The following is a 57,671-nucleotide window of genomic DNA, read 5'->3' on the forward strand; positions in this document are numbered from 1 at the left end:
TGCCGGTTTGGTTGGCGCGGGGCGTACGGAACTGATGCAGGCGATCTTCGGTGCGTATCCCGGTGTGAGCGAGGCGACGGTGGTGATGGATGGCAAGCCGTTGAAAATTCGCGCCCCTGTCGATGCGATTCGCGCAGGTATCGGCATGGTGCCGGAAGATCGAAAGCGCCACGGCATCGTGCCGGGTCTGAGCGTCGGTCACAACATCACGCTTGCGGTGTTGCAACGTTTCGCGAAGGGTGGTCGCATTGATTCAGCCGCCGAACTCGACACGATTCACACGGAGATGAAGCGGCTTTCAGTGCGCGCGGCGCATCCGATGCTCTCGATTGCGAGTCTGTCGGGCGGCAATCAGCAAAAGGCCGTGTTGACGCGCATGCTGCTGACGGACCCGAAGGTACTGATCCTCGACGAACCGACGCGAGGTGTCGACGTCGGCGCGAAGTTCGAAATCTACAAACTGATTTTTCAACTGGCACAGCGTGGCATGTCGATCGTGATGGTGTCGTCCGAATTGCCTGAAGTGCTCGGTATCAGCGATCGCGTGCTAGTTATCGGCGAAGGCGAATTGCGCGGCGATTTCGTCAACGATGGTCTCACGCAAGAGGACATTCTTAGCGCCGCCATCCGTCCTGTGCAGCGATCCCTCAACCCGACCGTACCAACCGAAGCGAGTGCCGCATGACTCCCGACGTCACTTCCCAACCCGCCGACGGCGCTGCGTCGCGAGGCGCATTCGGTGGCCCGCAGCGTATTCAGCAACTGTTCGCGCGTTACAAGATTCTCGCGTTGCTGATCGCGGTAGCCGTGATCTGGCTTTTCTTCTCCTTGCTGACGCACGGCGCATTCGTGACGCCGCGCAATCTGTCGAACCTGCTGCGGCAGATGTCGATTACCGGCATGCTCGCGTGCGGCATGGTGTTCGTGATCATCGCGGGCGAGATTGATCTGTCGGTCGGGTCGTTGCTGGGTTTGCTCGGCGGTGTCGCGGCGATTCTCGATGTGAATCGGCATTGGCCAATTGGTGTCACGGTGCCTGTGGTGATGCTGCTTGGCGTGCTTGTCGGTATGTTCAACGGATGGTGGTCGACGTACCGGCGTGTGCCTTCGTTTATTGTTGGGCTGGGTGGCATGCTGGCGTATCGCGGCATTCTGCTTGGCGTTACTGGTGGTTCGACGATTGCGCCGGTTTCTGATGGTTTCGTGTTTGTCGGTCAGGGGTATTTGCCGCGTCTTGCTGGCGATACGCTGGCCGTCGTGCTGTTTGTCGTACTGGCCTTTCTGACCGTGCGACAACGAAGCAACCGCGAGCGTTATAAGTTGCGGGTGGTGCCGATCTGGCAGGACGTCGCGAAAGTGGTCGGGGCGGGCGTGATTCTGGCCGCGTTTGTTGCCACGCTCGATCGCTATGGCGGCATTCCTGTGCCGGTTCTGCTGCTGCTCGCGCTGCTGGGTATTTTCACGTGGATCGCGACGCAGACCGTTTTCGGGCGGCGTATCTACGCGGTGGGGTCCAACCTGGAAGCGACGCGGCTCTCCGGCGTGAATACCAACCGCGTGAAGCTGGCCATCTTTGCCCTGATGGGACTGATGTGCGCGTTCGCGGGGATCGTCAATACGGCGCGACTCGCGGCCGGCTCACCGTCGGCGGGATCGATGGGTGAGCTCGACGCGATCGCCGCGTGCTTTATCGGCGGGACATCGATGCGCGGCGGTTCCGGAACGGTCTACGGTGCGCTGATCGGTGCGCTGGTGATGGCGAGTCTGGACAACGGCATGTCGATGCTGGATGTCGACGCGTACTGGCAGATGATTGTGAAGGGCAGCATTCTCGTGCTGGCTGTGTGGATCGATGTGGTGTCGGGATCGAACCGGCGGTGAAACAGCAGGCGGTGCGTCATGCAAATGACGACGCACCGCCTGCTGAGCGATCAAACGCGTTAGTTCACGCCGAGCAACGACTTAGGCTCCATGAAGGCTTCCAAGCCGAACGTGCCATATTCCCGCCCAATGCCCGATTGCTTGAAACCGCCGAACGGTGCTGCCGGTTCGTGTGCCAACGTGTTGATCAGTACACGCCCTGCGTCGATACGAGTGGCGACTTCGCGAGCCCGCGCTGCATCGGCTGAGAGTACGTACGCTTGCAGCCCGTAGCTAGTGTCATTGGCGATTGCGATCGCTTCCTCGGTATCGCGATACGCAATGATCGACAGCACCGGCCCAAAAATCTCCTCGCGGGCAATCGTCATGTCGTTGCTAACGCCGCTAAATACGGTCGGGCGCACGAACCAGCCGTGCTCCACGCCTTCCGGCCGGCCCTCGCCACCGGCAATCAATCGCGCGCCTTCTTCGATGCCAATGCCGATATAGCGTTGCACGCGCTCCCACTGCTTGCGGCTGACCATCGGGCCGATCTGCGTAGCCGGATCGCGCGGATCGCCGGCTTGCGTGCGAGCGACTTCAACGCTCACCCGCTCTTCGAATTCCGCAAGGCGGCTCTGCGGCACGAGAATCCGCGTACCGGCGATACACGCCTGACCGCTGTTCATGAACCCTGCCTGGAGCGCCAACGGCACCGCTTCCGCGAAATCGGCGTCGTCGAGTATGACCACCGGCGATTTGCCGCCCAACTCCAACGTGACGCGTTTCAATGTCTCCGCGCCGGTGCGCAGGATTGTCTTGCCGACAGCCGTCGATCCGGTAAAGGAAATCTTCGCCACGTCCGGATGCGCGCTAATTTTCGCCCCCACCGTGTCGCCCCGGCCCGTGACGATATTGAACACGCCCGCGGGCAAGCCGGCTTCGTGCAGCGCCTCGGTGATGATGCGTGTCTGGATCGCGCTCATTTCACTCGGCTTGATCACGGCCGTGCAGCCCGCTGCAATTGCCGCAGCCAGCTTCCCGCAGATAAAGCCGCCGTTGCTATTCCAGGGCGTAATCAGTCCGGCGACGCCGAGCGGTTGCATGACGACGTCGGCCGTGCCGGCGCGTCGCGTGAAATCATAGGGCCGCAAGACCTTGACGACTTCCGCCAGGACGTCCGCTGGATATTTCGCCATCCAGCGTGCGCGTGACACCGGTGCACCGTATTCCTCCACGATTGCTTCATACAGCTCGTCTTCTCTCGCTTGAACCGCGGCGTGCATGCGTTCGAGCAGCGCGATCCGCTCTTCCTTGCTGGTGCGGGAAAACGCCGGAAAGGCGCGCTTGGCGGCCGCGATCGCGCGGCGGGCGTCTTCCGCGTCGGCCAGACGCACCTTGCCGATCACCGTTTCCTTAGCCGGGTTGTGAAGATCGAACCACTCCTCGCCGTGCGGGGTGACGAACGCGCCGTCGATATAAACCTTGTCGATTTGCTGCATGAAAGCTCCTACCCAGGAAGTTGTTGCCTCAAAGATAGGCTCAATCGATTAAGCCGACTAGCCATATAATCAAGGATGATTCGTTGAGCAGGATGGGATAATGAAGACGCCCGGTTTGAGCGAACTGGAAGGCGTGCTTGCGGTGGCGCGTCATCGCAGCTTCCGCGCAGCGGCCACGGAACTTGGCGTGTCGACATCGGCGCTGAGCCATGCGATTGCAGCGTTGGAGGCGCGCATCGGCGTGCGGCTCTTTAATCGGACCACGCGCAGCGTGTCCTTGTCCGAAGCGGGCGCGCAATTCGTCGACAGTGTGGCGCCAGCGTTGTCGACCATTCGCGTCGCCATCGAGCAGGCCGGCAGCTTTCGCGACACACCGGCGGGCACGCTGCGGATCAATACGTCGACGGGCGCGGCGCGCCAGGTGATGCCCTTGCTGCTGGAATACCTACGGCGTTATCCGGAGATGAAACTGGATCTCGTCACCGAGGGGCGCATGATCGACATCGTGGTAGAGGGCTTTGATGCCGGCATTCGGTTGGCTGAGATTGTGCCGCAGGAAATGATCGCGGTGCCGTTCAACCGGCCGCAGCGTTTTGCGGTCGTCGGGAGTCCCGCCTATTTCGCCGAAAATCCGAAGCCGCGCAAGCCGGACGACCTGCGTGCACACCGTTGTATTCGCATGCGCATGCCGAGCGGCCGTATTTATCACTGGGAGTTCGAGCGACGCGGCGAGGCAATCAGCGTGGATGTGCAGGGCATGCTGACGCTCGATGAGCCACTGCTCATCATGGAGGCAGCCCGCGAGGGCTTCGGACTGGCGTATATGACCGAATGGAACGTGGCGGCGGATCTGGAAGCGGGCACGCTGCAGCGTGTGCTGGACGATTGGACGCCGGCGTTTGATGGGCTGTGCCTTTACTATCCCGGGCGACGTCATGTGCCGGCGGGGTTGCGGGCGTTGATTGAGATGATTCGGGAGGGCGGGTGAAAGTAAAAATCCGCCACCTCTCGTATTTTTCCGCCGTTCAAGCCAGTTGCGCTGCAGCGTGCCACAACGCGACGAATAACATTTAATGAACTGACACACGGCTTGCATCCGCCCTTTCCTCGAAGGGCATCCGCCAGCACGGTGTAGCTCGGCTGAAACCCTTTAGCTTTCAGTCCCCCACCCACTCTTCCGTCTTACTACTGTTCCGACGAAACAAACTCCCGCGCCAGCCCGCGCTTTCACAGCGTCCCCGCCACCGTGCAAGCTGATCGAGCCATACGATGTTAAAGCGCAGAACCTTCCTGCTAGGCGGCGCCGGCGCGCTCGGCGTGCTGCTGGTCGGCTGGTCGGTGCTGCCGCCGGGGCAGCGTCTGACTCCCTCCACGCCGTTGCCGACGGAAGGCAACCAGGTCGCGCTCAACGGCTGGGTCAAAATCGCCGCGGACAACACCGTGACGATCGTGGTGTGCAAAGCGGAAATGGGCCAGGGCATCCACACTGGTCTTGCGATGGTGCTGGCCGAAGAACTCGACGCAGACTGGTCGCAGGTTCGAGTGGAGAACTCGCCAATCGACAAGATCTACAACAGCGTGCAGAACATCGTCGACGATCTGCCGTTTCGCCCGGACGACGACAGCACCGTCAAGCGCGCGACGGTCTGGATGACCCGTAAGTTGGTGCGCGACGCCGGCACGATGATGACGGGTGGTTCATCGAGCATGAACGACCTATGGACGCCGATGCGTGAAGCCGGCGCCTCGGCGCGTGCGATGCTGATCGGTGCGGCGGCCGCGCAATGGAAGGTGGCGCCAGGAGAATGCCGCACGGAAAGCGGCTATGTACTGCACGCAGCAGGCCACAAGGCGAGCTTCGGCGAACTGTCCGCGATGGCCGCGCAGCAACCGCTGCCACGCAAGGTCGCTCTGAAAGATCCTGCTGAGTTCAAACTGATCGGCAAACCGATGCGGCGTATCGAAGCCGCGTCGAAAATCAACGGCACGGCGCGCTTCGGCATTGACGCGCTGCCCGATGGTCTCATCTACGCAAGCGTGGTGATGTGCCCCACGCTGGGCGGTACGGTGGCGCATTTCGACGCTTCGCCCGCCAAGACCATGCCCGGCTTCATCAAGGCGTTTTCGCTGAAGCCCTACGCCGGTGGCAGCGGCGGCGTCGCGGTCATCGCCGACAATCCGTTCCGCGCGATGAACGCGGTCAGTGCGATCAACGTCGTGTGGAATGACGGCCCCGCAGCCACGCTGTCGAGTGCGAGTGTGGACACCCAGCTCGCGCAAGCGCTGGACGACAGCGACGGTCACGCCTACTACCACCGTGGTGACGTCGACGCCGCATTGAGCGCGGCGGCGCGCACGATCAGCGCCGAGTACCACGCACCGTATCTCGCGCATGGCGCGGTCGAACCGGTGAATTGCACGGTGCAGGTTGCGGATGGCGCGGCCACCGTTTGGGTCTCGACGCAAATGCCGGCGCTCGCGCGGCAGCATGTCGCGAAAGTGCTGGACATCGACGCCGACAAGGTCGATGTGCAAACGCAACTGCTCGGCGGCGCGTTCGGGCGTCGTCTCGAACTCGATTTCATCGCGCAAGCAGCGGCGATTGCGCGCGAGGGCGGTGGCCGTCCGGTTCAAACAATCTGGTCGCGGGCGGAGGATTTCACCCACGATTTCTATCGTCCGGCATGCGTGTCGCGCCTGAAGGCCGGTCTGGACAAAGACGGCAAACTCGTCGCGTGGTATGCCACGTCCGTGAGTCAGGCGATCGTGCCGGAATCGCTTGCGCGTTACTACGGCGTGCCGCGCATTCCCATCGACAAGACCACTTGCGAAGGCGCGTTCGATCAGCCCTACGAATGGCCCGCCGCGCGCGTGGCGCACAAGATCGTCGAGTTACCGATCCCGATTGGATTCTGGCGCTCGGTCGGCCACTCCCATCAGGCGTTTTTCACCGAGGGTTTTACCGACGAACTCGCCGCAGCCGCCGGTCGGGACCCGATTGCGTTTCGCGCGGCGCTGCTCACGCAGCATCCGCGCCATCTGGCTGTGTTGAGGCGCGTTGCAGCTTTATCGGATTGGGGACATCCCATGCCGCGTGCCGCCGATGGCACAAAGCGGGCGCGCGGCGTCGCGCTGCACGAAGCGTTTGGCAGTGTCGTCGCGCAAGTTGCAGAGGTATCGGTCGGTGCGAACAAACAGATTCGCGTGCATCGGGTGGTCTGCGTGATTGACTGTGGACTGCCGGTGAACCCAAACCTGATTCGTCAGCAGATGGAGGGCGGCATCGTATTCGGCCTCTCGACGGCATTGCAGGACGAAATCACCATCGTCGGCGGTCAGGTGGCGCAGAAAAACTTCGTCGATTTCCCGGTCGTGCGGATGAACGACTGTCCGGTGATCGAAGTCGACATCATGCCAAGCCAGATGCACCCCCAGGGCGTCGGCGAACCGGGCGTGCCGCCGGTTGCGCCGGCGGTGGCCAACGCGGTATTCGCACTGACCGGTCAGCGCTTGCGCGCGTTGCCGTTGCGGGTTGCGTGAAACGCTTCAGATTGACGGAGAAAACATGGGATCGCTAAATATCAACGGCCGCGCGGTTGCTGTGCAAGCCGAACCGGATATGCCGCTTCTGTGGGTGCTGCGCTGCGACCTCGGCATGACCGGCACCAAGTTCGGCTGCGGCGTGGGCATTTGCGGCGCGTGCACGATCCACCTTGACGGCAAGGCGGGCCTTGCCTGCCAGACACCGATGTCGAGCTTGCACTCGCAGAAGATCACGACGATCGAAGGCGTACAGGGCGCCGAAGCGCAGGCGCTAAAAGCGGCGTGGATCGATCTCGACGTGGTGCAGTGCGGTTATTGTCAGAGCGCGCAGTTGATGGCGGCCTGCGCGCTGCTCAAGCAGAAGCCCAATCCCACTGACGCGGACATCGACGCGGCGATGTCCAACATCGTGTGCCGTTGCGGCACGTATCCGAGGGTAAGGGCGGCGATTCACCAGGCGGCTGCGAAACGGCGGCCCGCTTAAGGCCGGCATCACCGCAGGCAGAGACGCCTGGGTGAGCCGATTACGAGCCCCGTGGGCTCAGTTCGCCAGCATCTCCACGACCGCGACCACTACCGTGAAAACGCCGATACAACCGCCCAGCGTGGCTGCGCCTTGCATGAATTGCGACATACGTGACCCCGTAACGTGTGGTGTTGAGGCTCGTATTTAACCTGAATTGAAAGGTAAAAGAAAGCTTGTCAATAATAGTGATTTACCCGGATGAGGGGAGGCGGGAAGGTCAAGGCGCTTTGGTGGCCGCCGTCGGCATGGTGACCTTAGCCGGCGCCGCGGCAGCAGGACTCGTGGCGTTAGAAACCGCAGCCCCAGGCGCCGCCTGCGCATCAGTCTCCCACCCACCACCCAGCGCGAGGAACAGATTGACCTGATCAATCGCCACCTGCCCCTCCGCTGCCGCCACCTGAGACTTCGTCGAAGTCAGCGTGCGGGTCGCATCCAGATCCGAAATGAACGACTCGCGTCCGGCGCGATACAGCCGATGCGTTTCATCCGCCGACGCGGTGGCCGACTTCAACGCCGCACGCAAGGCGTCGGCGCGAGCATAGTCGGACGCATAGGTCGCAAGGCTGGTTTCGGTTTCGCGTAACGCGGTCAGCACCACGCCGTCGAACTTCGCCAACGCAACATTGCTCGACGCTTGCGCTTCACGCACACGGCCCCGTGCGCCATTCGTGGGGAAGGTCCAACTGATCAGCGGACCGAAGGCCCAGCGTGCCGTCGGCGAGGTGCCGAGGTCCTCCAGAACCCCCGTCAAACCCGCCGACGCGCCGATGCTTACCGTCGGATACAACGCGCCCGTCGCGACGCCGATACGCGCCGTCGAAGCCGCCAGCTGACGCTCGGCCTCTCGCACATCCGGGCGGCGCTTGAGCAGCGCGGCGCCGTCGCCGACCGGAATCGGCTGACGGATTTGCGGCAGCGCGCTGCAGGCCAGCACGGCCGGCGGCAAATCGGACGGTGCGCGTGCGAGCAGCGCCGCGAGCCGGTATTGCGCAATCTGGCGGCGCGCCGTGTAGCGCGGAATATCCGCCGCCAGCGTATCGACCTGGGTCTGCCCGCGCGTCACATCGGGCTGATTGCCGCGGCCGGCGTCGCGCAACCGGCGCGACACGTCCACACGCTCCTTCTGCAAGGCCAGCGATTGCTGCGCGATCCTGAGTTCCTCGGCGGCCGAGCATTGCTCGACGTACGAGCGCACCACATCCGCGACCACCGTGATTCGTGCGAGATCGGCGGCAGCCTGCACGGATTCCGTATCCGCCGCCGCCGCTTCGACACCACGCCGCAACTTGCCGAACAGATCGATTTCGTACGAGATGCTGATACCGATGTCGCCTTCGTTGACGACCGGCAGCTTCTCGGTAAGCAGGTACTGCTCGGCCGATTCCTGCGCGCGTTCGAGCAGCACCGAACTCTTGCCGGAGAAGCCGCCTTGAGCCTGCGCGACACCCAGCGCCTCACGCGAACGCGCGAGGTTCGCCGCCGCGACGCGCAAGTCGGTATTTGACTGCAGCGCTTCGTCGACGAGCTTGTTCAGCACCGGATCGTCATAGAGCTTCCACCAGATCACCGGAACGTTCTGCCGCGTGGTCAGTTTGGCATCGGCGCCTTCGATCGGCGCATTGGCGAGCGGCGCGTTGACCAGCGCCTGCTTCGGCAGCGCGTAATCGGGGCCGACATTCACGCAGCCGTTGAGCGCGACGCTCAACGGCAACAGTGGCAGCAGCGGCAATAAGGGAAGGGCGCGCGACAGCTTCATTGCGACGCGCCCGATATGACGGCAGCAGATGCCGGTTGCGTAGCAGAAGCAGCAGAAGCAGCAGAAGCAGCGGAGGCAGCCGGAACAGCAGATGTAGCCGAGGCCGAAGCCGCCGATGCATCCACCGTACCCGAAGCACCCGCAGCCGGACGTTGCTTGCCGGTCGGCGACAGATCGCGCACCGACACCGTCGCGGTGCGTCCGGCGATCATGCGGAAGTCGGCAGGCACCTCGTCGAGCGCAACGCGCACTGGAATCCGTTGCGCGAGGCGCACCCAGCTGAATGCCGGGTTCACGTTCGGCAGCAGATTCGATCCTTGCGTGCGGTCGCGGTCTTCAATCCCCGCGACGATGCTTTGCACGTGACCGCGCAGCACGTTCGGCTCGCCCATCACCTGGATATCGACCCGTTGGCCGATGTCGATGCCGCGCAGCTTGGTCTCTTCAAAGTAACCGTCGACGCGGAACGAATGCATATCCACCACCGCCAGCACGGCACGGCCCGCCGAGACGAATTCGCCGGTGCGCGGCGCGCGGTCGTTCAGATAGCCGTCGACCGGACTCACGATAGTGGTGCGTTGCAAATTCAGTTTGGCGGTATCGATCGCGACGTTCGCATCGGCGAGCGCGGCTTCCGCCGTTTCAACACGCGAACGGCTTTCTTCGGCGACTTCCGCCGCCACCAGGTTGCCGAGCTGGCGATTACGCACGTCTTCGCGGCGTGCCTGATCGAGCGTAGCGCGGCGTTGCTGCGCGGTGGCCTGCGCCTGGCGCAGTGCGAGCGCATAGCGGGCCTGATCGATTACGAACAGCACCTGGCCTTGTTTGACCTGCTGGTTGTCCACCACCTCGACCGATGAGATCAGCCCCGAGATATCCGGCGCGACCTGGATCACGTCGGCGCGCACATGGCCGTCGCGAGTCCACGGCGCGAACATGTAATAGGCGACCAGTTTCCACAGCACGAAGGCTGCAACCACGACGACGATCAGGGTCAGCAGAATTTGACCGACGGAGAACCAGGTTTTTTTCACGTTATTAGTCTGTGCGAAACGACGACGACAAGGCCCAGCACCAGCACATAGATGCCGAGATCGAAGATGGAGCGATGCCAGACGAAGCGGTAAAAGCCGACGCGTTCGAACACCGTGCGAATGGCCAGGTTGATCAGATAGGCGATCAACATCAGCACCAGCACGGCCGGCACGAACACGCCGAAGATATCGATTTCACCGATCATCGCGGGAACGGGCAAAGGAGAGGGTGGGGTTGCGGGACGGGCGCATCAGGCAGCGGCCTCCGGTTCGGGCGGCGTGGGTGTGATTAGCGTGGCCGGAAACAGCGAAAGACGCAAGCCGACCAGCGCGTGCAGCGCCTCGCGCAATCGGCGCGCCGAAGTTTGCGCGGTCGGGCCCGGCGCACCGGCGTTGGCGAGGCCTTGTGCGGTGACGCGCGCCACGGCTGCATCGATCGACGACATCAGTCTCTCGGGCACCGGTTGGCGCACGCGCTGGTCGATGCACCATTCGAAGTAGTCGCACACGTCTTCGAGGACGTGATCGATCGCAGCCGGCGCTTCGCCGCCGAGCTTGCCGGCCAGGCGGCGCAGATCGAGCGCGTTGAAAGCGATACGCAGATCGCGGAAGCTTTCGATCGACGGATGGCGGTGGTCGTCCGTGGCGGCGAGGCGCGGAATCAGCTGCATCAGGCGGTCGAGCATGCGCGCGGCCAGATTGCGCGGGTCTTCGATCGTCCGGGTGGACGCGGTCAACGCCACATCGGCCCAGCTCGATCGCAACAGCCGCGAGGCTGCGAGTTCGGCGCCGAACGGCCGCGTCGCGCGAGTCCACAGATACGCATACAGCAAGCCGGCAAGGCCCGCGAGATTGCTGTTCAGGAAGATCAGAAAGTCGGCCGAATAGGCATCCTGAATGCTGATGAAGGTAGCGGTATTGACGGCTACGAGCACCGTCACCATGTTGAACTGCGGACGCGGGATCAGCGTGCCGACCAGGATGAACGGCCCGGCGAACAGGATGACCAGCATCGGGAAATCGTGCACGTGAGGCAGCACGGCGAACAGATAGATACCGGCGGCCACCACGGCGATCGCCGTGGCGACGAAGAACTTGAACACCATTGGGGCGGGTTCGTCGAACGCGGCGAAGAAGCAGCAGGCGACTGCTGCCAGCGTCGCCGCATTTGCGCCGTCCGCCCAGCCTGAACTGATCCACAGACTGCACGCGATGACGACCGCGGCGCCCGCTGAAACCGTCGAAAACAGCATGATGCCGCGATCGAAGAACCGTTCGGTGCCGCCCAGCCGCCAGTGGCGAAAACGCGGCCGCCACGAGCCTTCTTCGCGCGTGATGATGATGCGCAGCGAGCGGCAGTCCTGCCAGATATCGATCACCTGTTTCAGGCGCCATAGCGCGTTCGAAAGCAGCGCGTTGTCCCAGGTCGCCAGCGCGGCCGGCGGCGGCTGCATCGCGGCGATGCGCTCGCGCAAAGCGTTGGCTGCCTCGTCGGGATGATAGCCCCCGCTGACTGCGGGAAGCGGCGCATTGAACCACTTGATGACGTCGTTGAGCAATGCTTCGAGGCCTTCCGGCCATGTCTGGCGGCCGCAGTTGTAGAGCGCGATTAGCGGATCGGCCAGCGCCGACATCATCGGCAGCAGCAACTGCATGCGCCCGCGCAACTCGTGAGCGCGTGTCAGGATGTCCGGGCGGGTGTGGTCGTAGGCAAGCTGGCTCAGCAGCAACTCCAGCCCGTTGATCGTGCTCGCAATGCGCTGGCGGGCTCCCGAGATCGCCGAGCCCGCAATGCGCCCGGACAGCGTTTCGGTCGCATAGAACGCGGCGTCGCGAAACCACGCGTCGGTGCGCTCGATGATGGTGGGGGCGAGCCGGCTAGGAAACAGCGAACTGCCGACAATACTCGCGCACACGATACCGAGCAGGATCTCCTCGGTGCGGCTGATTGCCAGATCGAACACGCCGCCGGGATTGGTCACCGAAGGCAACGCAATGATCGGCATGGTGTAGGCCGCCAGCATGAAGACGTAGCTGCGTGCAGTGCGATCGGCCACCGCCAGATACAGCAGCGTGCCGGTCCACAACGCGACGATCACGCTGAACAGATAGGGCGATTCGACGAACGGCGGCACCAGCAGCACCGCGGCCGACGCGCCCAGCATGGTGCCGAGCGCACGATAAAGCGCCTTGGAGCGGGTCGCGCCGACAAACGGATTCGACACGATGTAGACGGTAGCCATCGCCCAGTATGGCCGCGGCAGTTCGAGCGAGAGACCGATGTAAAGCGCGATCATCGCCGCGGCAAACGTCTTGACGGAGAACAGCCAGTCGCGGATGGAGGGATAGACCATAACCCGTTACTCTGCGTCCCGGGGATTGGTGGGCGCCGGAGCGTCGGCCGTGAAAGCAGCCAGCACCCGCAAGGTCGCTTCGAGATCGCTACGCGAGATACCTTTCAAAGCTTGCGCCCGCAGCGTATTCAACTCTTCTTCCATTTTTGCGGTGACGGCGCGGCCTTCGTCAGTGAGCGCCACGGTCTTGGCGCGCCGGTCTTCAGGATCTTCGTCGCGGCGCATCAGGCCGGCCGCGCACAATTGATCGAGCAGCCGCACGAGCGAGGGGCCTTCAATACCGATGTGATCGGCCAGCGTGACCTGCCGCACCGCTTCGCCGAGCCGGCTGGCGGTGAGGAGCGGCGTGGCGCACGCTTCGGAGACGTTAAAGGCCGCGAGCACGCCATGGCTCGTGCGCCGCCATTTTCGGGCAGCGACGACCAGGGTGCTGCTAACGGTGCGGCGCAAGCTATCGAGATTCGACATGGCCGCTATTGTATTTCCTAGATATTCGTTAGCAAACTATTGAATTGGATTTTTGTGGGAATGTACTCCGCGGAAGTCTGCAGTCGTAATGTGACAATCAATTGCGGCTTTTTCTCAGGCTGCGAGGCCGAGCCGGACGGTACGCGCCAGATCGTCGAGCTGGAATGGCTTGCGCAGGATCGTGCAGCGCTTGACGGCGAGACCCGAAATATCTACGTCCGCGTAACCGGTCGCGAGGATCACCGGCAAGTCCTCGCGCATCTTGCGCGCAGCGGCGATCACGTCGATGCCGTTCATGCCCGGCATCGCGAAGTCGACCACGAGCAAGTCGGGCTTGTCGTCCTGCAACCGGTTTAGTCCGGCCTGGCCGTCTGCGGCTTCGGTCACGGTATAGCCGAGCATTCTTAAACACTCGACCAGCATCGCCCGCACCTCGCCGTCGTCTTCGACAACCAGTACGCGTTTCACGCCCACTGCGTTCTGTTCGACGTCGGAGACCACCGCGGTCTGCGACGCCACGCGCTCGCGCAAGGGCAGCCAGATCTCCACCGTGGTGCCCGCGCCCTCTTCGCTGAAGAGGCGCGCGGTGCCGCCGGCTTGCCGCGCGATGCCGTAGACCTGGCTCAAGCCGAGGCCCGTGCCTTTCCCGATCGGCTTGGTCGTGAAGAATGGATCGAACACGCGCGAGACTACATCGGGCGGCACCCCCGAGCCCGTGTCGACGACTTCAAGCACGACATAGTGGCCGTCCCCGAGCGTTTCATCGGGAGCGACTCGCTCCTTCACGTGAATGGCCAACTGGCCGCCATTCGGCATGGCGTCGCGCGCATTGATCGCCAGATTGAGGATGGCCAGTTCGAGCTGATTGGCGTCGGCCTGGGTCCACATCTCTTCGCCGTCGAATTCATTGGTGTAGCGGATGCTCGACCCGAGCGACACGGTGATGATGTCGCGCATGCCTTGCAGCAAGGCGACCACGTCCACCGCTTTCAGATCGAGGTTGCTGTTGCGGGAGAAGGTCAGTAACTGGCCCGTCAGTTTCGCGCCGCGCTCGGTTGCGCGTTTGACGGTGGCGGCCATAGCGCGAATGCGATCGTCGCTGCCGACCCGCGCGATCAACTCTGAGTTCACCATGATGACGTTCAGCAGATTGTTGAAGTCGTGCGCGATGCCGCCGGTGAGCTGCCCGAGCGCCTCCATCTTCTGCGATTGCACGAGTACGGCCTGCACTTTGGCGCGCTCGTGAATCTCCATCATCAGGCGGTTGTTGGCGGACGCAAGCTCCTGCGTGCGCCCGGCAATGCGGCTCTCCAGCGAATCGTTGAGCTGCACCAGGGCTTCTTGCGCCTCGATCAGTTCGGCCAGATGGCGGCGCGATTCGTACTGCCGCGAGCGTGCCCTTAGCGACGAGCCTACCGCGCGCCGCAAAGTTTCCGAATTCAGCGGACGCTCGAGCACCACCACGTTGCCGAGCCGCTCGAGCACTTCGAGGCTGCGTGCCGAACGGCGCCCGACGCGATTGGCAGCGAGCAGAATGAAGGGAAAGTCGGACCACGCCGGTTGCTGCTCGAGCCAACCGAACAGGCGCGATGCGTGGCCGTCCGCGAGGGCTTCTTCGGCGATCAGCGCACTGCCCGCGCCGGCATCCAGCGCTTCGGTGAGTGCATCGGCATCGCGGCAAGCAACGGATAGTCGGGCGTCCTTCTGCAGGACTTCGGCAATCACATCGGCGTCGCGGCCGAACGGCGCCAGGATAAGGACGCGGTGCTCCATGGCGTTACCGCCGCGATGTGTCGATGAGTCGATCCTGCTCGCCGAGCAGGGCTGTACCGCCGCGGTAGGAGGGCAGGCCGGAGAGCACGCCTTCGAAGTCGCGCAAGGCCTCACCGACTTCCACGCCGTTACGGCCGAGCCGGAACTGGCGGATCGAGCGCTCGTGCGCGTTGGCACGGCTCTTCACGGCGGTGACGGCCGTCAGCACTTCGCCATGGTGTTCGAAGTAGCGGAACAGCACGACGACGTCGCTTAAGTAGCTGATGTCGAGATCGTTCTGCACCTCGCCGATGATGCCGTGCTGGCCGAGCACCAGCATCGTGATAACGCCTTGCTGGTTCAGATAGCCGAGCAATTCATGCATCTGCAGAAGGAGATAGCGCTCGCCGGGCATGGCCTGGAGGTAGGCATTCAGACTGTCGATGGCGACGTATTTGACGCCTTTGTTTTCCACCGAGTCGCGCACGTCGCTCGCGAATTCGCCGGGCGAGATTTCTGCCGGATCTATCTGGCGCAAGGTCAGCAGGCCGCTCTCGACGTGCGGCGCCAGATACATGCCGAGCGTCGCGCAACGGATCATTAACGTGGTGAGTGTTTCGTCGAACACGTAGTAAGCGCAGCGCTCGCCACGTTCGAGCGCGGCGATCAGGCACGACACGACGGTCGTGGTTTTGCCGACGCCAGACGGTCCGATCATCAGCGCGTTAGTGCCGGGGATCAGGCCGCCGCCGAGCAGTGCGTCGAGGCCGGACGTGCCGGTGCTGAGCACATTGGTGTCGAACGGCGTGTGATGCTCGGCTGCGACGAGGCGCGGATATACGTGGATGCCGCCGGTGTCGAGCGTGAAGTCGTGATAGCCCTCGCGGAACTTCATGCCGCGCATCTTGGCGATGCGCATGCGCCGCCGATTGCCGCCGTAGTCGTGCACGAGGTTGTCGAGGCTGACCACGCCGTGCGCGATGCTATGCAACTGGACATCGCCGGGGTCCGACGAGTTGTCGTCGAGCAGCAGCACCGTGCATTCGCGGGTGGCGAAATAGCGCTTGAGCGCGAGAATCTGCCGGCGATAGCGCAACGGGTTCTGCGACAGGAGACGCAACTCGGAGAGGCTGTCGAGCACGATGCGCACGGGTTTGAGTTCGTCGACCTGTTCGATGACGTTGCGCACGGTCTCGCCGAGCTCGACTTCGGCCGGGTGCAGCACGGTCTGCTCGTACTGCGGATCGAGGCCTTCGTCGGACAGCAGTTCGAGAATCGTGAAGCGGCTGAGGTCCCAGCCGTGGCTGTCCGCGACCGAGATCAACTCGGCGCGCGTCTCGGACAGTGTGATGTACAGCCCCGCCTGGCCCTGCTCAATGCCCTTGAGTAAGAATTGCAACGCAAGGGTAGTTTTGCCGGTGCCGGGCGCGCCTTCGACAAGGTACATGCGGTGGGGGGTGAGGCCGCCTCCGAGGATGTTGTCGATTCCCTCGATCCCCGAGGAAAGGCGGGCCGTTGAGGCGGCGGCAGGTAGGTTGGGCATAGCGTAGCGATCGCGTCGGTAGTGGCTTTGTTTTTTCAGCCGGTACGGACGGAATGCAATTTGTATGCCTATGGGCGTCGGTCTGGCCGTCCATGCGCGGTGGCGCTTTCCTGTAGCCCGACCTCCGCGGTTGTGTCGCAAGCACCCGGAACGCTCAGCCGTGAACGCGCTCCTTGACCAGTTCGATAAAGCGGGTCGCCGCGCTATTGCGCAGTCCCGCAGGGTAAGCAAGATGCAGCGGAGCACTCAACTTCGCGGGATTCGTCAATGTGCAATAGACGGTGCCCACCTGGTCGTACCGTTGCATCGACGCCGGCACCAGCGTCACTCCCAACCCTGCCGCGACCAGATTGATCCCCGACACCATGCGCGGCACCTCGCGCGCAATCCGCGGGACAAACCCGGCTTGCCTGCATGCTGCCAGGATATCCGCATACATGCCCGGCGCCCCCGGCCGGCGGACCAGAATGAAGTCCTCGTGCGCCAATGCCTTTAACGACACCTGCGGCCTCTTTTTACCCGCCCCTTTCAGCAACGGATGCCCAACCGGCAATACCACCACCATCGGTTCGTCGAGCAATAACTCGAACGCCACGCCCTCGCGTACATCGACCGGCTTGCGGAGAAACGCGGCCTGAATTTGCCCCGCGGCCAAACGCTCGATAATTTCCGCCGCATTGAGTTCGGCAAGTTCCACGGCAACCTCGGGGCACACCGCGCGAAAGGCCCGGATCGTCTCGGTGGTGAAGGGATGGAACGCCGCCGAACTGGTGAGGCCGATCGAGATCGTGCCGAGCTCGCCGCGCGCAATCCGGTTCGCCCTGTCCACCGACTGTTGCAGCTCCTGCAGCAAGCGTTGCGCGTCTTCCGCAAAGGCTTGCCCCGCAGGCGTCAAAGTTACGCCGCGCGGCATGCGCACAAACAGCTCGAAGCCGATCTCTTCCTCCAGCGTTCGAATCTGCTGCGAGAGCGGCGGTTGTTGCATGGCCAGCCGTTCGGCCGCACGCGTGAATTGGCCTTCCTCAGCAACCGCCAGGAAGTAGCGCAAATGTCGAAGCTCCATCGTGTTCTGTCTCCTGGGTCGTGTTTTGCGTTCGATTGATTGCCATATCGTATAGATATGGATGGTGCATAAAACAGGTATTTTACATTTACCACGCCCAATCCTACGATCTCGTCCATCGCGTCGATCGAGGCCTGCGCTGCGTACGACAAGTACGGCAAGCAGGCCCGAGCGCCCCGCGACATAAAACAAAATCCACAGGAGACGATAGTGAAAAAGCAATGTGCGGTGGCCGCATTGACCGTGGTGAGTTGCGCGAGTGCGCATGCTCAGGCATCGGTCACGCTGTACGGGGTGATCGATACGAATATCGAATTCCTCAACCATGCAGGGGCCAGTGGTGGCTCGCTAGTCCGCGAGAACTCCGGTGGACTGAGCAACTCGCGCTTCGGTTTTCGTGGGACCGAAGACCTCGGCGGCGGTAATAAGGCATTTTTCATTCTCGAAGCGGGCTTCAACGGCAATGACGGCACCAATGCAACTGCCGGCGTGCTATTCAACCGGACTGCGGCGGTCGGGGTGTCGAATGAAGCCTTCGGTGCGTTGTCGGCGGGCTTGCAGTACACGGCGATGTACGACACGCTCATCAAGTACGACCCGATGGTGTTCGGCCAGCAGTACACGTGGATGCCGACCACCGGCTCCGCGGACGGCTTCTCGTTCAAGGCGCGCGTGAACAACTCGGTCAAGTATGTGGGCCGTTTCGGCGGCTTGACGGCGACGGCGGACTACAGCTTCGGCGGCACGGCGGATTCGTTTCAAAGCAGCGCGGCCTACGGCGGCGCGCTCGATTACGACAGCGGCAGCTTTGCCGCAGCGGTGGCTTACGACTACCGCAACGGCGCCATCAATTCGACCGGCATGTGGACCAAGTCGCGCAACTGGAGCGCGTCGGCGCGCGAGCAAATTGGCGACGTAACCGTCATGGGCGGCTACGAGCACTATCTGTTCAACCCGACCAAAGGCAAGACGGTGTCGTCGGCGTTGTGGTTCGGCGGCGTGCGCTATCTGATCGCACCGACGTTCCGCTTGACGGCCGCCGCGTATTACCAGAGCAACAAGGCGGACAACGTATCGAACTCGTTGATGGGTGTGCTCGGTGCGGACTATATTCTGTCGAAGCGAACCGATGTGTACGCAACCGTTGCGTACGCCGCTTCCACGCGCTATGCCAACGATCAGTACACGCCGGTCGGTTTGACGAGTGACACCGCATTCGGTCCGAACCAGACGGGTGTGACGCTCGGCATTCGCCACCGGTTCTGAGTTTTTGAGCTTTTCAACGACGGATTTGACGATGCGCCGCGTTCAAGACAGTGCACGGTGATCAGGAGCAAGCTGCATGACATTCAATCTTTCACGACGTCTGGCGATGGGGTGCGCGGCAGCGGGCGCCGCCATGCTGGCAGTGCTCGCGCAACCGGCATTCGCGGTGCATGCCTACGAGTCGCATCTGAAGCCGGTGGCGACGATCTCGGATACGCGGTTTGTGATCGAGACGCCGCAAGGGCAAGCTGAATTTCCGTTGTACCTGTCGAAGGATTGGAGCGTCGCGCAACCGCAGGTGACGCGTGCGGTGATCGTGATTCACGGCAAACTGCGCAACGCGGACGTGTATTTCCGCACCGCGCAGAATGCACGCGATTCTGCTCATGCGGATCCCGATAGCACACTTCTGATCGCGCCGCAGTTCCTCGCCACGCTCGACACGCGTGTGCATAACGAACCGGCCGACCTGCTGCGCTGGACCGGCGACGCGTGGATGGGTGGCGAAGCGGCGCGTGCGCCGCAGCCCATCAGTTCGTATGCAGTGCTCGACGCGATCGTCACGCGCCTTGCGGATCGCAAGCTGTTTCCGAATCTGCGGCACGTCGTGTTCGCGGGGCACTCAGGTGGTGGCCAGGTCGTGCAGCGCTACGCGGTGGCGGCGCATAACATCGACGTGCTGACGAATGAAGGCATCGACGTGCGCTACGTGGTGGCGAGCCCGTCGACGTATGCGTATTTCGATGCACAACGGCCGAATGCGCAAGGTGTAGCGGCGCCGTTCGACGCCGCGCAATGCGCCGACTTCAATCAATGGAAATACGGCATGGACAATCGGCCGCCGTACCTCGACGATCGCTCGCCCGCACAACTCGAAGCGACTTATGCGTCGCGCCGTATTGACTACCTGGTCGGCGGCGCGGACGACGATCCGCAGCAAAGCGCGCTCGATAAAAGCTGTGCCGCCGAAGCGCAAGGTCCACAGCGTGTGGCGCGTGCAGAGGCGTATTACCGGTACATCCAGTCGCGTCATCCGGAGGGGCTGAAGCAGAGTTTTCATATCGTGCCGGGTGTGGGCCACAACGGCGCACTTATGCTGACGTCGGTCTGCGCGTTGTCGGCGATGTTCGACACCAAAGGATGCGAGCAATGAGCGGGGCGAGCTTGAATCAGCGTGACGGTGCGGCGTCCGCTACGGAGACATCGAACGGACTGAGCCCGTCGATGGTGCGGCGCGCGATCTTTGCCTCGGTGCTCGGCAACGGGCTCGAGTGGTTCGATTTTCTGATCTACGGCTACTTCGCGAAGATCATCGCGCTAGTGTTCTTTCCCGGCGGCAGCGGTTTCGTGTCGATCATGCTGACGCTCGCCACGTTCGCCGTGGGCTTTATCGTGCGGCCGATCGGCGGCATTCTGTTCGGCATCTACGCGGACCGGGCCGGGCGGCGCAAGGCGCTTTCGCTGCTGATCATTTCGATGGCGGCGAGCACGCTGTTGATGGGCCTCACGCCGGGTTATGCCAGCATCGGCATTGCGGCGCCGTTGCTTGTGGTGCTTGCGCGGCTGTTGCAAGGGCTCTCGGTGGGCGGGCAGTTCGCGACGGCATCGGCGATGCTGGTCGAGTACGCGCCGCCGCACAAGAAGATGTTCTACGGCAGCTTCAATATGTCGGCGCAGGCGTTCGCGTTGCTGCTTTCGTCAGGCGTCGGTTATCTGCTGACCACGCAGTTCACGCATGAGCAACTGGTGGCATGGGGCTGGCGCCTGCCGTTTCTGTTCGGCGCGTTGGCGGGGCCGTTCGGTTTCTACATCCGGCATCGCGTGGCGGAATCGCCTGAGTTCGAGCGCTTGCTCGATCAAAAGGACAAGCCGCCGCGCGTTACGGTGCGCCAGTTCTTCCGCGAGAACGGCGACGCGGCGATTTGCGCGATGGGCGTGATCATCATCGGCGCGGCGACCAATTATGTGTGGCACTCGTATCTGTCGGTGTATGTCGAGCGTCAATTGCATCTGCCGCTGTCCACTGCGCTGCTCGGCGCGTTCGTGTCGGGCGTGCTGAATCTGTTCCTGTTTCCGCTGTCCGGCAAGCTCGCCGATCGTTATGGCGCGTACCGGCTGTTCTATCCGATCGTGATCACGTGGATGGTGTGCGTGTATCCGCTGTATCACTTCGTCGTGACGAATCCGACGCCGGGGCATCTGTTCATCGCGCAGATGGTCGCGACGGTGGTCCTCGCCGCCATGTCCGGTTCGCACCCCGGCATGCTCGCGACGCTGTTTCCGGTGCGCAACCGTTCGGCGGGCGTGGCGCTCTCGTACAACATTGCGGTGACGCTGTTCGGCGGCATGGCGCCGCTCACCATCACCGCCCTGACGCATCTGACCGGCAGCAGTCTGACGCCGGCGTTCTACCTGATTTTTGCCGGTTTCGTGTCGCTCGCGATGGTGTATTTCACGCGCTCGGGACGTGAGCCGGGCGGTGCAACGGCGAAGTTCGTCACGCGTTAACCGCCACTAGCCAGCGCCCCTAGCCAGACTGATTAGATGACCCACGAGCTTATTGCATGACCCAGCCTTTGATTACAGATGACGAACGCGCGCCGAATGAACGTCCGGTTGCCGTCGTCGCCAGCCGGCATCTGAGTGTCGCGACGCCTGCGGGCAGCGGCACGGTGCCGGTGTTCGCGAACGGCGACTGGCTTGCGCCGACGCATGACGTCAAGCGTGCCGTGATTCTGATTCACGGACGCCTGCGCAATGCGGATACGTACTTCAATCTTGCGGAGCGTGCCTGCGCACTGGCTGGTGGCGATGCAGCCGATACGCTGCTGATCGTGCCGCAGTTCCTCGCGAGTGCTGACGTTGGCGCGCATGCGTTACCGCCATCCACGTTGCATTGGGAATGGACTGGCTGGATGGGCGGCGACAACGCCAAAGGTCCGGCGCCGCTCAGTTCGTTCGATGTGCTCGACGCCATTCTGCAGACGCTGGCGTCGCGCGAGCAGTTTGCGTCGCTGACCGAGGTGGTGATCGCCGGGCATTCGGGCGGTGGCCAGGTGGTGCAGCGCTACGCCGTGGTGACGCGGGGTGAGGCGCCGCTCGTCGCGCGCGGAATTGCAGTGCGCTATGTGGTCGCGAATCCATCGTCGTATGTGTACTTCGATGCGATGCGGCCGACAGCATCAGGTGAATTCGTGGCGTTCGATGCGACGGCATGTCCGTCGTTCAATCGCTGGAAGTATGGGCTCGAAGATTTGCCGGCCTATGCTTCGAGTGGCGGGGAGGCTGGCTCGGCTGATGCGCTCGAATCGCGCTATGCGCGTCGTGACGTCACCGTGCTGCTCGGCGGTGCGGATTGCGATCCGCAGCATCCGGCACTCGACCGTTCATGCGCGGCGCAGACGCAAGGCGAGCATCGGCTGGGACGCGGACTGGCTTACTCGCGCTATATGGCGTTGAGGTGTCCGGAAGCGGCGGCGAAGCATCGTACGTTTGTGATCGACGGCGTCGGGCACGACGCGAACGGGATTTTTGCATCGGCGCAGGGGCTGGCGGCCTTGTTCGGCAAGGCATGAACCGTGCTACTGCGATAAGGCCAGCTTTCAAAGGACTGTGCCGACATGAACAAGACCCGAATCCTCGCGGCCGCGATCGCCGCTGTATCGCTTGGCGCCTTGCTGCCGTGCAGCGCCAATGCCGACGATGCGCCTAGCCCATGTGCGTCGCTCAAACGGATCGTCGCAGCGGCGCCGGACGGTCTGGCTTCGCTCACACCGGAAGACGGCAAGGGCGTTGCGCAACCCTACGGCGATGACGCCCAATGTTCGGCGAGCCGTGGGAGTTATCAATGCACGTGGACGCCGCATCACGATGCCGGTTCGAGCACGGATGCACTGCAGGGTGTCGCGGCGGACATCGCATCGTGCCTGCCCGACGCGACGCATGATCAGAATTCACCGGGTCGTCAGCATTTTTATCTAGGCACGCGTGCCAAACGGACTGATATCACGTTGACGCGGGCTGATTCGAGCAAGTTGCGGCTGGTTGTATCGGGCAAGTGAGTGGGCACATGCGTTTCGGGCTGTCCGCGTGCGGCCGTTATCGCGACGCCGGCCACCATGTCCAGCCGCGTCGCGAGCGTCGCAACTCGACCATCGAGAGCGGCGCGATTTCGATGCGCGGAAACACGGCCGGTGACGCGCCGAGCGCATGAACGATCGCGGCCCGGATCACGGAAGCGTGCGTGACGGCGACCACGTTTTGCGTGTTGCCCGGTATGACGCCCTCGCTCAACGCACCGTTTAGCGTGTCGAGCCACTGTCCCACCCGCTTCACGAGTTGACTGAACGACTCGCCGCCGTGTGCGGCTGCGTCAGGATCATGTGTCCACGCGGCGAGGTCGTCCGGTGCTTCGACCGCGAGATCGGCAAGGCGACGGCCATGCCACAGGCCGTAGTCCATATCTGCCAGCCCCTCGTCGGCTGATGCGCCCGGGGCCGATGCCGCGGCACCGAGCCCCAAGGCCGACGCCGTCTCGCGCGCACAAACGGCAGGGCTGACGAAAACCGCCGCGTCATCCGGAATCGACAGACGCGTTCGTGCGGCGGCTGCTTCGGCGAGGCCGCGTGCGTCGAGTGGGTCGTCGGCGGGGAAGCGGCCCGCGCGCATCGCTGCGGTCGATGCGTGGCTGATCAGTAACAGCCGTATGTCCATTCAGTTGATTTCCATAAAGACCGGCCTAAAGCGGGACGCCGCGTGCATGCTTTGCATTGCCGGGAGGCAAAGTTTAGCGCGTAGAATAGCGTCACTGCGAAGCACGGAAGCCGGTGAGAGCCCGGCGCGGTCGCGCCACTGTAATCGGCATTCATGAGCCGAAAGCCAGACCTGAGCTTCGCACCATCCCTCTTCAATCGACTATCGGGGCGCGTTACCCCCAGGAGATGTCCATTATGTCCAACGCTGTTTTCGATTCCACGACACAGCCTGTCGCCCAACCTACGCCGATTCCGCTGCGTGAACTGCTGCCTTGGGTCGTGTTCGGCGGCTTGCTGCTGTTGCTCGCGCTGTATTTCGTTGGTGCGGAACAGGGCGCCACGTCGCTGGTGCCCGGCATGTATGTGCACGAATTCGTGCACGACGGCCGCCATCTGCTCGGCTTTCCCTGCCACTAACGGAGTCGAACATGGTCGGTAAATTGTTGGTACGCGGGATGCTTGCAGGCATCGCCGCGGGATTGCTCACGTTCGGCTTCGCGAGATTAGTGGGCGAGCCGCAGGTCGATCAGGCGATTTCCTTCGAGGAAAAGGCCGACGCCGCCAAAGGCGAAGCGCCCGAACCCGAACTGGTGAGCCGCGGCACCCAGGCCGGCCTCGGACTGTTGACGGGCGTGGTGACGTACGGCGCCGCGTTCGGCGGGCTGTTCTCGCTGGTGTTCGCGTATGCATATGGCCGCGTCGGCACGCTGAGTGCGCGCGCGTTGTCCGCATGGCTCGCACTTGGCGCGTTTATCACGCTGGTGATTGTCCCGAACATCAAGTACCCGGCGAATCCACCCTCGGTGGGCGACCCCGAGACGATCGGGATGCGGACCGGCTTGTTCTTCCTGATGATTGCGATCTCGTTGGCGGCAATGGTGTTTTCGCTGAAGGTTCGACGCCGCGCGGCGCTGAAGCTGGGCGCGTGGAATGGCTCGATCGTGGCGGGCGTGGTGTTCGTTGCGATCATTGCTGCCGTGCAACTGTCGATGCCGACGATCAACGAAGTGCCGGCGGCTTTCCCGGCAGTGCTGTTGTGGAAATTCCGCGTCGCGGCCATCGGCATGCAGGTGATTATGTGGACGACCGCTGGGCTGCTGTTCGGCGCCCTCGTTGAGCGAAGCAAATTGCTGGCGCCCGCGAGCCGCAGCGCCGCGAAGTCCGCTTACCTTTGATGTGAACGGCGTGACCGCGCGAGCCGCGGTCACGCCGACGTGCAGCGCGAGAGAAGCCAAATACATCAAGTACTTGGCGCGTTTGCCGGAATGTTATCCACAGGCTTGTGAACGTTTTCTGTGGATAAGCCACCCCTCTGCAATGCGCGGCTCCGCGCCAACCGTGTAGGCGATCATCGCTGCGTCCCCCCGCGCCGCAAGCAACAAACCGATCTGCGTCAAGCACTTAGGTACGATGCCCCGCTGTTATCAACAACCCTATGAACATTTTCTGTGGACAAGTTCCATAGCCGCATAACGTTATGCGAATCGCTTGGTTGCCCGAAGCCGGGGCAAATCCGACACTCACTCCAATCTCAAGCAAACCGAGCCTGGAGCCATGTCGAACACATCAAGCTTGCGCCCATCATGGGCCACTCACTTCGCGGCACTTCTGCTGCTGGCCGCATCGGCACTAACGACGACAACGGCCATCGCCGCGCCACCTTCGGGCGATCCGATCCTGATAGGCGTCAGCGGCCCGCTGACCGGCCAGAACGCTCAGTACGGCGCGCAATGGAAAGCCGGTTTCGATCTTGCATTGGATGAGATCAACAGCCACAACGGCATCAACGGCCGTCCGCTGAACTACGTCTTCGAGGACAGCCAGAGCGACCCACGCCAGTCCATCACGATCGCGCAGAAATTCGTCAACGACCCGCGCATCCTGATCGAACTCGGCGACTTCTCGAGTCCGGCTTCGATGGCGGCGTCGCCGATTTATCAGCATGCCGGCCTCGTGCAACTCGGCTTCACCAACTCGCATCCTGACTTCACCAAAGGCGGCGACTACATCTGGAGCCCATCGGTCAGCCAGGCCGACGCGCAGCCGCTGCTTGCCGACCTCGCCGTGAAAACGCTCGGCCTCAAGCGCATCGCCGTGCTCTATCTGAACACCGACTGGGGACGCACCAGCAAGGACGTCTTCGTCAAAGCCGCCAATGAACGTGGCGCGCAAGTCGTTGCGGCCGAAGGCTATCAGTCGGCCGAGAAAGATTTTCGCGCGACGCTGGTGCGCGTAGGCGCCGCGAACCCGGATGGCATCGTGCTGATCTCGTACTACTCCGACGGCGCGCAGATCGCCCGCCAGGCGAGAACGAGCGGCATCAACCTGCCGATTGCCGCAGCCAGTTCCGTGTATTCGCCGAAATTCCTCGAGCTCGGCGGTGAGGCCGTCAACGGCGTGGCGACGAATACCAGCTTCTTCCCCGGTGAATCCGGGCCTGAAGTGCAAAGCTTCGTTAAACGCTTCGAGGCGAAATACCACCGTGAGCCGGACGCGTTCAACGCGTATGCGTATGACGCCGTCATCATCGCCGCCTATGCGCTGCGCGCCGGCGGCCCCGACCGCAAGGCCGTGCGTGATGCGCTGCCGAAGCTGCATGACATTCCGAGCGTCGTGTTCGGCAAGGCCAATTTTGATCCGGCGACGCGTCGTGTGATTGGTGTGAAAAACATCAACGTGGTGGTGAAGAACGACAAGTGGACGTTGCTTGATAGTAAGGCGACGGTTGCGCAGAAGTAGGCGTCCCGCTGGCCGCCTTGGTCTCCGAACATTCATAACATTCACGACTTTTTCGCCATGAGCCTTTTACTCGACCACATTGTGATTCGCGTCCACGACCTGACGCAGACCATTGAAAACTTCACTGCGCTGGGTTTCACCGTGCAGCAAGGCGGTACACACGCAGATGGCGTGACGCATAACGCGCTGATTGGTTTCGCCGATGGCAGTTACATCGAGCTGATCGCTTTCTTGCAAGCGGCGCCGCAGCGTCGTTGGTGGGATGTGGGGCAGCGTCACGGTGATGGATTTGTTGATTACGCGCTGTTGCCGTCGAGCGTGGGTGCTGTGATCGATGCCGCGCATGGGCGAGGTCTGCTATATGACGGTCCGCAGGCGGGTGGGCGTGTGCGTCCGGATGGCGCGCGACTCGAGTGGCAGACCGGCCGGCCGCAGACCAGTGACTTGCCGTTCCTGTGCGGGGATATCACGCCGCGTCATCTGCGTGTGGCTGAAGGCGCGGTGCGTGAACATGCGAACGGCGTGCGAGGCGTGGCGAGTTTGACGGTCGCTGTGAATGATCTGACGGCGAGTTTGCAGCGGTATCGGGCGTTGCTCGGTATCGGTGACGGGGAGACGCGGACGGCGGCTTTGCCGGGGCTGGGGGCGGTGTCGGCGACGTTATCGATTGGTGATACGTCCGTTGTGTTGCTGAGCCCCGTGCATGTCGATACAGCGAGCGTCACCGCCGAAGGCGCAGCGTTGCGCCGGCAACTCGCCACGCGTGGGGAAGGGGTGTTGGGTGTCGCTTTGCGCGCTGATGGCAAAGCGCCGCCGCGGGTGCTCGACCGTGAACGCACGCATGGCGCGTGGTTCGAGATCACCGCGGGGTGAGGGGAATCGCCTTTCGGCGCGCAGCGCTTAGTAAGTTAAGTGGATCAAGCAGTTGGCGCTGTTGTGGGGTTGTTATCCACAGGCTTGCGAACATTTTCTGTGGACAAGTTCACGACAGCCGCCGTCCCTTCACGCCGTGGGCAAACAAAATCCAAATCCGATCGCCGCTTACGCGCTCCTGCTCCTGAGCGCCCAATTGAACACGCTCCGCGTTCTGGCAACCGGCTGCGTCAGTCGATCAAACAACTGGGCGACAGCGCCATCGAGTTGCGCGAGCGCTGGTGCCTTTGCTGGATCGACGTCAACGGCAGCAGTCATCGGCACGTGCTCTTCCAACTCGTCACGTGCAGACCCCACCACGCCGCCGCTATACCGCGCGATCAACGAATCCAGCCGCGCAACGATCGATTCCACATGCGCAGCGCCGGCATCCGCCGCATTGAGCGACACATCTTCCGACGACGTGACTCGCCGTGAAGGATCACTCAGCACCCGAGCCCAGTGCAAGCAACACAGCAGCGAACCGGTTGCAAGTTCAACGCCGGGATTCCACACCACCACCCGTTGTGTCTGCAGTGGTTTCAACGCGATCCGCAGATCATGCCAGGTACGATCGAGCTTGCGCATCGCTGACGCCGTCTCGGGCGATTGAGTAGCAGGGCCCGCTAGACTTACCACTTCGCGCAATGAGCCAAGCACAGCTCCAAGCCTTGTCTCTACGTGGCGGGTCGCCGCAAGCGGCATCATCAAAATCGCGACCGCAAACGACACGAGGCAACCGACCAGCACTTCTTCGATCCGCAGTTCAACCAGCGGTCCCATCGCGAAGCCCAACTCGCCGTATACGAGCCCGACGAGCACGGTAATGAAAAACACCCCCGGCGCGTATGCACTCAGGATGTAGTAAGCCCAGCCGAACACGCAAAGCACCATCGTAGCCACGAGCAACACGGACGAGTCGTGCAGCGGCGCGACCAGCAACACGCTGACTAGCGCGCCCGCCAGTGTTCCGGCGAGGCGCTGTGCGCCGCGATAAACCGTGTCAGCGCGTGACCGCGTGCCGAGAAACACCACGAACGTCGTGATGACCGCCCAGAACCAGCGCTCGGGAGACAGCGAGTGGCCGATCAGCATCGCGAGAAAGGCAGCCGTTGTGGCGCGCGTGGCTGGCAGCCAGCAGAGTTTGGTGCGCAAATCGGCAAGCCATGACGCGGCGGATTGAGCACTCGTAGCGCCAGCCGACAGAGGCGAAGCGCCGCGGTGCACATGGCCCTGATGGGCAATCTCCTTGAGCCGCACAATCGCGTGACGCAGCACGTCGGCGCTTGCATGGGCGTCGCCATGTGCAGGCGCTGAAGCAAACGCATGCTGCCCCGCCGCGACTTCCACTTCGACGATTCGCTCACGAATCGTCTCGGCATCGGGTGGATTCAGCAACGCCAGTTGTTCTTCAAGCGAGAGCGCCGCTTCGTTCAGTGCCGACAAATGCACCGCGCCCGGTGCGGCGAGTACACGCGAGGCGCGCAACGTCACCGTGTGAATGGCAAGCCGGAAGCTGGCAGCCGCCCGCATCGGCACGATCACGCGGCCGACCAGCGTGACCATCAGCGGGCCGAACGCGGACAGCAGGAGCGACTGCACAAGATGCAGCGAAGAAGGATGCAGATACAGCCCAAGGTAGAAGCACACCACGCCAAGCATCGCGCAACCCAGCGCACGCGGACCACACGCCTGGACCAGCATGCCGACGAACATCACGACCAGGAAGCCCGCATCCCCAGCGAGCGGATTACGGCTCAGTACGCTCGCTGCGGCAAAGCACACGCAGGCGCAGAGATAGAGGCAAAGCAGGGTGCCGAACCACGCAGGCCGTCGTGCATCGCGCACGAACAGTGGCGCCACCATTGCAAAGAGGATGCCGGGCGCGGCGAGGGTAATCGGTTGGTGATGAAAGACGGTCCACGCGATACTGGCAATGCCGGTTAGCAGGCAGGCAAGCGCAACGCGCAGCGCAGTATGGAGACGCACGAGTCCCGGGTCCGCAACCAGCAGGCGGTCGGCGACGCGTGAAAACGCGGCAGCAATCATGATCGATGATATCCAGGCTAAATGGCCGCCACCGGCTTTTGGCCGATTGCGACAGGGCGGGCGTGCGAGCCCGCCACCTTCGTATCGTCGGACGGGGCTGCCGTGCCGGGATCACCGGCTGGAAGCCCCGTCCGACGACGGGCGATAACCCGCGAACAGGCACGCGGGACGCGCTGCAAAGGGTGGCGCAGCGCATCAGGCGGGTTCGGGTTTTCCCGGATGATACCGGGTCAAAAATGCGATTGTCGAATTTTTGCGGCGGCGCAGCAGTTTTGGAGCGCAATCATGTCGCGTCGTGGAAAATCACCCCGAGCGTGTGCCGGCGGCCCGAGCGCAGGCGGCTCACGCCGTGCCGCAGATTCACCCGATACACGCCGCGCGTGCCCTGCACCGGCCGGTGATGGACCGCAAACACCACCGCGTCGCCCTTGCCGAGCGGCACGACTTCCGTGCGCGACTGCATCCGCGGACGCTGCTCCGTCATGACGAACTCGCCGCCCGTGAAATCCTGGCCTGGCTCCGAGAGCAGAATCGCGACCTGAAGCGGGAACACGTGCTCGCCGTATAGATCCTGATGCAGGCAGTTGTAGTCGTCTTTTGCGTATTGAAGAATCAGGGGCGTCGGACGCAGCTGGCCGGCCGCGTGACAGCGCTCGATAAATTCGCTGTGGGCGGCCGGATAGCGGACAGCGATATTCATCGCCTCGTTCCAGCGATTCGCGACCGGCGCGAGGCGCGGATAAAGCCCGGCGCGCAACTCGGCGACCAACGGTGCCAGCGGATACGCAAAGTACTTGTACTCACCACGGCCGAAACCATGCCGCGCCATCACGACGCGGCTTCGGTACAGATCGTCGCGCGGATAGTTTGCACTCAGCGCGTCGCATTCCTCTGCACTGAGCAGATTGCGCAGCATCGCGCAGCCATATCCGTTCAGTTCTTCTTCGACATCGAACCAGTCGATCGCGTCCACACGCTGCGTGAGCGAGCCGGAGACAGTGCCAGACTCCCGTGCGCCAGCGTGTTTCAGTTTGGGCTCGAACCCCAGCTCCAGTTCCAACTCCGGCAGGTGCGACTGCGAGTGAAGAGCCTTCACGACCATATTCATGAGCATTCTCCGTAAGGCGATTCATCGAACGATGACCGAGTGTAAGCACACGCTCACGGCCACGCACCCCGACTCTTGCTCTCCAATTCCCGTATCGTTATGGCCGCGCCGCTCCAATCTGCCGCTTGGGCGTCCGGGGCGTCTTAAGCAAAAGCGAAAGCCCGGTTAGAAAATGCAAACTTCGCGAAACCTGCTACAAGGTTTATCGTAAGACCCTATTTCGCCTAATCAGTGTGTTCGGAGACTTTGCCCATGTCTGCTTCACCAGAGAAACTCGACGACTGGCTCAACAAGGAAGCGGTGGCCGAAGACGACATCACCGCCTTTCCGCTGACGGCAATGGCCGCCACCCTCGACCGGAAAGAAAGTGGCGATACGGTGCCACCTCTCTGGCACTGGCTGTACTTCCTGCCTATCGCGCCGCTGTCGGATGTCGGTCCGGACGGTCATCCAAAGCGCGGTGACTTTCTGCCGCCGGTACCTTTGCCGCGCCGCATGTGGGCCGGCGGCCGCCTGACGTTCCATGCGCCGCTCAAAGTCGGCGAGCATGCGAAACGTACCTCGACCATCGCTAATATCGAAGACAAGACCGGCCGCTCGGGCCGTCTCGTGTTCGTGACGGTGCAGCACGCGATTGAAGTCGATGGCGAACTGAGGCTCGAAGAAGAGCACGACATTGTCTATCGCGATGCGCCGCAAGAGGGCGCCCGACCACCGCAAGCGGCACTCGCACCCGAGGGCGAAACGTGGAGCCGTACGATCGATGCGGACGCTGTGATGCTGTTCCGTTACTCCGCGCTGACCTTTAACGGCCATCGCATTCATTACGACTACCCGTATGTGACCGAGGTAGAAGGCTATCCCGGGCTGATCGTGCACGGGCCGCTGATCGCGACGCTGCTGGTCGATCTGGTGCGCCGTGAACAACCTGACGCGGTAGTGCAAAGCTTCGCGTTCAAGGCGTTGCGGCCTACCTTTGCTGGCCAGGCTTTCACGGTATGCGGCAAACCGTCTGCCGACGGTAGGACCGTCGATCTTTGGGCGAAAGACCATGAGGGTTATCTGACTATGCGGGCTACGGCAGCGCTCGGCTGAACTCTGCCCGCGCGGTCGGCAATCCTGGCGGCAATCCCACCGGCGGCCCGCTATCCGGCAAACTGAACATCGCCATGGAACTGGGGCATTGAAACCCTCTCAACACATCGCCCGTCAGTGGATTGGCGACACTGCCCGCACTCGCGATATCGAGCACGGCCTTGCGCCCGTCGAAATCGAATTCAACGCGCGTGCGGCCCCGGGTCGCCGTATTGATCAGCGTCCCTTTGCTTAGCAGACGCAACAGCGCCCAAGGGCCGTCGGTCGAAATCGTTGAGGTATCCGGACGAATGCGCGGGTTCGCTGTGATTTCCGCATGCGCACCGCCGCGTGGCCCGGGCCACGTTATGGAGAACGGCCGGACGGGGCCATGCTGGTATTGCTCGCTCTGACCGTCGATGTCGAGCACGAGTCCGGTGATCGTCGGGTCGAGTTCAGGGATGGTGATATCGGCTTTCCAGGCTAGTTTCTTCTGGCCTGGGTCTGTGAAAAACACATCCCGGATGGCCTTCGCGCGCTCGAACGGCGCCAGACTCGGCCCCTGTACGGGCTCGGTTGCGCCAGAAAGCGTTTTGTAACGCCATGGTTTCGCCGACGTGTCCACGAACGGCGCCAGCGTCTTCACAAAGAAGTCGTCGATTACGCCGCCCTGCGCGAATACGCGCGTGAAATCGTCGGTGTTCACGTCCTGTTTGCTTTCGGAGGCAAACGGATAATTGCCGTCGACCGTCACCCGGCACGCATCGCCTATCGTCGCCGCCATTTGACGCGACAGCAGTTGACCAATGCCCTGATTCACTTCACGCGAGCCCTGGATCGCCAGATCTCGTATGACTTCACGAAACGGCGCAGGCAGCGTGTCTGCCGTCAACTTGAGTTTCACCGCGGCGTCGCTGGAGGGCGGCATGCTGTTGTTCGTCAGCGCATTGTCGGCGACCGTCAATACCGTGTAGTAGTTGTTCAACTGGCTCGTGAGGCCGTCGAGTTGTGGCGGGCCGCTTTGTGCTGTGGGCTGAGCGCCTGTCTGCGCAGAAGTTTGCACGTCGCCGCTACCTGTCACCACCTCGCGCAATGCTGCAAAGTGATCGTCGACCAATTCACGCTCAAGACGCTCCTCGGCCCTGATGCCCAGCGTCTGATCGGCCTTCTGTCCCAGTTGCCCCGTGGCCTTTTGCAGGAACGGCTTGTCGTCGCCAGTCGACGTGCGGGTCAGCGTCGTTTCTCTTACCGCCGCACGTGCGAGCCTTGACAGAGGCGAGTCCGGCGCCGCGAAGCTGCGCAATACCTGCAGGTTGAACGCGAGACTGGTCCCTGTCACAGTCCGGATATTCGACAGGAACGTGTCCCAGCGTTGCGCGTATTCCATCAAATATTGCCGGCGGATTTCTTCGGTAAGCGGATCGTCAGCCGCGCCGGAACTGCTCACAATTTCAGACGTTTTTTTTTGAGTATCGCCGAGCAAGCTGCGACCCATCACCCATGCATCGTCGTCACGCGCTAACTGGACGAATTCCGGCAACCGTTTGTCGAACAGGTTTCGATAACCATCATAAGTAAAGAGGCCCGGAACGCCGCGTGCAAGCGGTTCGCCATTGACTCGCGTAAAGACTGTGCCTGCCTGTGGGCCGACCGCGCGCAGCAACGTGAACTCCTCGGGCACCTCCTTCTGCATGGCGGCCTTCGCCCGTTCGTAGAGGCGCTGGGTCGCATTGTTCGTGTCGAGAAACGCGCGGGCCTGCTGGACCAACGAGTCGTTCCTGACGAATGGCGACTGTACGACGCGCTCTCCGGAGAAGAGTTGAGTGACGTGGTCGACCATTGAAGCACGTCCACCGAACACCGATGCGCTGTCCGTTCGGGCCCAGTCGGACAGGACCCATGCCTTGACTTCATCGGCGTTGTACTTTGCCTTGTCCTGCAACATCAGATACGCGCGCAAGGTCTGGTAGGCCGTGTTGGCATCCTTGCCGGCAATTGCTTCCGAGAGCACCGCTTCCATGCGGCGCACGATCTGCGGCAGCAGCAGATTATCTTCCAGTGCGCCATAGGTATGACGGCTTTCGGCCGCCACGTTCGTGCCTGTAAAAAGGCCGTAGCGATACGCATTGTCCGGTGCCGACAGATCAAGTCCCGGATAAGTCGCGAGATAGCGTGCATCCGTGAGCGTATCGGGCACGGCTTCGGGCTTCGGGGTCCTGTAAAGCTGCGTGACCTTCGCCGATAGCGTCTGCGCCTTGCGCGAGATGGCATCAAGATAGGCGTGGTTGTTGCCTAAGCTTACCCATACTCCGCTGGCAAGCCATGCAAACATCAGTAGCGCAAGCGCGTGACCGACCAGACGCAGGAGCCGGAAACGGAATTCCCAGCGCAGGTTCGGCCGCACCAGATGCGCTTCGCGGAATACGACCTTCGTCAGCAGGTCCTGTAGAAAGTAACTTAGGTGACCGGATGCGGCTGGCTTCTGCGACGCAGGCGCGCGCGCAAGCGCATTCCAGAGACGCTGCACGATCGTTTGTTGTTCGGCAACGATTGTGCTGTCCGCCTGGGTTGCGCTGGTGAAATAAACGCCGCGCAGTGTCGTATGAAGCTGGGTTGCGTCGTACCGCGAATCGAGAAACACGTTATCGATCAGTTCACCCAGCGGCCGGACAAGCGCTGCGAATTCCTCGTTCAGCGCAGCCAGTCTCCTGCGTTTCTGTATGTCGTACTCGTCCTGCAAACGCATATTCAAGCCGTCCGCAAGGCGCATTGCGAGCAATCCCAGTTCGGACATGCAGCGTACGCGCAGTCCTTCCTTTGCGATGGTTTCCTTGCCGTATGGCAGCGTGAAGCCCCATGTTTGCGAACGGCCTTCGGCTGTCAGCGAGCCAAAGTACTCGTTGAAACCGCACAGACGGTCCATCTTTGTGATCACGAGATAGACGGGGAAGCGGATGCCCAATTCGGTGCGCAGTTCCGCGAGCCGCGCGCGCAACGCCGCTGCTTCAGCGCGGCGCGCATGCTTGTCCGGGTCGCTCAGGTCAGCGAGATCGACCGTCAGTATCGCGCCGTTGATCGGCGCGAGCGGGCGGTGCTTGCGCAGCAGACCGAGAAAGCCGAGCCATTCGGCCGAATTCACTTTGCGAGCATGGTCAGCCGCGTCGATGTGAGGTGGTGCCTCGGTGCCCTTCGCCGGCTGCGTGCCAGTCTCGGCGGCTACGTCGTCATTGGCATCATGCTTGCCGTCATCTACGCTGGCGGCTGCATGTGCTGGCGCGGCTACCTGCTCGCCACCAACGGGAATAGCATCGTGCCGCGAGTAGCGTCCCGCCGTGTCAATCAGCACCGCATCGTTGGTCAGCCACCAGTCGACATGCTCGGTACCGCCGTCTCGCTCCAGTTTGCCGACGGCCTGCTGCATCTGCTCTGCAACGGGAAAGGCCAGTCCGGCATTCAACATTGCCGTGGTCTTGCCTGTGCCTTTCGAACCGAGCGTGACATACCAGGGCAGTTCATAGAGATAGCGCTTGCCCTGGAACAGGCGGCCGAGTCCGCGCGCGCCGGTGCGCATGGACTTCAATCGCTCAAGCGCGCTGTTGACGGTCCGGGTCACTTCTCGCAGTTGCCCGGCGGCTGGCGATTCTTCCCGCTTGGCGCCAAATTTAAGCAGCTGTGAGAGGAACTGCTCGTCGGTACGCATCCGGTTCCATAGACGGAAGATCCAGTAGATCGCGAACACGCCGAGCACAACTACAATCGCAATCGCGCGTGACGACTCGGGCTCGAACGGCTGCGCGTGTCCCAGCGTGAGCAAAGGCGCGGCGTACCAGATCAGCAGGCATAGCAGCGTCACAAAGACAACGCTCGTTGACCAGCCCGCCAGCCACAACAGCAAGCCGGCCAGCAGCATGGCAATTGTCAGAATCCGCATACCGATGCTGGCAAGCGGCTTGATGCCGCTGAAGCCGATAAGCGGCCCGACAAACCAGATCACCAGACCAACGACGATAAGCGCGATCAAAGCCAAAAACTGTCGCGACACCAGAAACGATAACTTCTTCATTCTCAAATCCCGAAAGCCCACGATTCCGTTTGGGGCGGTCATTCTGCGACGTTGATCTCGACACGGCGGTTCTGCGCGCGTCCCTGGAATGTTTTGTTGTCTGCGATCGGTGCGGCATCGCCCTTGCCGATTACTTCGAGCCGGTTGGCAGGAACGCCTGCGTCCTGGAGCAACTGCATGACCTGTGTGGCGCGTTCTTCCGATAGCGCCTGGTTCGAGTCGAACGTGCGGCTGCGAATCGGCGTGTTGTCGGTGTGACCGATGACACTGACCTTGCCCGGCACCTTGACGACTTCGGCGGCAATCTTGTTGATGAGAGGCTGCATCGATGAGTTGACGGTTGCCTTGCCGGCTATGAACATGTCGTCGCCATGGAATGTCACCGCGCTGTGGTGATCGTCTTCGTCGACGCTGACTTTGCCGGCCGCGATTTCGTCCTTAAGCAGTTCTTTCAGATGGAGGGCTGGCGGTGCGGGAGGTGGTGTTATGCGGGCGATGTCCGAGATCTGTTTTTCCACGGCCGCGCTGCGCGTCATCAGGTCGTACTTCGCGTAACCGAACATCGCGAGCAGGATCAACGAGAGCAGGACTGCCGTGATCCAGACGGGAAAGTCATAGAACGGCCGACTGCGGCCTCGCGTATCGCCTTCCCAATGGGGCGAGAGCGCGGCCGGCACAGGGCCGCGCTGCGCTGTGATTTCGGTGTACAGACGCTGACGTACGGTGTCGTGCTTGCGATGGCCGTCTGTTTCGAAGCGATAGCGGCCGAGGAACCCGAGGCTCAGAATGCGGTAGATCACTTCGAGTAGATCGATGTGTTCTTTGGGTTCGGTCATGAGGCGGCCGATTAACAGGTAGATCTTGTCGCCGCCCTTACGGTCCTCATGGAAAGTTGAGGCGAGGCCGGTTGTGATCCATTCGACACCGCTGTCGCCGGCTTTGCCCCAAGTTGTTTGCATGACTGCTTCGTCGAGCGCTGTGCAGAGGCAGTAGCTTGCGCCGAGCATGTGGTCGCGGCGGATGTTGGTTTGTTCGCAGAGTTTTTGGAAGATGCGGATTTCGTGTTCGAGTAGTGAGCGGAGTTCAGGGATAGCGTCCGCCTCGAGGTACTCGGGCATGTCGGCTTGTGCGCGAAGGAGGGGGCGAGCCGCTTCGAGGAGTGGGTTTGTGGCTCGCTCGACCGCTGACAGACGGACGTGGAACTCGGTCGCCGACGATGCCGAGTGCTGTGTTCGTCCACGTAGCGATGGGGACGGCACGTCTCGGGTGTTGCCTTCACTCGTTTGACTGATCATTAAAAAGATTTTGATTGTGAGTTTCGTGGGATAAGGTCATGTGGTCACGCACAGGCGCGACCACATATAACGAGACGCCGAGCGTAAAGACAGTACTCGTTAATGAACTCCCGATAACTAACTACTCGCTTTCCGGATCCGGTTCTTCTGCCGGATAGGATGGAAATTCATCTGATATCTTCTCTTTTATGTATTGAATTCTCGTCTTGTACGCTGCAGAAAGGCATTCAACAGTCGCGCACTTGTTTCGCACATTCGATATCCAGCTCAGCTGGTTTATCCTTACGGGATCCTGATAGGATATTTCCTTCGAATATTTCATTTGCATGCCCACAAATCCTCGATTTACAACGGCGTCCAGTTTCACGAGGTCCGGGCTTCTGCAAATCAGATGCTCCACGTTGGATTCTGCTTTTCCGCAGTCAAAGCTTTCGCTTTCATCTCTGAACGGATGTGTTTGCCGGGAAAATAAGAAAAAATATGGGCCGTGCACAAGAATAAATTCGTCATGTGAAGCATATATTGTTGAGTAGCGTAATGCTGAGCAGGCAGAGGAAAACGAATTGCCGAGAATGTAGGAGGTGGACCAATCTTTAGAGTTGGTATGGAATTTGGCCGTGAGAAAGTGATCTAATTTATCGTGAGTTCCAAAAATATTGACAAGATTTTTATCAAAATAGTATAAATTTTTATGTTTTATTTTGACGGCGCACGCGCCATCAGTCGTTTCACTGGTCAAGTTTAGCAAAAAGAAATCGCCGGCCAGTGCAAGTGTGGCCGAATAGGCGGGATTTACTGGCAATGATATATCAGGAAAATCATTTCGCCCAGGTTGGTACGCTTGAGTCATCCCTGTGAGTCTATAAATACTTTGTCCCGTCGCGGAAAGGGGGAGTGCTAAAAATAGCGCTGAAAGTAAAAGTTTTCTTGCTGGGAAGTTCATGGATTATCGTCGTAAATATCAGTGATTGCAGTTATAGCCGCATTGACAAAACACCTAATGCTCTCGTCGGTGTCTTGTTCGATTTTCTGGTTCAAAAAATCGGATTTCGTCCTGTCATTTGCGCATTTTAAGAGCGAGCTGGACGGCTCCGAGCCAACCAGGCTGAGACGAAGCATCACCGCTGATATTGCTTTCTAGGTTTGACAATCCTTTGCGTATTTCTTTGGGACCATCGAGCATGCGGGTGGCTTGACAATCCATCGCCTACCAGTTGCACTCGCCTCGCTCAGACGGAGCGATATTCGGGTCGAAATTAAAGTAAAATTTCTTATGAGTGGAATTGTTGGTGTACGTCATGGAATACACGTTGGCTCCTTGACTAATCATCTCGTATTCGCCGGAGATTTTATTTCCTGAAATTTCGAGCCAATTTTCAGTCGTCTGAAATGGATGATTTTTATCAAGTTCATCATTTTGGCTATATTCAGGTACCAAAGATATCGATTTATTTGATTTTTCATATTTTACGAACGCGCCGGACCATTTTGAATGTATGTCATCATAAATTCGTAATTTGAATCGCACGGGTTTCTCGCCACCCGAGCTGAAACAATAGTCTTCGAAATTCACTTGGCTGTACGCAGGCAAAGTATTTAGCAAGAAAAATAGAAAGAGTAAATTCTTCATTTTCGTTTCCTAATTATGGCTGTTGGCTCTCTATGTACGTTTGGATTGTATGTTGCGTTCTATAAAATTTCTTTTTTGGATGAGGAGGATGACCGATCATGACGACGTTTCCCTGAGCGTCAAGAACTGGCTCCTGTTGACTATTTCGCCGCCATTCAAATGTTATTGAGGTTGGTTCGCTTTCACTTGATTCGTCCAAGAGGACGGACTTTAAATAAACAACGGATTGAAGACGTACCTCAAGGCCGTTGAGCTTCTCGATCGAAACGTATCCATTGACATCTTTACTGACTGTAATCGCGTCACTTTGGGTCGATCCAGCGTCCATGTGCTTAAGCATATGGTTTCTAGTCACCAAATAGAAACAGGCGCTGTCCACGCAATTTGAAAAATTGTGATGTCCGTCGTTATCTCGTGCAATTAGTTCGTTTGGGTTCCAGCCCAAATTTATAAATTCTGATGGCGGATTTATATCGTGGAAACCTCTAAATAGGCCGTATGATTTGTAATTTTCAAGATGAGTTAGCTGTATCAATCCTCGGCCGTAGTACGGGCTGTAACTTTTTAACTCACCTCTAATTTCTTTCACGTAATGCAAATTCCCTGTCTCGGGGATAACGTGAGAGAGGAGATGGAGCAATCGGAGTCGATTCCCCGATATTCCGTATCGTCTCGTCCCGATATTAAACGCCATGGTCCAGGCCCTTGATCGGGCAAAAGCTGTTTCCCAAGAGGTGGTTGCGGGGACAAATTGGGTTCCCTGCAAATGTAGTAACTTGCGTGGGAAGCATCGAGCTATCTCCCCCGCGCTTAGCCACCCACACTTCCTGAAATGCTCAACGAATGCCTTCGGCGGAAAATGCCAGCACTCGGCAGCTTGAGGCAAGTCGGCATCGTGAATGTCCTCCCAGAACGCCAGCGCTTCGATATGCGCCTTCAGCACTGTGAAGTCGTCCTTCGACAGCGGCGCGGGCAGCGCTTCGTTCTGCGTTTCTAACCATCCCCAGCGCTTCTCGATGTCTTGCTTAGTCCATTCGATCGGAAATTTGCAGATGGCTTGGGCCATTCGGTTGGCGACGTCGTTGTTGTGTAGTGCGTCCTTTGCTTCCGTGTGCGTAACGTGTCCATCTCCGTTCAGATCAAGCCATTTCCTGATCGTTGGCGAATCACAGTGGCTCGCGGACGTGTGGTCATCGTCAATGAGGCTCCAGCCTGCCCAGTGAGGGAAATCCGCGTCGCTATACACACCAATGGTCGTCGGCTTGTGCAAATTGATCCAGCCCGTTCCCTCAGGGGTAACAACCTTGCGCCAATGAGCAAACTTCACATCCGACGGTATCGTTTCACTAACCGGTCGTCCAAAGCGCAGCATCTCGTAGATGAGGCTGGGGGATGGTGCTTTGGGTGAAGGATTAGCTGGCGCTGTGCTGCCATCGGTATACATGCGATTCAGTCGGTTGACTTCGGCATAAAGGTCGTACTCGAAGCTAGTTGCCGACGATAACGGCTCGCCTACCTGGATGCTGCGTCCATCTTCGGTCAGCCTGAACGTTGTTAAAGTGCAGATCTTCTCGTAGTGCATCCGGATGAACAGATCACAACTGGTTATCCCGACAGGCGGTTGTGTTTGTACTGACGGGTGAGGACCAAGCGGAGGTTCGCTAGCGTCGCGTCGGTAGGGGTGGGGTTGATTCCCGAAAATCCTCGCTCCCTTGGGTACCCTGAACCAGATATCGCCGTAGATCGCGTCGACGCGTCCTTGGACGGCATTCAGTGGCCCAGCGGCGCGTCCGAAGAGTTTTTCAAGATTCGCGTCATTGCACACGATCTCAAAATGAATCTGTCCGAGTTGTCCATAGATCTGCCCCGGAACGCCAAGCAGGTCCTTTCGATAAATCTTCTTGCCGACGACGATCGAGGGACGAACTGTCTGCAGATGTATGTAGATGGAGAAGTACGTGATCTCGGCGCTGCGACCTTCGCCAATCTCAGTGCTGTGCTTGATCACCACGCAACCGTCGTCGGTGCGTACACCGCGGTATTGCAGCGCGGCCTTCCCCGCAGGCGACGTCTGCCGCACGTAGACCACCGTGCCGTCGGCGATGGCGCGCACCGACTCCGTCTCGCCATTAGCCTTTCGCGGCGCGACAAGATGAGATCCTCCATGCCAGCCGAGGTTGAAACTTACAGGGAAGGCGCCATTACCTGGCGCGCATTCCTGCATGCCGGCCGCGCAGACGTCGTGGTCCGGCACGACGGTATTGCCGGCGTCCGCCGAATCCATTTCATGTCCCGGTCGTGCTGGCAAAAACGGTGGGCTGATGATCATCTGTTACGTCCTTCGGTCATCAAAGAGAAAATGGAAACGCCTGGTTCGGCTTCCCGGAGGAGAAGGGCGAGAATTGAATCGGCTTCGCTTGCGGGCCTTCTGTGGCGTGGCTACCGGCATGCACCAGAAACTCGCCGTCTGTAAAGCCGAGAACCCCTCGCGAGCTGATTTCCAACTCGGTACCGCCGCCATTGAGACGGATACCCTGTTTCGCCTTCAGGCTGATCCAGTCGTCTGTGCTCATGATCTCGACAGCACGTCTGGCGATGATTTCTATCTCGTCGGATTGCGCCTCGACGCGCACTTTTCCCGACGCAGCAATAAGCCGGATACCGAGCTTGTGTACAAACAGGGAGAACTGATTCCTGACACTTGCGAAGAACGACTTGCCAGTCGCAATTCCCACGTTGCCGCCGGTGGTAAGGGCGAGATGTTCGTCGCTTGCGAGATGTGTGCTGCCTGCCGTCGTTGTCTGAATGCCGGTGGGGCTGGCTAACGTCAGATGCGGTTCCGTAAATTCCGGAAAGCCGTTGTCGTCCGTCTTCGCGCCACCACGGATCGCATCGTTCTGTGCCTTGATGGACTTCGCCACATCGCTCTGGTCGGCGCCGCTGCCCTGCGCCTGATGCTGCTGCGCCAACTCAGTCAGACTTTCATGAAGGTCGCGCGCCTGCGTGAGCCGCTGGACGGTCTCGCCGAGGTCCTTCGCATGCGACTGGGCATTGCGGCGCGCCTCGGTCGTCACCAGCATGCCCTGTGCGGCCCGCACTACACCGTGCGCATCGGTCCGTAGTTCGAACCCTTCACCGCGTGCGTCCTGCCGCCCCTGGTTGCCGGAAATCCGTGTCAGGCTGCCCAGGTTCAGTTGCGAGAGCGCGTGATCGCATGAAAGTTGTGCCTGGATCTTGCCCTCAGTGTCATCCATCGCCAGATGACTGGCACGACCACCACCGAGTTCGCGCGAGCGGAATCCTGAGAGCGCCTGGTTGTCCGGCAGCTTCCACGCTGGCTCGTTGAACGCGTTCACGACGCGGCCCGTCACGATCGGCAAATCAGGGTCGCCATTCAGGTGATCGACGATCACTTCCTGTCCGATGCGCGGCAGGTGGATGGCTCCGAATTCATCACCCTGCCACGGCGACGAGACGCGTAACCAGCAACTCGAGCGCTGGTCGTTCTGTCCCTGCCTGTCCCACGGAAACTGTACTTTCACGCGGCCATATGCGTCGGTCCAGATTCCCTGGTTCTCGGGGCCGACCACCACGGCTGCCTCCAGGCCATAAGCGCGTGGCTTCTCAATCGTGCGAAGCAGTCGGAATACCTCGCTCATCGGCTGTATCGTGAAGTCCGTCACGCAGCGGTAGCGCTGACCGCCATTTGCGGTGCCGGCTACCTGCGTCTCCTCACCGACGTTCTCAATCTCAAGCGCGCTGGAGACGACCAGATATTCACGATTGGCGGCGTTCTGCGGGTAGTGGGTCAGCCTGAAGGTCTGCCCCGTTACAAGGCCGCGCAGGTTGCCGGTACCGCTTGCGCGCAGTCCCTGACTGCGCAAGGCTTGCACGCGTACCAGCGCGAGGAAGTCCGCCTCCTGTTTGGGCTGGTTGTGCTCGCCGGGCAACCCTGTCGCGCCTGCTTGCGGCTGCGCGTAATCGCCCCACATGTAATGTTCCTGATTGGCGAATGCCGTATCGCGCGGGTCCTGCTTAGCCCCACGCAGATCGGCACGTGGCCACGTGTAGTCGTAGTCGACGGTGGAGACTGTGCCGGTCGTCAGCGCACTGCTGACCGTTAAAGCGTGGATGTGTTCTTCGTCGATGCGACGGCCGGTGGGCGCTTCGTAGCGGATCGTCTGGTACGCGGTGCCATGCGGCTTGTGCGCGCCGATTGAATCGCAGAGCACGAGGCGGTGTTTGCCGTCGCCATGGTCAAACCAGAAGTAGATGCCCCATTCCTGCCACAGGCGGCACACGAAGGAGAAGTCACTTTCCCAGTTCTGCCGCTGGATATCGCGCCGCGGATACGTTTCGACCAGGCGCTTCTCGACCGGGAACGAATAGGCATCAAGGACAGCGTCGGTGATTTCAATCACCGTCATGTCCTGGAACAGGCGGCAGTCCTGGTTCTTCGTCGCAAGCCACAACCACGGGTGCAGCGTCAATGCGTAGACAATGGAGCGGCCTTCCTCGCGCAGGATGCATGCTTCGGTGACGAGGCCGGTAATCTCGCGCACGCCCGAGCCGATATTCGCCAGGCCCGAATTGCCCACCACCCCGGGGATGAACTTGCCATTCCCTTCTAACTCGATTGCACACGTAACCTCAGTGCCGATCAACCTGTCGAGTTCAATGTTTGCGGCGATGCTGGGTGAGAATGCCAATGCATCAGGTGTTTTCAACTCCAGCGTGTACTCAAACAGTTCGCCAAGCGTTTCTTTACCCTGAAGACGCGTCGGCGTTAGGATGGGCGTGCCACCATATACCGGCAGCGATGCGCCAGATACGGAGAGCGTGCGTGCCTGATTTGGATTGAACATGATTGCTCCAGGAAACCATCAGGCGGCGACTAGCGTCGCGCCACAACCCGTCTTGTCGCCGATGTACGCAACGCGGATACCTCGGTGCGTACGCTTGCCAGTAGCAACAATCGGGAATACGCCACCGCACTTTGGACACTCGACCCCATGTCCATCGAGTGCCACTCGAATGCCCATATGTTTGAGGTCAGATGCAGCGTCCATCACTCTGCCGCCGTGATCCGTCATATCTCCCAAGCGGGCCATCGGTCGTCCCAGTTCGTCTTTCATCGCGTTCTCCTGTCTACCCTGCGTTACTCGAAATGCGTTCTGGCCGCGTACGCCGTTAGCCCCGCACGCCCCATAACTCCAGCTTTAACGACGGAAAGTCTCCCGCCACATGCAACGCCAGCCCACCGTGCCTCGCGACTTCGTCCCACAGCGGCCCGCTGCGTGTGAACTCGTAATAGACGTAGCCCGCATTGAACGGAATTTGCCGAGGCGGCACTGGCAACGCCTGCAGTGAAATACCAGGCAGATGTGAGCGGACCAGATCTGGAAGTCGCTCGGACGGCCCGGCCTTCGCCTGTGCAAGGAACTGTTGTTGCAGGACATCGGGCGGCATCTGCGCATGCACGGCGAGCACCACGGCGGTAAAACGCTGCATGTCAGCCGGGTCCACCACCGCATTGCGCATGCCGTGCGCGCGCTCCTGAAGGGGAATGCTCTGGGCGCTGCGCACGAGCACGGCATTCAGCAGCCGGTGCGTATCGTCGACCACCGGCTTCAGGCAAAGATGCGGCGCCACGTGCTGATACGCCGGATGAGAATCCAGTGGCCGGCGCGTCTCGGTGCGTACATAGGTCGACAGCTCACCCGCCATACCGAGCAGCAGCGAGTAAAGGTCGACAGGCGACGTAGTCGGCACGTGCCGCAGATGCTGCAGCAAGGGTTCATAGCGGTTCAACGTCTGCAGGAGCAGATAGTCGGAAACTTCGGATGCTGTTCCGGCTTGTCCGTCACTACCGGTCAGCCGCTGCGCGAGTGCATTGGCCCGCAAACGGGTGAGGTCGTGAATCTTCGCAAGCCAGCTCGTCAGCAGAGTGCTTGCGCCGTAGCTATTGACCGGAGGAATCACAGTGTCGTCGAGTTCGATGCTGCCGTCGGCACGGATCGTCTTCACACGGGTGAGCGCAAGACCTATCCATGCGTCTGCCAGCTCCTTTTCCGGCACGAGCCGCAATCGCAGATTCGATAACTGCACCATCTTCGGCCCCTGCGCGATCGAGTTCGTATCGCGCAGTTCCGTATCGAAAGCCGCATAACGGGCGAGCGAGTCCGTTGTATTGTCGAACGTTGTCTCTTCAGCGTTCGGTACGCGGATCGGCACCGCCAGATAGATCAGTTGCTCCAGATGCTCGGGCCGTATCGTGAGTGGCGAAGGCGGAGGCGTGCTCCCCGGCGTATCGAACGGCGTGCCATCCGCAAACACGCCGGCTGCCGATTTGACGATGACTTTGCCTAGCGCCAGCGCTTCGCTATCGATGCTGTAGTGACTGAAGCCAAAGAAAAACGGCGAAAGCGGCGTAACACGCTTGTGCGCATAGCTCTCGAGGTAACGTTCCTGTTGTTGAAACAGTTGCGGGCGCAGAAACAGCCCCTCGCTCCAGACAACCTTGTTATGCCAGCTCATTGGGTATGTTCCGCTACTTTCTCTCGGTGACCTTGATCGCGTCTGCGCCAAGATCGATGTTCAGTTTTATCCTGTTACCGCTCCGATACCATGCGGTAGCGGGTGCGAGTGGCAACTCATAGGTCTCGCGCCAGACGGCATTCGGCAGATCGCGATACGCGGCGAGAACGCCGATTACGGTTGTAGCTGGATCGGATTTGCGCCGGATGGCTTTCGTGTCACCTGGGCGCAGCAGGAATTCGTCGCGCACAGTCAGGTCATCTGAGAGAACCGTCTTGTCCTTGTCCTGCAGCGAAAAAAAGTCCTCTGACTTGAACGTGCTGTCGTTCTTGAGTTCGTATACCCGCACGACGATCGGCGCGGGCCGCCGCTTGTCGTCCGGATTCACGTCCTTCGCCGCCGCGATCGACAAGTCAAGCCGGGTTGGCTCCTTCGACGCATGGGGATCGGGACTGTTGCTCGCGCAAGCACCCAGCATGACGACCAGTCCGCACGCGACGTGCTTGTGTATAACTGGTGCGATGGCGAGTTTGAACAGACGCATAAGACCCTGAGACAGAGATGTTGAAAGATGAACGCGGCATTGCCGCGCTCACCAGATGCACAACGCTCCGGGAAATTCCGGGAGCCATTTACGCTTCCTTGTTGCCCTTGATGTCGTAGCTGGCCGTCACTGCGCCACCGCTGCCACCTTGCTGGTTCTGCACCACGTATTCCTGCTTGACCTTAGCGAACGACAGGCTGACCGTCTCGCGCATTCCGAGGTCGTTGTTGGTGCCCGAAGGCGCCACGCCGGTGACGATCACGTCCGACATCGTCAGCTTCAGGTACTCGAGCGGGTTGCCGCCGGCCTTGCGCACGACGAGCACGGCCTCATTGATGTGCTTGCCAGTCAGGCAATACTTCATCAGGTTCGGACTCGCGCGATCTACGAGATGATCGAAGGTCAGATCTTCGACGGTGGCTTTACCTGCGCCGCCGCCGCTGCCGGCATGCATCGTCGATTCTTGATGGATGTTCCAGTTCCACTTCAGCACTTCGATTTCGTTCTTGTGCGAGGTGTCCTGCGACTCACCGTCGATCCCGTTGATCTTCAGAAAAATGTCCTGGGCCACTTATTCACTCCTACTGGTGGTAAAAGAAGCCGGATGGTGTCAAGACATCCGGCCGGAACTGTGTTACGCCGCTTCCTTGATGGACGGCAGCTTGGCGACAAGGCGCAGCGAAACCGTCAGACCTTCAAGCTGGAAGTGCGGACGCAGGAAAAATTTGGCCTGGTAGTAGCCGGGATTTCCTTCGACATCCTCAACGAGTACCTCCGCTGCCGCGAGCGGACGGCGAGCTTTCGTCTCCTGCGACGAATTAGCCGGATCTGCATCGACGTAATTCATGATCCATTCGTTAAGCCAGCGCTGCATGTCCTCGCGCTCCTTGAACGCGCCGATCTTGTCGCGCACGATGCACTTGAGGTAGTGCGCGAAACGCGAGCAGGCAAACAGATAGGGCAGGCGCGCCGACAGATTCGCGTTGGCGGTGGCGTCCGCATCGTGGTATTCCGTGGGCTTCTGCATCGATTGCGCGCCGATGAATGTCGCGTGATCGGTGTTTTTACGGTGGATCAGCGGAATGAAGCCATTGCGCGCAAGCTCGGCTTCGCGACGGTCTGAAATGGCGATTTCAGTCGGACACTTCATGTCGACGCCGCCGTCGTCGGTAGGGAACGTGTGGCACGGCAGGTTCTCGACGGTGCCGCCCGACTCCACCCCGCGAATCAGCGTGCACCACCCGTAAAGCTTGAACGAACGGTTGACGTTTACGCCCATCGCATAGGCCGCATTGGCCCATGCGTAGCGGCGGTGGTCGGAGCCGCTGGTGTCTTCCTCGAAATCGAATTCGTCGACCGGGTTCGTCTTCGCGCCGTACGGCAGGCGCGAGAGGAAGCGCGGCATGGCGAGGCCGACGTAACGCGCGTCCTCGGTGTTGCGCAATGAGTTCCATGGCGCGTATTCGAGGTTCTGCGCGAAGATCTTCGTCAAATCACGCGGGTTCGCAAGTTCCTGCCATGAGTCCATCTGCAGCACGGACGGCGATGCGCCTGAAATAAACGGCGTGTGCGATGCGGCCGATACCTTGGCGATCGAACCCAGCAGGTCGACGTCGGGCGGCGTGTGGTCGAAGTAGTAGTCGGCAACGAGACAGCCATAGGGTTCGCCACCCAACTGGCCGTACTCTTCTTCATAGATCTGTTTGAAGAGGGGGCTCTGGTCCCATGCGGCGCCCTTGTACCGCTTCATCGTGCGCCGGAGTTCTTCCTTCGACACGTCCATGAAACGGATCTTGAGCTTTTCGTCAGTCTCGGTGTTGGAGACGAGGTGGTGCAAACCCCGCCACGCCGATTCCAACTTCTGGAAGTCGTCCTGATGCAGAATCAGGTTGATCTGCTCGGATAGCTTGTGATCGATTTCGGCGATGATCGCTTCGATGCTCTTGTACGCATCGTCGCTAATCGTGATCGACTGCTGCAATGCCTGTTCGGCCAGCGCCTTTACCGCAAATTCCACCGCTTCGCGTGCCTGTTCGGTTTTCGGCTTGAATTCCTGCTCGAGTAGTTGCGTGAAATCGTTGTAGGTCTGCGTGCCGGCGGCCGCGACCTGCGCTTGGTGCTTTGCCATACTGGATTCCTCGTTGCGCGTAGGTTCAGTCGATTCGATCAGGCGGACTCGTTCATGTCGCGCGCGTTGCCGGCGGTCTGTGGCTTCGGCGCCGCAGCCAGTGCCTTCAGCAGGGTCGGGTCCTGCAGCAGCTTGTTTACCAGGCCTTCTGCCCCAGACTTGCCGTCCATGTACGTCTGCAGGTTGGCGAGTTGCGTGCGTGCCTCCAGCAGTTGAGCCAGTGAGTCGACCTTGCGTGCTACTGCTGCCGGCGAGAAGTCTTCAATGCTTTCGAAGGTCATGTCGACCATCAGGTGACCATCGCCGGACAGTGTGTTCGGGACTGAGAACGCGACGCGCGGCCTGATCGCCTTCATGCGTTCGTCGAAATTGTCGATGTCGATGTCCAGGAACGTGCGGTCGGCTACGGGCGGCAGGGCTTCGGTCGGCTTGCCGGATAGATCGGCAAGCACGCCCATCACGAAGGGCAGTTCGATCTTCTTTTCCGAACCGTAGACCTCGACGTCATATTCGATCTGCACTCGAGGCGCGCGATTGCGCCCGATGAATTTCTGCGAACTGCTGGAAGCGGACATGCTTGACTCCTGGCGTAGCAAATGAAGTGGCAATTGGGGGTAGGACTGCTAATTCTCCGGTGGGTGACAGTTGGTCGACCTCCCCGGCAAGACATTAATCAGGCATTTGCTCTATGCGAAAGTCGAGCCCGCCGCCAGCGTCATGGACTTTGCCGATGACATCGATTGCGATGCGTGTGAGCAGGGTTCTGGTTGAGAACGCATCGAGCCATAGCGCGGAGAGTTTCGGCAGCACATGTTGTTCGATGAAGCCGATCAATGCCCGCGCGCCGGTCTCCTGCACCAGACACCGCCCGACGATGTGATCGACCACGGCGTTCGTATAAACGAGTGCTATGTCGTGGTTGTCCGCCATACGTTTGACGACGCGGTTCAGGTGCAAACGGACAATGCCTGCAAGCGTTTCGTGCGCGAGCGGCAGATACGGCACGACAGCGAGGCGCCCGATGAACGCGGCGGGGAACGCTGTGAGTAGTGCCGGCATGAGCGCACTGCGCAGGCTTTCCGCGTCGGGTATTAACGCGGCGTCCACGCACAGGCCCGCAATCAGTTCTGCTCCCGCATTGCTCGTCAGCAGGATCGTCGTATTGCGGAAATCGATGTAGCGGCCATCGCCGTCTTCCATGTAGCCTTTGTCGAACACCTGGAAGAACATCTCGTGAATATCAGGGTGCGCCTTCTCAACTTCGTCGAGCAGGACCACGGAGTACGGGCGGCGACGCACCGCTTCGGTCAGCACGCCTCCTTCGCCGTAACCGACATAGCCGGGGGGCGCCCCTTTCAGGCCGGATACGGTGTGTGCCTCCTGATACTCACTCATGTTGATGGTGATCAGGTTCTGCTCACCGCCGTAGAGGGCTTCAGCGAGCGCGAGCGCGGTTTCGGTTTTGCCCACACCGGAGGGGCCGGCCAGCAGGAACACGCCGATCGGTTTGTTCGGATCGGTCAGGCCGGCACGAGCGGTCTGGACGCGTTCGCAGATCTGGCGCAGCGCGGCTTGCTGGCCGATCACGCGCTTTTCCAGCGTAGCTGGCAGCGCCAGCACGGCGGCCACTTCGTCGGTCACCATCCGGCCTGCGGGAATCCCGGTCCAGTCCGACACAATGGTGGCAACGATTACTTCGTTTACCTCCGGGAACACAAGCGGCGTGTCGTGCTGAAGCACAGCCAGAGCGCGCTCGAGTTCGCGCAAGGTATCTACCGGCGCGGGTTCTACAACATCAACCTGATCTCCTTCCACGGTGGCTGCACCGCGCGCACGTAGCAACGCCAGGGCAGCCTCAGACTGTGCTTTCCAGCGCGCCTCGATTTCGCGCGCCTCTGCGGTGAGTGCGTCGATTCGCGCCCGAACCCTGTCGAGCAACATCCTGGAGTCAAGTCCAATGCGCGTTTCGCGCTCTAATAACTGCTGTTCGACCTGCGCGGCCTGAAGTCGCTGCTTGACGTTCTGGAGTTCACCTGGCGGCGCATGTCGAGACAGCGCGACGCGTGCACACGCGGTGTCGAGCAGACTGATCGCCTTGTCCGGCAACTGGCGCGAAGGAATGTATCGGTGCGACAGGGTCACGGCCGCACGGATCGCCTCATCTAGAATTTCAACACCGTGATGGTGCGCAAACGTTTGGCTGAGCCCCCGAACCATGTCGATTGCCGCGGCTTCTTCGGGCTCCATGACCTGCAGCACCTGGAAGCGCCGCGTGAGTGCCGGATCTTTTTCGATGTGACGCTTGTACTCGGTCCACGTGGTCGCGCCGATTGTGCGAAGCGTGCCGCGCGCAAGCGCGGGCTTTAGCAGATTGGCTGCGTCTCCTGTTCCTGTCTGGCCACCGGCACCAATCAGCATGTGAATTTCGTCGACAAAGAGGATGACCGGCACAGGGGACTTTGCTGCCGCTTCAAGCACACCCTTAAGGCGTGCCTCGAACTCGCCCTTCATGCAGGCGCCGGCAAGCAGCGTGCCGACATCGAGGCTCATCAGCCGCACGTTAGCCAGCTTGGGAGGCACCATGCCGTTCGCGATTGCCAGCGCCAGACCTTCCACGACAGCGGTTTTGCCGACGCCAGCCTCGCCGGTCAGGAGTGGATTGTTTTGCCGGCGACGCAGCAGTACGTCGATCATCGTGCGAACTTCAAGCTCGCGCCCAATGACGGGGTCAATCTCTCCATTACGTGCCCGTGCGGTCAGGTCGGTGCAGTACTGCTCCAGTGTGGAACCCCTCGGCGGTACTGGCAGTGCACCCGATGCCTCACCTGGCGCGGCGGGAGAGAAATCTGTGCCGTCGTATGCGTGATCCGTCGCTTCGGGCGAACCTTCGATCCATGCGGGCAACGCTGCGTCCAGTGTTTCAACCGAAATGCTCCGGAAGGCTGGCGAGATGCCAAGCAGGACACGCCGCAGTTCGGGCGTCTTCAAGAGCGCGGCCGTCAGCCACGCACCACGTACGCGGTGGTCGCTGAAACCGAGCGTGGCGATCACCCAGGCACGCTCGATCGCCGTTTCAATATGGTGGGAGAGGTCGCTGATCGAACTGGCGCCAGCGGGCAGGGCGGCAAGCGCACGTGTCATATCCCGTTCGAGGCTGCCCAGATTGATTTCGCTGTGGCGCAGGATGCGATGCAGATCGCTGTCGGAGAGTTGCAGGATCTGGTGCAACCAATGCACCAGTTCGACGTACGGATTGCCACGCAGCTTGCATAGAGTCGTTGCTGACTCGACGCTCTTGAACAGAGTGCTCCCCAGTTTGCCGAATAATGCGTGCCGCGTGATGGTCATCATGTCTTTATTATTAAGATATCAAAAATCATCTTTAGTTAAACGAACCGGAAATCGTCTGAGCAATATAAATTGGCGGTGCTGATTTGTGAAGCGTCTGGAAGCGTATGAATATCAATAAATTAGAGTGAAAATTCGTTGAGATTTAGGAATGATCTTATTGAAAAGAATCCGGGGGCCGAGCGGCGAGGAGATTCGTCAGAGCATCTCTGTCAAGTTAGTTGAACAATCAGACTTTTATGCCGATAATCCGTCGATCAATCAAAAACCGAAACCCGGTAAGTCATTTTTATTGAGATATTGAAATGGGCTGGACGAAAAATTCGAGTTCACTTAGCTGGCTTAATAAACATGGTCTTAATATCAAGATAAAAGAAATTGCCCGGCGACCGGAATGTCAATTTTCACCGGCAGACCCAACTGTTGGCACGAATCAAGTCGACGGGGATGAATCCAGCCTGCCGTCTCGCTTCAATGGCAGCAATGCGATCTACGAGTTGATCGGCAGCGGCGGAACGACAGGTGCCAATCCGCCTCGCGAAACAGGCACGAACGATCTGATCGGCGCTTTGCATATGCAGTACTGCTGTGCGCTCAATGATCCGGAGGCGCTGCTCGGAGTCGAATGGATAACGCCCTGCCCGACCGCCCATGAGTCGTTACCCGATTTGCGGCTGGACGGCGCGGTTCACGTTGAATCGATCGAGACGCTGCTCAGCGGCGTTCGCAGCGTCGAAGACATGTTCGGCTTGCTGGCGGCAGGTGATCTGCCTGATCCCGCCGCCGTCACGACCGCACCGGAAATCTTGCGCCTGTTCGCCCCGCCTGAATTCAACGCCAGCACTTCGCGCCTGCCGCCAACGCTCGTACGCCGGGAACACCACGCGGTTGGCATCGACAGCCCGCTGATGACGCGAGGTGTCTCAACCGTTACAGCAGATTCCAGCACTGACGCATGACTGAATTCATCCCTCAGTCGAGCCACGCTGTTCACAGAGTCCCACTCTTCATCCTACTTGCCAGGACCGATGCCAAGGTCTCAAAGGACGTGACCGATGCAGGCGCCTAAGCGCAATCATCGTGCGCTCGCGGGCGCGTCGGTCTCTGCGCCACGCCGCGCCAACACGCGGCTGCTGCCCACCTTGCTCGACCGTCTGCGCGACGACGCGCCACAACGGCAAACCGAAGCGCCTGAGGAATACGCCGTGACGCGCTTGCAGATGCGCGACATTCTGCAGCGCGATCTCGCCTTCCTGCTCAACACGACCAGCATCGAAGACCAGATCGATCGTGTGCGCTATCCCGAGGCTTCCGCTTCGACGATCAATTTCGGTGTGCCGCCCCTATCCGGCGCGTGGCTCGCCTCGCGCAAATGGGCAGACATCGAACAGATGATCCGCCGTGCGATCCGCGAATTCGAACCTCGCCTGATTCCGGACACGCTCGCTGTGTTGCCGCTCGTCAAGGCCGATGCCGAGAACATCTACAACGTTTTGATGTTCGAAGTACGCGGGATGATTCACATGGACCCGTACCCCCTGGAGTTCCTGGTGCAAAGCTCCCTCGACCTGGAAACCAGTCGCATGAATGTCGCCAGCGTGCATGTGAGCTAAGTGTCGTCGTCACACACCGTCCCAACAACGATCAAGCCAAAATAAAGCCCCTATCATGGACCCGCGACTGCTCGACTACTACAACCAGGAACTGATCTACATGCGCGAAATGGCGAGCGAATTCGCGCGGGCCCATCCCAAGATCGCCCGGAGGTTGGGCATGCAGGCGGGAGATGTCGCCGACCCCTACGTCGAACGGATCATTGAATCGTTCTGCTTCATGTCCGCGCGCATGCAAATCAAACTGGATGCCGAGTTTCCGCGCTTTACTGAACGGCTGCTCGAAGTCGTGTATCCGAACTACGTTGCCCCGACACCCTCGATGGCCGTTGCTCGACTGTTCCCGAGCCGCAGGGAAGGCAAACTCATGGAGGGCTTCTGCGTTCCGCGCGGCTCCGCGTTTACCGCGCGTGTCCCGGAGGGGGAACAGACTGCCTGCCAGTTCCGCAGCGGTCAGGACGTGATGCTCTATCCACTGGAGATCATTGATGCGCGCCTCACGGGCATTCCGCCCGACGTTCCATCGCTTGATCGCTACGTGCCGGCTCACACCCAGGTGCGCGGTGCATTACGTTTGCGCTTGCGCATGACGGGCGACGCGAACATCGCCGATCTGAAAGGGCTCGACACATTGCCGGTTTATCTCGCCGGTGACGAACAGGTTGCGTCTCACCTGTTCGAACTGTTGCACACGGCAAGTGTTTCGTCACTGATCGGCACGCCCGGCAACATTGGCCGCGCACCTCATGCGGTAACAGAGAATGCGGTTGGCCACGAAGGGCTTGGACCGGATCAGGGGCTGTTGCCCCTAACCTGGTCGAGTTTTCATGGGCACAACCTGTTGCACGAGTATTTTACGTGTCCGAGCCGGTTTTATTTCTTTTCGCTAAACGGTCTCGAGGACGGTCTGCGACGCGTCACTGGTAAGGAAGCCGAAATTGTCGTTCTGCTGGATCGGGTTCCAGGCGAGCTCGCGAATCTCGTTGACGCATCGCGTTTCGCACTCTTCTGCACGCCCGTCATCAATCTGTTCCGGCAACGTACAGATCGTATCGAACTGACACAAGGCGACACGGAATTCCATCTGGTGCCCGCTCGACTGCATCCGCTCGATTACGAAGTGTTTTCCGTCGAGTCCATGACGGGTCAGGTCGCTGCCACGTCGGAACAGTTCGAGTTTCGCCACCTGTACCAGACCCTTAACAACGATGAAGGCAACTACGGGCGGTATTTTTCGATCCGTCGCGAGCGCCGGCTGATGTCGGACTCCGCACGTCGCTACGGCACGCGAACGCCGTATGTGGGTACGGAAACCTTCGTGTCGCTGGTCGATCAGAACGAAGCGCCCTATGCGGAGGCGATTCGCTATCTGTCGGTAGATGCGTGGCTGACCAACCGCGATCTGCCAAATCTCGTGCCGCGCAACGGCGAACGGGATCTCATCGTATCGGAGTCGGCTCCGCTCGAAGGCATCGGATTGATTCGTGCACCGAGTGCACCGAAAGCACCGTACGCCGAGCGAGAAATGGCCTGGCGTCTGATTCGCCAATTGAATTTCAACTATCTGCCATTGGCAGAACTCGATCATCGCGCCGGCGGTCAGGGACTGCGTGACCTGTTGCGGCTGTTCCTGGCGGGGGAAGACGAGGCGCAGCGCAGACAGGTCGAGAGTCTGGTGGGCGTGAAGACGCGGCCAGTGACCAGACGGCTACGCGGGGGTGGACCGCTAGTCTTCGGGCGTGGTATCGAATGCGCCCTCACGGTCGATGAAGCAGGATTCTCCGGCTCCAGCCCATACCTGTTTGGCCTGATTCTCGAGCACTTCCTGGCCCGTCACGTTTCGATCAACGTCTTTACTCAAACCGAATTGCACTCGATGCAACGGGGACACGTTGCCCGCTGGCCGGTACGCATGGGTACGCGGGGAGCGGCCTGATGGATCGCGCTCCTACCGCGGCCGTGATGCGCGATGCCGTGCTCTCACCCGAGTTGGTTGCTAAGTTGCGCGCAGAGCCTTGGCGCTATGGCTTCCTGAGTCTGCTGCGGCGCCTGGGTGCCGATTCTCGCATCCCGCCGATCGGACGTGCGCGGCGGCCGCAAGCGGAACCCTTTCGCCTCGGTCAGCAACCGAGCCTGGCCTTTGCACCTCGTGAGATTGCCGAGGTCAGAGAAATCGACGGCCGAGTAAAGGTGACGCTGTTCGGCCTCGGTATGCTCGGTCCCAACGGACCGTTGCCCATTCATGTTACGGAAATCGCAAGGGATCGCCAGGAAGCGCGGCGCGACAGTACGCTTGTCGATTTTCTGGATGTTTTTCACCACCGCTACCTGACACTGTTCTACCGTGCCTGGTCGTCTGCGCAGGCAGCCGCCGGACTAGATCGTCCGGATAACGAGCGGTTCTCGTTCTACGTCGCGAGTCTGTTTGGACAGAGCGCGGAGGAGATCGGCCGCGGGTCGCTGCCGGCCCACGCGCGCATGTCGGCTTCCGCCCATCTGGTACGTGAAGCTCGCAACCCTGACGGGCTTCGGTCAACGCTGGCGCAGTTCTTCGGCGTACCCGTCTCTATCGATGAGCACGTTTGGAACTGGATCGAGATCGACCCCGCCGAACACAGCAAGCTCGGTGCGCCAGGCGCGCCGTCGGTAATGTCCGAGGGCGCGATGCTCGGCGAGCAGGTGCCCGATCGGCAGCACAAGTTTCGGATCGTCGTCGGTCCGCTCGACATCGACGAGTACCTGCGCTTTACGCCGCAAGGCAATGACCTTCCGCTGCTGGTGGATTGGGTCCGGGCCTTCATCGGCTATGAATTTGCCTGGGAGTTAGAGCTGCGGATCAGGGCGCAGAGCGCACCGTCTGCGGTGATCGGCGGTTCGGAACGACTCGGTTGGTCGGGGTGGCTCGGCCGTTCGCTGACCGGCGAACCGATTACGGGAATGCGCTTCGAACCGGAAAACTATGCGCTGGCTGCGCAATAACAGACAAACACCTCCATGAACGCAAAAAAAAGCGCTGCGGCGAAATCGCGGAACCTTGATATCGCTAGCCATGACTGGCTGAGCCCCATTTCCGATGACGCGCCGAGTGGCGCCGACCTCGAATACGATCCGGAATACGTTGTCCTGTCTGCAAAGACGACTGCGCAACCGGATGCGCAGTACGGCAACTTTGTTGGCTCGCCGGAGCCGGTCAACTGGAGCGATGTCGATCGCGATTGCCGCAGGTTAATGCTGCGTAGCAAGGATATCCGGCTCGCCGTGCTATTCGCTCGGAGCCGGACAAGGCTGGCCGGTAGCGCTGGTTTCGCGGAAGGCTTGTCTTTGCTGGCAAGCTGGCTCGACCTCTACCCCGACACGATCCATCCACAACTCGCGGTCGACGCGGATCGCGATGCGGCGTTAGAGATACGGTCGAACGCCCTCCAGGCACTAACCGACGGCGATGGCCTGTTGTCGGATCTACGGGAAATATTCCTCGTCAAGTCGACCGCTATGCGCCTGCAGGTCCGGGACGTGGAACGCGCATTTGCCCGACCACGCCCAGCCGACGCGCTTTCGCAAGATTCGGTGCGACAGCAACTGGACTATCTGCGCGCGCAGACTCCCGCAGTGTTGACTGGATTCGATCAGGCGCTGGCGAGTTTCGAGGGCATCGCGACATGGTCCGAACTGCATCTGCATTCTTTTGCCCCAGATCTGTCCGCGTTGGGTAACGTGCTGCGGCTGTTTGCGCGGCCAATTGGAAGCTCGGCCGCTAGCGACGCCATTCTGGAAGACGCAGCCGCGTGTGTAACGCAGGTCAGCGATATGGGTGCGCCACTCGACGTTACAACTACTGTCCAGGTTGCAACAACGCCGCATGCAGTCGAACCGGGCCAGCCCATGCGGAGCGCCCGCACGTCCGCGACTGATCGGCTGATGGCTCTGGAGAAAATGCGCGAGGCACGGCACTGGTTCGAAACCCACGAGCCCAGCAGCCCAATTCCGGTGCTGCTGCGGCGGGCAGAGCAGTTCGTCGGCAAGCGCTACGCCGAGGTGGTGCAGGCGATCCCGCCGGAACTGCTCGTGCAGTGGGATACCGAGACCCAGGCCCAAGCCGAAACCAACAATTTCCAATAAGAAACGGTTGAGCACCGCGCTCCGTGCTCCCCGGACGACAGCAACACCCGCCCCCAACACCCCGCGCGGGCCGCCCACCCCTACGCCACACCAAGCTCACAAGCCCATTCAGCCCGATCCGCCGGCCAACCCCGGGGCAAATACCCTTGCCGCCACAAAATCCCGCGTGTATAGTTTCCGAACTTACTCTTGTTTCGCATCGGAAATTAAAGGGATCCTCATGGACGCTTCCACTATCCTCGCCGACCTTGGCATCGCCCACGCGGCGCAAGCCGGCGACATCGCGGTTCATTCGCCGATCACCGGCGAACTCATCGGCCGTGTGGCCAGCAACACGGTGGCGGAAGTCGACGCGGCCCTCGCCAATGCGAAAGAGGCATACACCGCCTGGCGCAATGTTCCGGCGCCGCGCCGCGGCGAACTGGTGCGCCTGCTTGGCAATCGTCTGCGTGAAAAGAAGCACGCACTTGGCAGCATCATTACGCTCGAAACCGGCAAGATCCTGCAGGAAGGCTTGGGCGAAGTGCAGGAAATGATCGACATCTGCGACTTCGCGGTCGGCCTGTCGCGCCAGCTGTACGGCCTGACGATCGCTTCGGAACGCCCGGGCCATCGTATGGCTGAAACATGGCATCCGATGGGTACGTGCGTCGTCATCTCGGCGTTCAACTTCCCGGCCGCGGTGTGGTCGTGGAATGCTGCGCTGGCGCTGGTGTGCGGCAATGCAGTGATCTGGAAGCCGTCGGAAAAGACGCCGTTGACCGCGCTCGCCGTCAACCAGATTCTCAGCGAAGCATTAAAAGAATTCGGCGACGCGCCGGCCGGCCTGACCGCACTGATCAACGGTGGCCGCGATGTCGGCGCGAAGCTGGTGGCCGATCCGCGTGCGTCGATCGTCAGCGCGACGGGCAGTACCGAAATGGGCCGCACGGTCGGTGTTGAAGTGGCGAAGCGCTTCGGCCGCTCGCTGCTCGAACTCGGTGGCAACAACGCGGGCATCGTCGCGCAAACGGCAGATCACGAACTCGCGATGCGCGGCATCCTGTTCTCGGCAGTGGGTACGGCGGGGCAGCGTTGCACGTCGCTGCGGC

The 57,671-nt window shown here is 60.8% G+C and carries 46 protein-coding genes and 1 riboswitch (2 of these 47 cut by a window edge); of the genes, 21 read left to right on the plus strand and 25 right to left on the minus strand.

Annotated features, from left to right (window positions below; translation table 11 throughout):
* On the plus strand, positions 1-685 hold the final stretch of the coding sequence (gene xylG / locus KHO33_RS04440; protein ID WP_200561530.1) for a D-xylose ABC transporter ATP-binding protein. 884 nt of this gene lie to the left of the window's left edge; only the last 685 of its 1,569 coding nucleotides appear in the window; the start codon falls outside the window, past its left edge; it ends in the stop codon at positions 683-685.
* On the plus strand, positions 682-1,881 hold the full coding sequence (locus KHO33_RS04445; RefSeq protein WP_054040136.1) for a sugar ABC transporter permease: 1,200 nt from the start codon (positions 682-684) through the stop codon (positions 1,879-1,881). Before xylG ends, KHO33_RS04445 begins: the two co-directional genes overlap by 4 nt.
* A 59-nt stretch (positions 1,882-1,940) precedes the next feature.
* On the opposite strand, the gene KHO33_RS04450 is transcribed toward KHO33_RS04445, so the two are convergent.
* A complete protein-coding gene (locus KHO33_RS04450; protein ID WP_200561532.1) occupies positions 1,941-3,362 on the minus strand; it encodes an aldehyde dehydrogenase family protein in 1,422 nt (473 codons plus the stop codon).
* A 100-nt stretch (positions 3,363-3,462) separates the two neighbouring features.
* Between KHO33_RS04450 and KHO33_RS04455 the strand changes: the two genes are divergently transcribed.
* From KHO33_RS04455 to KHO33_RS04465, 3 genes are all read left to right on the plus strand, one after another.
* Positions 3,463-4,350 (plus strand): LysR family transcriptional regulator, encoded by an 888-nt coding sequence (locus tag KHO33_RS04455; RefSeq protein WP_200561534.1) that lies wholly within the window; start codon positions 3,463-3,465, stop codon positions 4,348-4,350.
* A gap of 281 nt (positions 4,351-4,631) precedes the next feature.
* Entirely contained in the window at positions 4,632-6,902 is a 2,271-nt protein-coding gene (locus KHO33_RS04460; RefSeq protein WP_200561536.1) for a xanthine dehydrogenase family protein molybdopterin-binding subunit, read from the plus strand.
* Positions 6,903-6,927: 25 nt separating this feature from the next.
* Positions 6,928-7,389, plus strand: coding sequence for a (2Fe-2S)-binding protein (locus KHO33_RS04465; RefSeq protein WP_115778595.1), 462 nt, complete (start codon positions 6,928-6,930; stop codon positions 7,387-7,389).
* 259 nt (positions 7,390-7,648) lie between these two features.
* On the opposite strand, the gene KHO33_RS04470 is transcribed toward KHO33_RS04465, so the two are convergent.
* From KHO33_RS04470 to KHO33_RS04505, 8 genes are all read right to left on the minus strand, one after another.
* Positions 7,649-9,187, minus strand: a complete 1,539-nt coding sequence (locus KHO33_RS04470; RefSeq protein WP_200561538.1) for an efflux transporter outer membrane subunit — start codon at positions 9,185-9,187, stop codon at positions 7,649-7,651.
* Positions 9,184-10,221, minus strand: a complete 1,038-nt coding sequence (locus tag KHO33_RS04475) for an efflux RND transporter periplasmic adaptor subunit (RefSeq protein WP_200561540.1) — start codon at positions 10,219-10,221, stop codon at positions 9,184-9,186. The genes KHO33_RS04470 and KHO33_RS04475 overlap by 4 nt, the downstream gene beginning before the upstream one ends.
* Positions 10,218-10,427: a DUF1656 domain-containing protein gene (locus tag KHO33_RS04480; protein ID WP_054040146.1), complete on the minus strand. Its 210-nt coding sequence runs from the start codon at positions 10,425-10,427 to the stop codon at positions 10,218-10,220. The genes KHO33_RS04475 and KHO33_RS04480 overlap by 4 nt, the downstream gene beginning before the upstream one ends.
* Positions 10,428-10,472: 45 nt before the next feature.
* Positions 10,473-12,575, minus strand: a complete 2,103-nt coding sequence (locus tag KHO33_RS04485) for an FUSC family protein (protein WP_200561542.1) — start codon at positions 12,573-12,575, stop codon at positions 10,473-10,475.
* Positions 12,576-12,581: 6 nt separating this feature from the next.
* On the minus strand, positions 12,582-13,043 hold the full coding sequence (locus KHO33_RS04490) for a MarR family winged helix-turn-helix transcriptional regulator (RefSeq protein ID WP_054040151.1): 462 nt from the start codon (positions 13,041-13,043) through the stop codon (positions 12,582-12,584).
* A gap of 114 nt (positions 13,044-13,157) precedes the next feature.
* Complete coding sequence (locus KHO33_RS04495) at positions 13,158-14,816, minus strand: ATP-binding protein (RefSeq protein ID WP_200561543.1); 1,659 nt, start codon at positions 14,814-14,816, stop codon at positions 13,158-13,160.
* A 4-nt stretch (positions 14,817-14,820) separates the two neighbouring features.
* Positions 14,821-16,338 (minus strand): ATPase domain-containing protein, encoded by a 1,518-nt coding sequence (locus KHO33_RS04500; protein WP_200561545.1) that lies wholly within the window; start codon positions 16,336-16,338, stop codon positions 14,821-14,823.
* Between the two features lie 154 nt (positions 16,339-16,492).
* On the minus strand, positions 16,493-17,401 hold the full coding sequence (locus KHO33_RS04505) for a LysR family transcriptional regulator (protein ID WP_093635111.1): 909 nt from the start codon (positions 17,399-17,401) through the stop codon (positions 16,493-16,495).
* Positions 17,402-17,611: 210 nt separating this feature from the next.
* Here KHO33_RS04505 and KHO33_RS04510 point away from each other — a divergent pair, with 210 nt between their 5' ends.
* The 5 genes from KHO33_RS04510 to KHO33_RS04530 all read left to right on the plus strand — a co-directional run bounded on the left by KHO33_RS04510 (position 17,612) and on the right by KHO33_RS04530 (position 22,728).
* Positions 17,612-18,667, plus strand: coding sequence for a porin (locus KHO33_RS04510; protein ID WP_200561547.1), 1,056 nt, complete (start codon positions 17,612-17,614; stop codon positions 18,665-18,667).
* Between the two features lie 76 nt (positions 18,668-18,743).
* A complete protein-coding gene (locus tag KHO33_RS04515) occupies positions 18,744-19,820 on the plus strand; it encodes an alpha/beta hydrolase (protein ID WP_200561549.1) in 1,077 nt (358 codons plus the stop codon).
* Positions 19,817-21,175, plus strand: a complete 1,359-nt coding sequence (locus KHO33_RS04520) for an MFS transporter (RefSeq protein WP_200561551.1) — start codon at positions 19,817-19,819, stop codon at positions 21,173-21,175. Before KHO33_RS04515 ends, KHO33_RS04520 begins: the two co-directional genes overlap by 4 nt.
* Positions 21,176-21,231: 56 nt before the next feature.
* Complete coding sequence (locus KHO33_RS04525; RefSeq protein WP_200561553.1) at positions 21,232-22,242, plus strand: alpha/beta hydrolase; 1,011 nt, start codon at positions 21,232-21,234, stop codon at positions 22,240-22,242.
* Positions 22,243-22,287: 45 nt separating this feature from the next.
* Positions 22,288-22,728 (plus strand): hypothetical protein, encoded by a 441-nt coding sequence (locus KHO33_RS04530; RefSeq protein WP_200561555.1) that lies wholly within the window; start codon positions 22,288-22,290, stop codon positions 22,726-22,728.
* Between the two features lie 37 nt (positions 22,729-22,765).
* Here KHO33_RS04530 and KHO33_RS04535 read toward each other — a convergent pair whose 3' ends face one another.
* Positions 22,766-23,380: a histidine phosphatase family protein gene (locus tag KHO33_RS04535; protein ID WP_200561557.1), complete on the minus strand. Its 615-nt coding sequence runs from the start codon at positions 23,378-23,380 to the stop codon at positions 22,766-22,768.
* A gap of 95 nt (positions 23,381-23,475) precedes the next feature.
* Positions 23,476-23,563: riboswitch (adenosylcobalamin (AdoCbl) riboswitch) on the plus strand.
* Between the two features lie 53 nt (positions 23,564-23,616).
* Between KHO33_RS04535 and KHO33_RS04540 the strand changes: the two genes are divergently transcribed.
* From KHO33_RS04540 to KHO33_RS04555, 4 genes are all read left to right on the plus strand, one after another.
* Positions 23,617-23,838, plus strand: a complete 222-nt coding sequence (locus tag KHO33_RS04540; protein WP_054040208.1) for a CbtB domain-containing protein — start codon at positions 23,617-23,619, stop codon at positions 23,836-23,838.
* 11 nt (positions 23,839-23,849) lie between these two features.
* On the plus strand, positions 23,850-24,596 hold the full coding sequence (locus KHO33_RS04545; RefSeq protein ID WP_200561559.1) for a CbtA family protein: 747 nt from the start codon (positions 23,850-23,852) through the stop codon (positions 24,594-24,596).
* 379 nt (positions 24,597-24,975) lie between these two features.
* A complete protein-coding gene (locus KHO33_RS04550) occupies positions 24,976-26,160 on the plus strand; it encodes an ABC transporter substrate-binding protein (RefSeq protein WP_200561561.1) in 1,185 nt (394 codons plus the stop codon).
* A 57-nt stretch (positions 26,161-26,217) separates the two neighbouring features.
* Entirely contained in the window at positions 26,218-27,033 is an 816-nt protein-coding gene (locus KHO33_RS04555) for a VOC family protein (protein WP_200561563.1), read from the plus strand.
* 168 nt (positions 27,034-27,201) lie between these two features.
* On the opposite strand, the gene KHO33_RS04560 is transcribed toward KHO33_RS04555, so the two are convergent.
* Complete coding sequence (locus tag KHO33_RS04560) at positions 27,202-29,121, minus strand: FUSC family protein (protein ID WP_200561565.1); 1,920 nt, start codon at positions 29,119-29,121, stop codon at positions 27,202-27,204.
* A 283-nt stretch (positions 29,122-29,404) separates the two neighbouring features.
* Positions 29,405-30,229 carry a 2OG-Fe(II) oxygenase gene (locus KHO33_RS04565; protein ID WP_200561567.1) on the minus strand — a complete coding sequence of 275 codons (825 nt, stop codon included), beginning with the start codon at positions 30,227-30,229 and terminating at the stop codon, positions 29,405-29,407.
* Positions 30,230-30,481: 252 nt separating this feature from the next.
* Here KHO33_RS04565 and KHO33_RS04570 point away from each other — a divergent pair, with 252 nt between their 5' ends.
* Positions 30,482-31,324 carry an FAS1-like dehydratase domain-containing protein gene (locus KHO33_RS04570; protein ID WP_200561569.1) on the plus strand — a complete coding sequence of 281 codons (843 nt, stop codon included), beginning with the start codon at positions 30,482-30,484 and terminating at the stop codon, positions 31,322-31,324.
* Here the strand turns inward: KHO33_RS04570 and tssM are convergent.
* From tssM to tssH, 13 genes are all read right to left on the minus strand, one after another.
* Complete coding sequence (tssM, locus tag KHO33_RS04575) at positions 31,305-35,366, minus strand: type VI secretion system membrane subunit TssM (protein WP_200561571.1); 4,062 nt, start codon at positions 35,364-35,366, stop codon at positions 31,305-31,307. The two genes, KHO33_RS04570 and tssM, sit on opposite strands and share 20 nt — an antisense overlap.
* A gap of 38 nt (positions 35,367-35,404) precedes the next feature.
* A complete protein-coding gene (gene tssL, locus KHO33_RS04580; RefSeq protein WP_200561573.1) occupies positions 35,405-36,661 on the minus strand; it encodes a type VI secretion system protein TssL, long form in 1,257 nt (418 codons plus the stop codon).
* Positions 36,662-36,782: 121 nt separating this feature from the next.
* Positions 36,783-37,604 carry a lysozyme inhibitor LprI family protein gene (locus KHO33_RS04585; protein ID WP_200561575.1) on the minus strand — a complete coding sequence of 274 codons (822 nt, stop codon included), beginning with the start codon at positions 37,602-37,604 and terminating at the stop codon, positions 36,783-36,785.
* Positions 37,605-37,868: 264 nt separating this feature from the next.
* A complete protein-coding gene (locus tag KHO33_RS04590) occupies positions 37,869-38,291 on the minus strand; it encodes a hypothetical protein (RefSeq protein WP_200561577.1) in 423 nt (140 codons plus the stop codon).
* 13 nt (positions 38,292-38,304) lie between these two features.
* The gene (locus tag KHO33_RS04595; protein WP_200561579.1) at positions 38,305-40,620 is read right to left on the minus strand and encodes a M23 family metallopeptidase; all 2,316 of its coding nucleotides are present in this window, start codon (positions 40,618-40,620) and stop codon (positions 38,305-38,307) included.
* Positions 40,621-40,639: 19 nt separating this feature from the next.
* Complete coding sequence (locus KHO33_RS04600) at positions 40,640-43,156, minus strand: type VI secretion system Vgr family protein (protein WP_200561581.1); 2,517 nt, start codon at positions 43,154-43,156, stop codon at positions 40,640-40,642.
* Between the two features lie 18 nt (positions 43,157-43,174).
* A complete protein-coding gene (locus KHO33_RS04605) occupies positions 43,175-43,426 on the minus strand; it encodes a PAAR domain-containing protein (RefSeq protein ID WP_200561583.1) in 252 nt (83 codons plus the stop codon).
* 55 nt (positions 43,427-43,481) lie between these two features.
* Entirely contained in the window at positions 43,482-44,828 is a 1,347-nt protein-coding gene (gene tssK, locus KHO33_RS04610; RefSeq protein ID WP_200561585.1) for a type VI secretion system baseplate subunit TssK, read from the minus strand.
* Between the two features lie 13 nt (positions 44,829-44,841).
* Positions 44,842-45,372: a type VI secretion system lipoprotein TssJ gene (gene tssJ, locus KHO33_RS04615; protein WP_200561587.1), complete on the minus strand. Its 531-nt coding sequence runs from the start codon at positions 45,370-45,372 to the stop codon at positions 44,842-44,844.
* Positions 45,373-45,460: 88 nt separating this feature from the next.
* Positions 45,461-45,943 carry an Hcp family type VI secretion system effector gene (locus tag KHO33_RS04620; RefSeq protein WP_200561589.1) on the minus strand — a complete coding sequence of 161 codons (483 nt, stop codon included), beginning with the start codon at positions 45,941-45,943 and terminating at the stop codon, positions 45,461-45,463.
* 63 nt (positions 45,944-46,006) lie between these two features.
* Positions 46,007-47,500, minus strand: a complete 1,494-nt coding sequence (tssC, locus tag KHO33_RS04625; protein WP_200561590.1) for a type VI secretion system contractile sheath large subunit — start codon at positions 47,498-47,500, stop codon at positions 46,007-46,009.
* 38 nt (positions 47,501-47,538) lie between these two features.
* Positions 47,539-48,075 carry a type VI secretion system contractile sheath small subunit gene (gene tssB, locus KHO33_RS04630; RefSeq protein ID WP_200561592.1) on the minus strand — a complete coding sequence of 179 codons (537 nt, stop codon included), beginning with the start codon at positions 48,073-48,075 and terminating at the stop codon, positions 47,539-47,541.
* A gap of 94 nt (positions 48,076-48,169) precedes the next feature.
* Positions 48,170-50,848 carry a type VI secretion system ATPase TssH gene (gene tssH / locus KHO33_RS04635; RefSeq protein WP_200561672.1) on the minus strand — a complete coding sequence of 893 codons (2,679 nt, stop codon included), beginning with the start codon at positions 50,846-50,848 and terminating at the stop codon, positions 48,170-48,172.
* A gap of 305 nt (positions 50,849-51,153) precedes the next feature.
* Between tssH and KHO33_RS04640 the strand changes: the two genes are divergently transcribed.
* From KHO33_RS04640 to amaB, 6 genes are all read left to right on the plus strand, one after another.
* Complete coding sequence (locus KHO33_RS04640) at positions 51,154-51,807, plus strand: TagK domain-containing protein (protein ID WP_200561594.1); 654 nt, start codon at positions 51,154-51,156, stop codon at positions 51,805-51,807.
* A gap of 96 nt (positions 51,808-51,903) precedes the next feature.
* Positions 51,904-52,461, plus strand: a complete 558-nt coding sequence (gene tssE, locus KHO33_RS04645) for a type VI secretion system baseplate subunit TssE (protein WP_054040176.1) — start codon at positions 51,904-51,906, stop codon at positions 52,459-52,461.
* A 55-nt stretch (positions 52,462-52,516) separates the two neighbouring features.
* Positions 52,517-54,397: a type VI secretion system baseplate subunit TssF gene (tssF, locus tag KHO33_RS04650; RefSeq protein WP_200561596.1), complete on the plus strand. Its 1,881-nt coding sequence runs from the start codon at positions 52,517-52,519 to the stop codon at positions 54,395-54,397.
* On the plus strand, positions 54,397-55,440 hold the full coding sequence (gene tssG, locus KHO33_RS04655; protein ID WP_200561598.1) for a type VI secretion system baseplate subunit TssG: 1,044 nt from the start codon (positions 54,397-54,399) through the stop codon (positions 55,438-55,440). The genes tssF and tssG overlap by 1 nt, the downstream gene beginning before the upstream one ends.
* 15 nt (positions 55,441-55,455) lie before the next feature.
* On the plus strand, positions 55,456-56,580 hold the full coding sequence (locus tag KHO33_RS04660) for a type VI secretion system protein TssA (RefSeq protein ID WP_200561600.1): 1,125 nt from the start codon (positions 55,456-55,458) through the stop codon (positions 56,578-56,580).
* A 220-nt stretch (positions 56,581-56,800) separates the two neighbouring features.
* Positions 56,801-57,671, plus strand: partial view of an L-piperidine-6-carboxylate dehydrogenase gene (amaB, locus tag KHO33_RS04665; protein ID WP_175049903.1) — the 5' portion only. The gene runs 629 nt beyond the window's last position; only the first 871 of its 1,500 coding nucleotides appear in the window; its start codon is at positions 56,801-56,803; the stop codon falls past the right edge of the window.

It is taken from the genome of Paraburkholderia nemoris (genome assembly GCF_905221015.1).
Classification (GTDB): Bacteria; Pseudomonadota; Gammaproteobacteria; order Burkholderiales; family Burkholderiaceae; genus Paraburkholderia; species Paraburkholderia nemoris.

What these genes read in the sequence shown, in the direction of transcription:
- tssB (WP_200561592.1), bottom strand. Translation starts at nt 48,075, where the DNA reads ATGTCCGCTTCCAGCAGTTCGCAGAAATTCATCGGGCGCAATCGCGCG.
- tssK (WP_200561585.1), bottom strand. Translation starts at nt 44,828, where the DNA reads ATGAGCTGGCATAACAAGGTTGTCTGGAGCGAGGGGCTGTTTCTGCGC.
- KHO33_RS04555 (WP_200561563.1), top strand. Translation starts at nt 26,218, where the DNA reads ATGAGCCTTTTACTCGACCACATTGTGATTCGCGTCCACGACCTGACG.
- KHO33_RS04565 (WP_200561567.1), bottom strand. Translation starts at nt 30,229, where the DNA reads ATGAATATGGTCGTGAAGGCTCTTCACTCGCAGTCGCACCTGCCGGAG.
- KHO33_RS04470 (WP_200561538.1), bottom strand. Translation starts at nt 9,187, where the DNA reads ATGAAGCTGTCGCGCGCCCTTCCCTTATTGCCGCTGCTGCCACTGTTG.
- tssL (WP_200561573.1), bottom strand. Translation starts at nt 36,661, where the DNA reads ATGATCAGTCAAACGAGTGAAGGCAACACCCGAGACGTGCCGTCCCCA.
- tssE (WP_054040176.1), top strand. Translation starts at nt 51,904, where the DNA reads ATGCAGGCGCCTAAGCGCAATCATCGTGCGCTCGCGGGCGCGTCGGTC.
- KHO33_RS04560 (WP_200561565.1), bottom strand. Translation starts at nt 29,121, where the DNA reads ATGATTGCTGCCGCGTTTTCACGCGTCGCCGACCGCCTGCTGGTTGCG.
- KHO33_RS04455 (WP_200561534.1), top strand. Translation starts at nt 3,463, where the DNA reads ATGAAGACGCCCGGTTTGAGCGAACTGGAAGGCGTGCTTGCGGTGGCG.
- KHO33_RS04595 (WP_200561579.1), bottom strand. Translation starts at nt 40,620, where the DNA reads ATGATCATCAGCCCACCGTTTTTGCCAGCACGACCGGGACATGAAATG.
- KHO33_RS04570 (WP_200561569.1), top strand. Translation starts at nt 30,482, where the DNA reads ATGTCTGCTTCACCAGAGAAACTCGACGACTGGCTCAACAAGGAAGCG.
- KHO33_RS04660 (WP_200561600.1), top strand. Translation starts at nt 55,456, where the DNA reads ATGAACGCAAAAAAAAGCGCTGCGGCGAAATCGCGGAACCTTGATATC.
- KHO33_RS04500 (WP_200561545.1), bottom strand. Translation starts at nt 16,338, where the DNA reads ATGCCCAACCTACCTGCCGCCGCCTCAACGGCCCGCCTTTCCTCGGGG.
- KHO33_RS04520 (WP_200561551.1), top strand. Translation starts at nt 19,817, where the DNA reads ATGAGCGGGGCGAGCTTGAATCAGCGTGACGGTGCGGCGTCCGCTACG.
- KHO33_RS04515 (WP_200561549.1), top strand. Translation starts at nt 18,744, where the DNA reads ATGACATTCAATCTTTCACGACGTCTGGCGATGGGGTGCGCGGCAGCG.
- KHO33_RS04600 (WP_200561581.1), bottom strand. Translation starts at nt 43,156, where the DNA reads ATGTTCAATCCAAATCAGGCACGCACGCTCTCCGTATCTGGCGCATCG.
- tssJ (WP_200561587.1), bottom strand. Translation starts at nt 45,372, where the DNA reads ATGCGTCTGTTCAAACTCGCCATCGCACCAGTTATACACAAGCACGTC.
- tssG (WP_200561598.1), top strand. Translation starts at nt 54,397, where the DNA reads ATGGATCGCGCTCCTACCGCGGCCGTGATGCGCGATGCCGTGCTCTCA.
- KHO33_RS04605 (WP_200561583.1), bottom strand. Translation starts at nt 43,426, where the DNA reads ATGAAAGACGAACTGGGACGACCGATGGCCCGCTTGGGAGATATGACG.
- KHO33_RS04480 (WP_054040146.1), bottom strand. Translation starts at nt 10,427, where the DNA reads ATGATCGGTGAAATCGATATCTTCGGCGTGTTCGTGCCGGCCGTGCTG.
- KHO33_RS04495 (WP_200561543.1), bottom strand. Translation starts at nt 14,816, where the DNA reads ATGGAGCACCGCGTCCTTATCCTGGCGCCGTTCGGCCGCGACGCCGAT.
- KHO33_RS04505 (WP_093635111.1), bottom strand. Translation starts at nt 17,401, where the DNA reads ATGGAGCTTCGACATTTGCGCTACTTCCTGGCGGTTGCTGAGGAAGGC.
- KHO33_RS04585 (WP_200561575.1), bottom strand. Translation starts at nt 37,604, where the DNA reads ATGAACTTCCCAGCAAGAAAACTTTTACTTTCAGCGCTATTTTTAGCA.
- KHO33_RS04640 (WP_200561594.1), top strand. Translation starts at nt 51,154, where the DNA reads ATGGGCTGGACGAAAAATTCGAGTTCACTTAGCTGGCTTAATAAACAT.
- KHO33_RS04590 (WP_200561577.1), bottom strand. Translation starts at nt 38,291, where the DNA reads ATGAAGAATTTACTCTTTCTATTTTTCTTGCTAAATACTTTGCCTGCG.
- KHO33_RS04460 (WP_200561536.1), top strand. Translation starts at nt 4,632, where the DNA reads ATGTTAAAGCGCAGAACCTTCCTGCTAGGCGGCGCCGGCGCGCTCGGC.
- KHO33_RS04530 (WP_200561555.1), top strand. Translation starts at nt 22,288, where the DNA reads ATGAACAAGACCCGAATCCTCGCGGCCGCGATCGCCGCTGTATCGCTT.
- KHO33_RS04445 (WP_054040136.1), top strand. Translation starts at nt 682, where the DNA reads ATGACTCCCGACGTCACTTCCCAACCCGCCGACGGCGCTGCGTCGCGA.
- KHO33_RS04450 (WP_200561532.1), bottom strand. Translation starts at nt 3,362, where the DNA reads ATGCAGCAAATCGACAAGGTTTATATCGACGGCGCGTTCGTCACCCCG.
- tssH (WP_200561672.1), bottom strand. Translation starts at nt 50,848, where the DNA reads ATGACCATCACGCGGCACGCATTATTCGGCAAACTGGGGAGCACTCTG.
- KHO33_RS04545 (WP_200561559.1), top strand. Translation starts at nt 23,850, where the DNA reads ATGGTCGGTAAATTGTTGGTACGCGGGATGCTTGCAGGCATCGCCGCG.
- KHO33_RS04550 (WP_200561561.1), top strand. Translation starts at nt 24,976, where the DNA reads ATGTCGAACACATCAAGCTTGCGCCCATCATGGGCCACTCACTTCGCG.
- KHO33_RS04525 (WP_200561553.1), top strand. Translation starts at nt 21,232, where the DNA reads ATGACCCAGCCTTTGATTACAGATGACGAACGCGCGCCGAATGAACGT.
- KHO33_RS04485 (WP_200561542.1), bottom strand. Translation starts at nt 12,575, where the DNA reads ATGGTCTATCCCTCCATCCGCGACTGGCTGTTCTCCGTCAAGACGTTT.
- tssM (WP_200561571.1), bottom strand. Translation starts at nt 35,366, where the DNA reads ATGAAGAAGTTATCGTTTCTGGTGTCGCGACAGTTTTTGGCTTTGATC.
- KHO33_RS04465 (WP_115778595.1), top strand. Translation starts at nt 6,928, where the DNA reads ATGGGATCGCTAAATATCAACGGCCGCGCGGTTGCTGTGCAAGCCGAA.
- KHO33_RS04540 (WP_054040208.1), top strand. Translation starts at nt 23,617, where the DNA reads ATGTCCAACGCTGTTTTCGATTCCACGACACAGCCTGTCGCCCAACCT.
- tssF (WP_200561596.1), top strand. Translation starts at nt 52,517, where the DNA reads ATGGACCCGCGACTGCTCGACTACTACAACCAGGAACTGATCTACATG.
- tssC (WP_200561590.1), bottom strand. Translation starts at nt 47,500, where the DNA reads ATGGCAAAGCACCAAGCGCAGGTCGCGGCCGCCGGCACGCAGACCTAC.
- KHO33_RS04490 (WP_054040151.1), bottom strand. Translation starts at nt 13,043, where the DNA reads ATGTCGAATCTCGATAGCTTGCGCCGCACCGTTAGCAGCACCCTGGTC.
- KHO33_RS04535 (WP_200561557.1), bottom strand. Translation starts at nt 23,380, where the DNA reads ATGGACATACGGCTGTTACTGATCAGCCACGCATCGACCGCAGCGATG.